This is a genomic window from Janthinobacterium sp. BJB301 (assembly GCF_002735685.1).
Taxonomy (GTDB): domain Bacteria; phylum Pseudomonadota; class Gammaproteobacteria; order Burkholderiales; family Burkholderiaceae_D; genus Janthinobacterium; species Janthinobacterium lividum.
This window is the reverse complement of the sequence record NZ_PDZJ01000001.1, coordinates 2,060,223-2,117,893: the sequence shown is the minus strand read 5'-3', so window position 1 is coordinate 2,117,893 and position 57,671 is coordinate 2,060,223. Positions and strand designations below refer to the sequence as shown.

Genomic DNA, 57,671 nt, shown 5'->3' with positions numbered 1-57,671 from the left:
CAGGCTGGCGCTAAAATCGAGTTCGCCGCGCATGGCCGCTTCCGTGATGGCCGCCACTTGCGGTTTCAATCCCTGCATGTCGGCGATTTCATCGATGCACTCGATGGTGATCAGGGTCGAATCCATGTCCATCGCCACCAGCTTGAATTCACTCAGTTCGCGCTGGCCCATCATGTAGGTGGCGTCCAGCTGCGCCGCCTGGGCCGCCACTTCGATGGTGGGGCGCAGCGCCGGCGAATAGGCGATCTGCTCGCAGCGCACGGCGTTCGGTCCCAGGCGCGTGATGGACGTGGGCGCGGCCAGCGCGGCGATGCGCTCGAGGCGGGCGCTATCGCCGTCCAGGCCCTGCAGGATCAGATTCATGGTGATGGTCTTGGTATTGGTCATGGGGCAGTCCTGCATAGATTGTCGAAATGGTCTACACCGTCAATTGCTTGATGGTGGTCTTGATCTGCGTCACGCGCGCAGCCAGGTCCGGCATGGCGGCCGTGATTTTCAGCTTGTCCTGGCCATGCAGCTTGATATGGCGGTTCTTCTGGATCAAGTCGATGATGCGCATCGGGTCGATGGGCGGCTTGGCCATGAATTGCAGGGTGGCCGCCTCGCCATGCACGTCGATCTTGACGATGCCCACGGTTTTCGCCGCGATGCGCAAGCGGTGCGTCTCCACCAGGGCCTTGACGGCGTCGGGCAGCTTGCCGAAGCGGTCGATCAGCTCTTCCTGGATATCGTCGATCTTGTCCTGCGTGGCGCAGTTGGCCAGGCGCTTGTAGATCGACAGGCGCTCGTGCACGTCGCCGCAGAAGTCGGCCGGCAGCAGGGCCGGCACGTGCAGGTTGATCTCGGTGGTGGACGCCAGCGGCGCCGCCAGGTCCGGCTCCTTGCCCGCTTTCAGCGAGCGCACGGCTTCGTTGAGCATGTCCGAATACAGCTGGAAGCCGATTTCCGTCATCTCGCCCGACTGGCTCTCGCCCAGCACCTCGCCGGCGCCGCGGATTTCCAGGTCGTGCATGGCCAGGTAAAAGCCGCTGCCCAGTTCTTCCATCTGCTGGATGGCGTCCAGGCGGCGCTGCGCCAGTTTGGTCAGGCCTTGCACGTCGTGCACCAGCAGGTAGGCGTAGGCCTGGTGATGCGAGCGTCCCACCCGGCCGCGCAGCTGGTGCAGCTGCGCCAGGCCGAACTTGTCGGCGCGGTGCATGATGATGGTGTTCGCCGTCGGCACGTCGATGCCGGTTTCAATGATCGTCGTGCACAGCAGGATGTTGAAACGCTGGGCGACGAAGTCGCGCATGACCTTTTCCAGGTCGCGTTCATGCATCTGGCCATGCGCCACGGCGATGCGCGCCTCGGGCAGCAGTTCCGTCAGCATGGCCAGGCGGTTCTGGATGGTTTCCACCTCGTTGTGCAGGAAGTAGATCTGGCCGCCCCGTTTGAGCTCGCGCAAGCATGCTTCGCGGATGATGGCTTCGCCCTCGCTGCGGACAAAAGTCTTGATGGCCAGGCGCTTTTGCGGCGCCGTGGCAATGATGGAAAAGTCGCGCAAGCCTTCCAGCGCCATGCCCAGGGTGCGGGGGATCGGCGTGGCCGTCAGGGTCAGCACGTCCACTTCCGCGCGCAGCGCCTTCAAGGCTTCCTTCTGGCGCACGCCGAACCGGTGTTCCTCGTCGATGATGACCAGGCCCAGACGCGTAAACTTGACGTCGTCGGACAGCAGTTTATGCGTGCCGATGACGATGTCGATGGTGCCGTCGGCCATGCCCTTGAACGCCTGCGTGATCTCCTTGCCGCTGCGGAAGCGCGACAATTCCGCGATGCGCACGGGCCAGTCGGCAAAGCGGTCGGCGAAGGTTTGCGCATGCTGTTCCGCCAGCAGGGTGGTGGGCGCCAGGATGGCCACCTGCTTGCCGCCCATGACGGCGATGAAGGCGGCGCGCAGCGCCACTTCCGTCTTGCCGAAGCCGACGTCGCCACACACGAGGCGGTCCATCGGTTTGCCGGAAGTCATGTCCTTGATGACGTTGTGGATGGCCTCGGCCTGGTCCGGCGTTTCGTCGAAGCCGAAGCTGTCGGCGAAGCGCTGGTAGTCGTGCGACGAGAATTCGAACGAGTGGCCCTGGCGCAGCGCGCGGCGGGCATACAGGTTGAGCAGCTCGGCGGCCGTGTCGCGCACCTGTTCGGCGGCGCGCTTTTTCGCCTTTTCCCACTGTCCCGAGCCGAGCGAATGCAGCGGCGCATCTTCCGGCGAAGCGCCCGAATAGCGAGAGATGACGTGCAGCTGCGACACGGGCACGTACAGCTTGGTGTCCTTGGCGTACTCCAGATGCAAAAATTCCGTCTCGCCTTCGCCCAGGTCCATGCTGGTCAGGCCCATGTAGCGCCCGATGCCGTGGTTGATGTGCACGACGGGGTCGCCGATCTTCAGCTCCGACAGGTCGCGCACCATCGATTCGACCTGCGTCACGCCTTCCTGCTTCTTGGTGCCGACCCGGCGGCCGGAACCGGCGTACAGCTCCGTCTCGGTGATGAAGGATAAATTTCCTTCCGGCGTAAACAGCTCGAAGCCCGCGTGCAGCGGCGCCACGCCCAGCATCAGCTTGGCGTCGGACTGCAAAAAACCATCGCTGCCTTCCACCGGCGTCAGGTGCAGATCGTATTCGGTGAAGTACTGCTGCAAGGTTTCGCGGCGGCCGTTCGATTCGGCGCAGATCATCACGCGGCGGCCCGCTTGCAGCAAATAGCTGCGCAGGTTGGCCAGCGGATCGTCGGCGCGGCGGTTGACGGCGATGTTCGGCACGGGGGCCGACAGTTCGGAGGCCAGCGCATCGTTCGATTTGGCGATCGCCAGGCGCGGATACGGCTTGGCCAGGCCGAAGAACTGCTCATCGGACAGGAACAGCGATTCGGGCGGCAGGATCGGGCGTTCGCGGTCCGCCTTCAAAAAGCGGTAGCGCGACTGGGTATCGGTCCAGAAGCGGCCGATGGCCGCGTCGATCTCGCCTACCAGGGCCAGCGAGGCGTCTTGTGGCAGGTAGTCGAACAGGGTGGCCGTTTGTTCAAAAAACAGGGGCAGATAGTATTCGATGCCGGCCGAGGCGATGCCGCTGCTGATGTCCTTGTAGACGACCGAGCGCGATGGATCGCCTTCGAACTGTTCGCGCCAGCGGTTGCGGAAGGTGGTGCGCGCCGCTTCATCCATGGGGAATTCGCGCCCCGGCAGCAGCCGCACTTCGTGCACGGGATACAGCGAGCGCTGGGTGTCGGCGTCAAACGTGCGGATGGTCTCGATGGTGTCGCCGAACAGGTCGAGCCGGTAGGGCAAGGCCGAACCCATGGGGAACAGGTCGAGCAGGCCGCCGCGCACCGAGTATTCGCCGGGCGACATCACTTGCGACACATGGCTGTAGCCGGCCAGGGTCAGCTGCGACTTCAGGCGCGCTTCGTCGAGCTTTTCGTCCTTCTTGAAGAAGAAGGTGTAGGCGGCCAAAAAGGACGGCGGCGCCAGGCGCACGAGGGCCGTGGTGGCCGGCACGATCAGCACGTCGCACTGGCGCGTCTGGATTTCATGCAGGGTGGCCAGGCGCTCGGAGACCAGGTCCTGGTGCGGCGAAAACGCGTCGTAGGGCAGGGTTTCCCAATCCGGCAGCAAATGGCAGCGCAGGTCCTTGCCGCCAAACCACGGGATTTCATCGAGCAGGCGCTGGCCATCGCTGGCCTGCGCCACCACCACGGCCAGCATCTGGCCCCGCGCTTTCAATTCCAGCGCGGCCAGCGCCAGGGCATAGGCGTCGGATGAACCATACAGGGCGGGCAGCGCATAGCGGTTGCCGGGCTTGGGGAGGGCTTTTGTTAAGTCTAAGGACATGCAGGCGATGACACTAGTGGCAGAGGCAGTTGAATGGGACAGCTATGGTGCGCGCAGCGCCGCCAGTGACGGCGCCGACAGGCGAGATTATAGACCATCACTTATATCTCCGCGCTTGAGAAAACCGTCGTGAGCGGCAGTGATTTGTGGCTAAGAAGCGCAACCGTACTTTAGTACGGTGAGCATCGCAGGCCACAAAGCACGACGCGCAGCAGGTTTTATCCTGCGCGGACATTCGCAATGCCGAACGGGACATGCACCATCGGGATGGTGCCGCCCGCCGATTTGAGGTGGCTCAACTGGTCATCGAAGAAGATATGCGGCTTGAACACGGCCAGCACGCGGGACTTGTCCATGCCGCCGAGGAAAAACGTTTCGTCTGCCGCCACGCCCCAGCTTTTCAGGGTCGTCACGACCCGCTCGTGCGAGGGGGCGTTGCGCGCCGTGATGATGGCGATACGCAGGATCTTTTTATAGCCGGGGTCGCGCCGCTGGGCCCTTTCTTCCAGGCGCTGCATGGTGGCCAGCTTCTGGAACAGGCCGGCCAGCGGGCCGGGGCGGTGCGGTGTGCCCACGTTCAGGGTTTCATGGGCGTGGAATTCATCGACGTCGTTATTGCGCTTGAATACGGTTTCCGCTTCGTCGTCAGCGATCACGCCGTCGAAATCGAAGGCCACGCGCAGTTCCTCGTCGTTTTCGTCGTCTTCCGTGCGCGACGGCAGCACCAGGCCGGCCGGATAGTCGCAGGCCAGGGCGCTGCGCACGTCGTCTTCATTCGCGCTGAGGAACAGCGACGCATTGAAGGCGGGCAGGTAGGGATACGGCGACTTGCCCGTCATGAAGGCGGCGCGCGAAATGTCCAGGCCGTAGTGAGCGATGCTGTGCATGACGCGCAAGCCCGTTTCCGGCGAATTGCGCGAAAACAGCACCACTTCCACGGGCGACTGGCGCGGATAGTGCTTGTTGATGTTCAGGAAGCGGCGGATGAAGGGAAAGGCCACGCCGCGCGGCAAGACCGTGTCGATATGCGTTTCCTGGTATTTGCGGTACTCCTCCGGGCCGTTGTCGAGGTAGACCTGGTGCGATTCGGCCAGGTCGAATAGGGCGCTGGAAGCGACCCCGATCACCAGTTTGTGTTCGATAGGATAAGCCATGGTCTGCCTGTTGTTTGCTTGTTGCTCATCTTATACGACTATCAACTGCGTAGCCAATAGCGACGCGCGGGGATTTTTTGCACCAAAGCAGGGCATTGGACGGCTTTTCGATGCCACTGTGCAAGGCGCACCACAGTAAGGAAAGAAATATTGATTTGTATCAAGTATGTAGCTGTCAGCGCGTCCGTTTTCCACTATGCTTCCACTTATAAAATCTCGCCAATTGTAACGAAGCGTACGCCCCATCCCCGCCGCCTTTATACAAGTGTCAGCTGTTTTACTCGAACATGCCAGCCCCGACTTCGCCAGCAGTCTTCGTGACTTTATAAAGGACCTCGCCATGTTTAAGAATTTACTGATCAAATGGAAGTTGGCGACGCTTGTCGCCGTGATGATGGTGGCCTTGCTGGTGGTGGGCATCAGCGGCTACACGGGCATCGCCACCGTGGGCCGCGCCGTCAATGAAATCGGCGTGGTGCGCCTGCCGTCGATCCAGGGCTTGATGATGATCAGCGAAGGCCAGACGGCCGTTGCCGCCGCCACCCTGACGGCCGCCATCTATGAAAACAATTACCAGGCACAGGACAAGTTCGCGGAAGCGCTGCAGCTGCGCACCAAGGCCTGGAACAATATCGAGGCGGGCCGCAAGCTGTACGAACCGCTGCCGCAGACCACCGAGGAAGCCGCGCTGTGGCAGCGCTTCCAGGGCGAGTGGACGGCCTGGAAGGCGGACGACGACAAGGTGCGCGCCATCCTGCGCCAACTGGCCGACAACCGCGACGAGCCGCGGCAGAAAGAGTTGTTCGTGGCGTTCTACAAGCAGTACCAGGATTCGCGTGCGCTGTTCGGCAAGGCCGAAGGTACGCTCAACGACATCATCAAGCTCAATAACGGCGTGGCCGATGCCAGCGTCAAGGACGGCAGCGCGGCCGTCATCCGCTCGGAAAGCCTGATGGTCATCCTCGGCTTGCTGGCCTCCGCCCTGGGCATCGGTTGCGCCGCCTACATCACGCGCGCCATCACGCAGCCGATCAACTCGGCCGTGAAAGTGGCGCAGACGGTGGCCTCGGGCGACCTGACCAGCCACATCGAGGTACACACGACGGAAGAAACGGGCCAGCTGCTGCAGGCGCTCAAGGACATGAATTCCAGCCTGGTCAGCATTGTCGGCCAGGTGCGCAGCGGCACGGAGACCATCGCCACGGCCTCGTCGGAAATTGCCAGCGGCAACCTGGACCTGTCCTCGCGCACGGAAGAGCAAGCCAGTTCGCTGGAAGAGACGGCGTCGTCGATGGAAGAGCTGACGTCCACCGTGCGGCAGAACGCCGACAATGCCCAGCAGGCCAACCAGCTGGCGCTGAGCGCCTCGGGCGTGGCCGTGAAAGGCGGTGAAGTGGTAGGCAAGGTGGTGCAGACCATGGACGCCATCAACGACTCGTCGCGCAAGATCGTCGACATCATTTCCGTCATCGACGGCATCGCCTTCCAGACGAATATCCTGGCCTTGAATGCGGCCGTGGAAGCGGCGCGCGCGGGCGAGCAGGGACGCGGTTTCGCCGTCGTGGCGACGGAAGTGCGTAATCTTGCCCAAAGATCCGCTGGCGCAGCGAAAGAGATCAAGACCCTGATCGGCGACTCCGTGGTGGCGGTCGACGCGGGCAGCAAGCTGGTGGCCGAGGCGGGCAGCACGATGGCCGAAATCGTCTCCAGCGTGCAGCGCGTGACGGACATCATGGCGGAAATCAGCCTGGCCACGCAGGAGCAAAGCTCGGGCATCGACCAGATCAACCAGGCCATCGGCCAGATGGACCAGGTGACGCAGCAGAACGCGGCCCTGGTGGAAGAGGCGGCCGCCGCGGCCGAATCCCTGCAGGAGCAATCGGGCCAGCTGGCCGACGTGGTCAGCGTCTTCAAGCTCGATGGCGCCCAGGCGCCTGCCGCGCGCGCAAACGCGAACGCAAAGCCGGCCGCGCCGCGCGCCGCGCTGGCCAGCGCCGCGCCGAAGCGTCCGGCAGCGGGTCCTGCATCGCGTCCCGCATCACGCCCCACCGCAGGCCGCCCGGCCTTGCACGCCGTGCCATCCCAGCGCCAGAGCGCGCCGCGCGACGACGAGTGGGAAGTGTTCTGACGGATTGACGGCGCCAGCATGCGCTTCCGGACGGCCGCCTTGCGCGGCCGTTTCCACATGCGCGCACAGGTTTGCACTGCGGTTACTACTTACTAAAAAAACAGCGTTATAAGAATAGCTGTTTTGCCATCTAAGCAAATCTTTTCAAAACTTAACGCGACATTGCTTGTGAGATAACTCACACTGCCTGCCGTACCACCCTTGTTCCCGCCTCGGCCACATCCCGGCTGACCCCTCCGCCTGCTGCGTCCAGCCATTCGTGGCAGGCGGCAGCCATTGCCGTCAGCCTTGCATGCGAGCCCGGCGCGATGACCGATGCACCACACTGAAGGATGCGAATAAAGATGGCAAATATGAAAATCGGCACGCGCCTGCGCTGCTCCTTTGCGTTGTTGACCTTGCTGCTGCTGGCGACCGCCGTGCTGGGCATGCTGCGCCTGTCCAGCCTGGAACTGCGCATGCGCGACGTGATCGATGACAAATATCCGAAAACCGTGCTGGCCAACGACATCATCAAGAATGTCAACATCATCGCGCGCTCCTCGCGCAACCTGCTGCTGATGACGGAGCCGCAGCAGCTGGCGCAGGAACGCGCCACCATCGCCAGGGCGGGCGGCGAAACGGAAAAGGGCCTGGCGCAGCTGGACAAGGTGGTGCTGTCGCCGCAGGGCCGCCAGCAGATGGCGGCCGTGGCGCAGGCACGGGCCACGTTCAACGGCGGGCGCGACAAGGTACTGGCCCTGCTGGAAGAAGGGGCGCGCGACGAAGCGACCAGTTTGCTGCTCGGCACCGTGCGAGGCGACCAGCTGCGCTACATGGCGGCGCTGGAAAGCCTCATCGCGCACCAGCATGACCTGATGGAGGAGGCGGGCGCCCAGGTGCGCCACGAATACGCCACGGCGCGCAACATGATGCTGGCACTGAGCGCGCTGGCCGTGCTCTTTTCGCTCGTCACGGCCTGGCTGGTCACGCGCAGCATCGTCAATCCGCTGCGCCATGCCCTGACCGTGGCGCAGACCGTGGCCGCCGGCGACCTGACATCGGCCTTCGGCCGCCACGGCGGCGATGAAACGGGCAAGCTGCTCGACGCGCTGTGCATCATGAACGGCAACCTGCTCGACATCGTGCAGCAGGTGCGCAGCGGCACCGACACCATCGCCACGGCGTCGTCGCAGATCGCGGCCGGCAATATCGACCTGTCGTCGCGCACCGAGGAGCAGGCCAGCTCGCTCGAACAGACGGCGTCGGCCATGGAGGAACTCAGCTCCACCGTGCAGCAGAACGCGGACAATGCCCGCCACGCCAGCATGCTGGCCGTCGAGGCGGCGAATATCGCCGGCGCTGGCGGGCAAGCCGTCGGGCAGGTGATCCATACCATGGACGCCATCAGCGCTTCCTCGGCGCAGATCGCCGACATCATCGGCGTGATCGACATGCTGGCCTTCCAGACGAATATCTTGGCCCTGAACGCGGCCGTGGAAGCGGCGCGCGCGGGCGAGCAGGGGCGCGGCTTTGCCGTCGTGGCGACGGAAGTGCGCAACCTGGCGCAGCGCAGCGCGGCGGCGGCGCGCGATATCCGCGCCCTGATCGCCAATTCCACGCAGCAGGTGGACGCGGGCGCGGCCCTCGTGGCGCAGGCTGGCGCCACGATGCAGGAAGTGGTGGAGGCCGTGGGCCGCGTCAGCCAGATGGTGGCCGACATCACGGCTGCCAGCGCGGAGCAAAGCACGGGCATCGGCCAGGTCAGCCAGGCGGTGCTGCAGATGGATGAAGTGACGCAGCAGAATGCGGCCCTGGTGGAAGAGGCGGCGGCCGCGTCGCAATCGCTGGAAGGCGAGGCGGCGAAGCTGCTGCAGGTGGTCAGCGTGTTTCGCCTGCAGCAGGGGCCGGCGCACACCTTGCCGCGCCGCAGTGTGCCGGCCGCGCCGCGCCTGCTGGCCTAGTGGCGCGCCTGGCAAGGTTCTGGCTCGGCTGCGTCATGCTGTGGCGGGCGCGGCGCCAGACGCGGGTTGGGCCGGCAGGCAAACCGGTGGCGTCGGCGCGCAGCCGGGAGCTGCAGGCGCGCCTGGACAGCGCCATCGTCGATGGCGAGTTCCGCTTTCACTACCAGGGCAAGTTCGATACGGCGCAACTGCGCCTGGTCGGCCTGGAAGCACTGCTGCGCTGGGAGCATCCGCGCCATGGCCTGATCTACCCGAACGAATTCATCGGCCTGGCCGAGCAGACGCAGGCCATCGCGGCGCTGGGCAACTGGGGCATCGATGCGGCTTGCCGCCAGCTGGCGCAGTGGCGCGCGGCTGGCCTGCCTTTGGTGCCGGTCGCGGTGAATGTCTCGGCGCGCCAGCTGTGCCAGCCGCACTTGCCTGACTTCGTGCTGGGCTGCCTGCGGCGCCACGCCATTCCTCCCGGCCTGCTGGAGCTGGAAGTGACGGAAAGCTGCTGCATCGACGACATGACGCAGGCGGCGCAGGGATTGCGCCAGCTGCGCGCGCTGGGCCTGAGCATTTCGCTTGACGATTACGGCACCGGCCATTCGGGCTTGAGCCATGTCAGGATGCTGCCGATTCACACCATCAAGATCGACCGCTCCTTCATTCGCGACCTGGATGGCAGCGCAGGCAGTGATGCCGTGATCGTCGCCTCGACCATTGCGCTGGCGCATGGCCTGGGCTTGCAGGCGCTGGCCGAGGGCGTGGAAAACGGGGAACAGCTGGCGCAGCTGCGGCGGCTGGGCTGCCCGCAGGTGCAGGGCTTTTACCTGCACCGCCCGGCGCCCGCGTCCGAGGTGGCCGCGCTGCTGTCCGCCGGCGCGCCGGCCGGCCTTGTAACAGTGCCGAAACACGGCGCCATGCGGCATGGCGCGGATGCTCAGTAGAATATGGCCACTGCAAGCCGCGTGCTTTAACACCTTCTCCTCCACGCAAGAATGATAAACAGTCCTGTCCCGGCCTATGTCTTTGGCCCGTTTCGCCTTTTGCCGCTAGAACGCCTGCTGTTCGAGGGCGATCGCGCGCTGCGCCTGGGCAGCAGGGCCATGGACTTGCTGCTGGCCCTGCTGGAGCGCGCCGGCGACATCGTCGACAAGCATGAACTGGTGGCCATCGTCTGGCCCAATGCCGTGGTCGACGACGCGACCTTGCGCGTGCACCTGGCGGCGCTGCGCAAGGCGCTTGGCGATGGCCGCGATGGCCAGCGCTACATCACTACCATCCCCGGGCGCGGCTACGGCTTCCTGGCGCCGCTGGCGCACACGGGCGGGCCGGCGTCCGGTGCGGCGGGCGCCGAACCGCGGCATAACCTGCCCGTCATGCTGACGCGCATGCTGGGCCGCGCCGAGGTGCTGCAAACGATGGCCAACCAGCTGCTGCAATTGCGCCTGCTGTGCATTGCCGGTCCGGGCGGCATCGGCAAGACCACCCTGGCAGTCGTCCTGGCCACGCGCGTGCTGCGCCGCTATGCCGACGGCGTATGTTTCGTCGACCTGTCGCCGCTGGACGAGGGCCGCCTGGTGCCGCTGGCGCTGGCCACGGCGCTGGGGGTGGCGGTGCCGGCCGGCGACGCCATGCCGGTCCTGCTGGCCTACCTGCGCCCGCGCCACATGCTGCTCGTGCTCGATAACTGCGAACACGTGATCGGCGCGGCCGCCACCCTGGCCGACGCCTTGCTCAAGGGCGCGCCGCTGCTGCACATACTGGCCACCAGTCGCGAGCCGCTGCGCCTCACCAGCGAACAGCTGCAGCGCCTGCCCGCGCTGGAATTGCCGCCGGCCGATGCCGTGCCCGATGCGGCGGCGGTCCGGCACTTCGCCGCGGTGCAGCTGTTTTGCGAACGCTGCGCGGCCGTCGACGATGCCTTCGTGCTGGCCGACGCCGACGTGCCCGTGGTGGTGGATATCTGCCGGCGCCTCGATGGCATTCCGCTGGCGCTGGAGCTGGCGGCCGGGCGCATCGGCCATTTCGGCTTGCACGAATTGCGCCGCCAGCTCGACGACCGCTTTCGCCTGCTCACGCGCGGCGCGCGCAACATGCCCTTGCGCCACCAGACCTTGCGCGCCACCCTGGACTGGAGCTACGGCCTGCTCGACGCGCAAGAGCGCCAGGTGCTGCAGGCGCTGAGCGTGTTCAGGAGCCGCTTCCGGCTGGAGTCGGCCAGCGCCGTGGCGGGATGCGACGTGTTCGACACGCTGGCCGACCTGGTCGCCAAGTCCCTCGTCAGCATCGAATTTTGCTGCCAGCATGTGTATTACCGGCTGCTCGACACCACGCGCGCCTATGCTGGCGCGCAGCTGTCGGCGGGCGGGGGCGAGGGCGCCGTGCTGCTGCGCCATGCGCGCCATTGCCTGGGACTGGCCGGGCGCATCGCCGCCGACTGGGCAAGCATGCCGCCGGCCCGCTGGAGCGCGTGCTATGGCCGCCATGTCGATGACCTGCGCGCCGCCATCGACTGGGCTTTCGGCGAGGAGGGCGACGTGGCGCTGGGCGTGGCGCTGACCTTGGCCGCGCAAACCCTGTTCTATCAGCTGTCGCTGATGGATGAATACCGCGTACGCGTCGAGCGGGCGCTCGAGCGCATGGCCGCGCATGCGGTGGACGATCCCGACAGCGAGATGCAGCTGCATGCCTCGCAGGCGCACCTGCTGCTGCATACGCAGGGCATCACCGGCACCATGCTGCGTTCGTTCCAGCGCGGCTATGCGCTGGCCATGCGCACGGACGATGGCAGCCGCCGCGCCGAAGCCATTTGCGGCATGTGGATATGCAGCCTGAAGCTGGCCGATTTCCAGCGCGCCGACAACTACGTCACCGAACTGGCCGTCCTGTGCGCAACGCGCGACGACATGGCGATGCGCCTGGTGCTGGCGCGCATGCGCTCCGTGGGCGAATATGTGCAGGGACGCTACGCGCAGTCGGCGGCGCTGGCGCGCATGGTGCTGGCGCATCCCGAGGGCGCGGCGCAGCTCGGTTTCAACAATGCCTTGCTGGCCGATCACCAGGTTTGCCTGCGCGGCACGCTGGCGCGCTGCCTGTGGATGCAGGGCCGCCCCGACGATGCCCTGGTCCTGGCGCGCGAGGCGGTGGCGGTGGGCTTCGAGCACAATGGCGTCACGCTGTGCGTGGCGCTGGCCATCAATGCCATTCCCGTCGCCCTGTGGTGCGGGCAGCGGGAACTGGCGCATGCGTGGATTTGCCTGCTGTGCGAACACGCGGCCCGCTATGGCTTGCTGTACTGGAGCGCCTGGGGCGCCGCCTACCAGCGCCTGCTCGACGGGGGCGAGGCGATGTCGCCATTCCCCTGGCCGTCGGTGCGCAGCTGGCCGATACAGGTCGATTTGATGGCCACCCTGCACGACGCGGCCGCCGATAGCCAGGCGCTGCGGCGCGCGCGCATGGGCCTGGCGCCGTGGAGCGCACCCGAAGTGCTGCGCCGCGACGCGCATCACCGCTGGCGCGCGCTGGCGCACGGCGATGCGGCCGGCCTGGAAGCGGTGCGGGCGCAGCTGGAAGAAGCGCTGCTGCTGGCCAGGGGCCAGCAGGCGCCGGGCTGGGAACTGCGCTGCGCCACCAGCCTGGCGACCGTGCTGCAGGCGCAAGGCCGCGGTGCCGCCGCGCATGCCGTGCTGGCTCCTGTCCATGCGGGCTACCGGCAGGGGCGCGAGAGCACGGACGTGATGGCGGCAGCAGCCTTGCTGGCGCAGCTGGCCTGATGGCTATTCGTAGGCACCCAGTCTGCGCTGTTCCTCCGGCGAGAAACTGGCGTCGCGCAGCCGCTGCAGGGCTGCCGCATCCTGCGCGCCGCCGGGCAGGCTGTTTTTTTGCGCCTGGTAGGCGATGATGCGCTGCTGCCACTGCGATTCCTCGCGGTCCAGTTCCGCCAGGCGCGCCGCCGCTGCCGGCGTGAACGTGCTGGCGCGCAGGCGGTAGACTTCATTGTCGCCGCCGCCCTGTGCCCGCAAGGTCTTGACGGAGGCGTCCAGCTGCGCCACCTGCAGCGGCGCGTCGCGCGCGGCGCGCTGGGCCGGCGACATTTTCTGGTCCAGCGCGGCCAGTTGCGCCTGGCGCTGTGCTTCGTCGAGCGAGGCATCGCCGAGTATGGCCATGCGCGCCACGGCGTCGTCGTCATACGCGTCGCTGGCACCGAACAGGCCGGCGCTTTCCTCGGCTGTAAAGTAGTTGCCGCGCAAGGCGCGCATGGCTTGCAGGCGCGCGCGCGCCGCCAGGGCCGCATCGGCTTGCGCCGGCAAGGCCTGTTCCGCGCCGGCCAGCGCCTGCTTGTAGGCCAGGTACGCGCCCAGCAGGCGCTTGGCTTCGCGGGCGGGGACGGGCGCCAGGCGCCGGTCCAGTTCCGCCTCGATCTGGCTGCGGATGGCGGCCAGCGGCTTTTCGCCGAGGCCCGCCAGGTAGTAGTCGAACAGGTGGCCCAGTTCCGCATCGACCACCAGCTTGTCGCCGGCGGCCACCGTCACGTTGCCGTCGGGCCGCGTGCCTTCCATCGAGCGCACGAACGCGAACAGGTCCGGTTCCGTCTTTTCCGGCGGCGGGGCGGGCGGTTCCCCGGGGCGCAGCACCAGGTACAGGGCCAGGGCCGCCAGGCTGCCGCCGATGATCCATTTCGCGTTCGTGCGCATCGTAGGCTCCTTACAGTCCCAAGCCTTGCAGGCGGTTGGCTTGCTGGCGGAAGACCGTAACGGGGTTCGTCTCGAACAGGTTGACGATGCCGACGAACTGGTTGACTTCATCGAGATGGTTCATGGCGTAGTCGTCGCGGATCACCTTGCCCAGGTGGCTGGAGCAGCTGCTGACCAGGCCATCGTTCTTGACGCCGCCGAAGGCCAGGCTGATGGCGGCCAGCAGCGGGTCGCCCACGTCGAGCACATTCGTGTACGGTTGCGCGCCGCTCCATGAAAAGTAGTGCACGCCTTGTACCTGGTAGGCGCCTTCGCCGCAGGCGGAGGTGGGCACGCCTTGCGGGTGGCGGCTGTTGAAGGCCAGCGAACCGGCCGTCGACAGCGAGGCCAGCGAGGCGCCCGCGTTTTGCGGCAAACCCTTGTTGCCCGACAAAATGCCGATCAGGGAGGCGAGCGCGTTGCCCAGCGCGCCGCTGGTGTTGGGTATGGCGCCGCTGAGGATATCTGCCACCTTGGAGCCCTTGTTGACGCCGGCCACGCTGGTGACGGACGCCACCAGGTCGGGGCGCACGGAGGCGACATAGCGGGCCGTGGGGCCGCCGTGGCTATGGCCGATCAAATTGACCTTGGCCGCGCCGGTGGCGGCGAGGATTTGCCGCACCTGCGACAGCAGCTGCTCGCCGCGCACTTCCGTGCTGTTGGCGGCCGACACGGTGGTCACATACACTTGCGCACCGCCGCTGCGCAGGGCGGTGGGGACGCCGTAAAAATATTCGACGGGACCGAGCTTGTCGAAGCCGAACAGGCCGTGCACCAGCACGATCGGGTACTTCGTCTGCGTGTAGCCGGCGGCGCTGGCGCTGCCGGGCAGGATGGCGAGGGAAAGCAGAAGGGTGGATAGCAGTTGCCAAAAGCGAGTCTTCATTTTGTCTCCGTTATGTATTATTAATAGTGGAAATGAGTGGAAATGTCGATGCTGTAGCGATGAACCGTGCGCTCCTGTACATTCTCGATGCATTAAAAATAGCGAGCGCTCGGTTTTTTGAATGTAGCACTGCTGGATTTAAATTGCATTTGAATTGCATGATGCAGCGCAATAACTGTGGGAATTTGACGTTGCTTATATGCCCATTGCATAGTTGAAAAGTCAAATAGTTGTTTTCCTGAGCTATAATCGGCCCGGCATCAGCCGTCCCGCCGTCTTGCCATGCCGCGTCCAGGCATGGCATGGATATCGCTCCTACACCGTTACTTGGGAATGCACTTGTCGACCCATTTTAATTTTGAACAGTTTCAGCAGATGACGCCTTTGAATGGCGAAAACATCTGGGAATATATTCTTGACCGCCACGCGGAACGTATCGGCGTCAAGCGCCGCAAGCCGGCGCTGGAAAATCTTGAACGCATCTTCGTCGCCACCTTCCGCCTGGCCAATGACGTGGGTTTCCGCGCCATGAGCTTGCGTGACCTGTGCCGCGAGACGGGGCTGTCGATGGGCGGCCTGTATGGCTACATCACCAGCAAGGACCAACTGGCTGAAATGATCGAGGACGTGGTGCGCCACGCCACGCAAGCCTTGCCCTTGCTGTTCGCCGACGTGAAGTCGCCGCTGGACCGACTGGAGGCGATGATACGCTCGTCGATCTACCTGTCCGAAGTGCTGCAGCCGTGGTTTTATTTTGTCTTCATGGATTCGCGCGTGCTGCAGGTGGAGCAGCGCAGCATGGCGAAGAATTCGGAACTGTATGTGCAGACCCTGATCGCCGCCACCATCGGGGAAATCGAACCGAAGCCGCAGGGCGATCCCACCTTGCTGGCCGCGCACTGCCTGGCACTGTTCCAGGACTGGTACGTGAAACGCTGGAAATACCGCGCGGCGAAGGTCAATGTCGACGATTTCGCCGATAGCGTCGTCAGTACGGTGCGCGGGTATTTGAACATGACCGGTAGGTCGGATTAGCGGGGCCGCCGAGGCGTAGCGTAATCCGACACGCGCGGACGGCGGCTCATGTCGGGTTACGCCGTTCCGGCTAACCCGACCTACGCGAACTGCCCTTTACCATCAGTTCGTGGTTTCTGGCGGCACCGTCTCCGGCACTGCCGCCGGGTCGGTCGGCGTCTCCATATCCATATCCAGCGTTTTCACGCCGTTCATGTCGATGAATTCATCGTACTGCCATTCGCCATCGACCTGGCTCAGGCCCGCCGGCACGGCGCGCGTGATTTGCGGGCGCGTCGACAGGGCCGTGCGCATGTAGTCGATCCAGATCGGCATGGCCAGGGTCGAGCCGAATTCGCGTCCGCCCAGGGACTTGGGCTCGTCATAGCCCATCCACGCCACGGCCACGATGCCGCCGCCATAGCCGGCGAACCAGCCGTCGACGGCGTCGCTGGTGGTACCCGTCTTGCCGGCGATGTCGCTGCGTCCCAGTTTTTTCGTCGCCGCGGCGCCCGTGCCGGTGCGCGCCACTTCGCGCAGCATGCTGTCCATCACGAAGGCGTTGCGCGGGTCCAGCGCCAGGGTCTTGTCGTCGTTCGGCGCGGGCGGCTTGGTCTGCATCAGCACCGCGCCCTTGGCGTCGACGATGCGGTCGATCAGGTAGGGTTCCACCTGGTGGCCGCCATTGGCGAACAGGGCGTAGGCGCCCGCCATCTGCACGGGCGTGACGGAACCCGTGCCCAGCGCCATGGTCAGATTGCTTGGCTGGCGGGCCGGGTCGAAGCCGAATTTTTCCATGAAGTCGTGCGTGTACGACACGCCCAGCGCACGCAGGATGCGTACCGAGGCCACGTTCTTCGACTGCGCCAGCGCGTAGCGCATGGTGATGGGACCATCGAACTTGAAGTCGTCATTCTGCGGCGCCCAGACCTTGCCGCCCGCCTGCATTTCCAGCGGCGCGTCGTTGATCAGGGTGGCCGGCGAAAAGCCTTTTTCCAGCGCCGCCGAATACACGAACGGTTTCATGGCCGAACCGGGCTGGCGCCACGCCTGCGTCACGTGGTTGAACTTTTGCAGGTTGTAGTCGAATCCGCCCACCATGGCGTGGTAGGCGCCCGTCTCAGCATCGAGAGAGACGAAAGCGGCGGCCACCAGCGGCACTTGCGTGATGGCCCAGTTGCCCTTGGCGTCCTGGGTGATGCGGATCACGGCGCCCGGGCGCAGCTTGATGCCGGCGCTCGCCTTGGCGGACAGCGCCGGGGCGGCAAAGCGCAAGCCGTCGCCCGTGATGGCCTTGGCGTCGCCATCGCCCGTGTCGGCGATCACTTTGCCGTTCACCACTTCCGTGACGACGGCGGCGATCAGGCCATCGCTGTCCGGGCGTTTTTGCAGCGCCGCGTCGATGGCGTCGTCGCGCTGCTCGGCCTCAAGCGGCATGTCGATGAAGGTCTCCGGGCCGCGGTAGCCGTGGCGCTGGTCGTAGGCGATGACGTTGCGGCGCGTCGAGGCGTAGGCCGCGTCCTGGTCCGCCTTCAAAATCGTCGTGTAGACGCTGATGCCCTTGGTGTAGCTGTCTTCCTTGAACTGCGCAAACACGGCCTGGCGCGCCAGTTCGGCCACGTATTCGGCGTGCGTATCGAATCCCTGCTTGCCGCGGGTATTGATATGCAGCGGCTGGGCCAGCGCCTGCCGGTACTGGCCTTCGCTGATGTAATCGAGTTCGCGCATGCGTTTCAATACCAGTTGCTGGCGCGCGTGCGCCTTTTTCGGATTGCTGATCGGGTTGTGGCGCGAGGGGTTTTGCGGCAAGCCGGCCAGCATGGCCATTTCCGCGATCGACAGTTCGGACAGGGGCTTGCCGAAATACGTCTGCGCCGCGCTGCCGAAGCCGAACGAGCGCTGGCCCAGGTACATCTGGTTCATGTACAGCTCGAGAATCTGGTCTTTCGACAGGGCAGCCTCGATTTTCAGGGCCAGCATGATTTCATTGAGCTTGCGCGAGGCGACTTTTTCACGTGTCAGGAAGAAGTTGCGCGCCACCTGCATGGTGATGGTGGAGCCGCCGCCGTGGCCGAAGCCGTGGCGCAGGTTCGACAGCACGGCGCCGCCGGCGCGCACGAAGTCGATGCCGTGGTGTTCGTAGAAGCGGCCATCTTCGATGGCCAGCAAGGCTTTCTTCATCATTTCCGGCACTTGCGCGATCGGCACGAAGTCGCGGTGTTCCTCGCCGAATTCGCCGATCAGCACATTGTCGGCCGTGTACACGCGCAGCGGTATCTTCGGCTGGTAGTCCGTGATGACGTCCAGTTCGGGCAGGCGGGGGCGCACGTACAGGAACAGCCAGGCGGCCAGCAGCACGGCTGCGGCCAGCGCGGCGCAGCCGGCGATGATGAAGCCGCGCACGGCGGCGCGGCGGGAAGGCCAGGGGAATCCGGTTCGTTTGGCAGTCAAGGCAGTCTCACGTGAGCGTGCAAGGCACGGTGGCAGCGATTATAGACCAATGCGCCAGCGCTTCCTGTGTGGGCATGGCGGCGGGGCCGGCCGCAAAAAACCTTTTCATCGAAACGCGGCTGTGCGATAGTCTCGGCTTCAAGAAAATAGCCCGGACGTCGATCCGGGCTGTTTATTTTTAAAAATTAAGGAAATATCCATGGCAAAAGATGCAACACCGAGCGTCGTGAAGCCCTACATCCCGGCCGATGCGAAGCTGCCCGAGATGACCTTCCGAGCGCTGTTCATGGGCGTCATCCTGGGGATGGTCTTTGGCGCCTCCTCGCTGTACCTGGTGCTGAAAGTGGGCCTGACCGTCAGCGCCTCGATTCCCGTCGCCGTGATCGCCATCACCCTGTTCGGCCTGGCCAAGAAGGTGGGCGGCAAGGATTCGTCGATCCTGGAAAACAGCATCACGCAAACGGCCGGTTCGGCCGGCGAATCGCTGGCCTTCGGCCTGGGCGTGACCATGCCCGCCATCCTGATCCTCGGCTTCGACCTGGAAATCTCGCGCGTCATGCTGGTCGGTATCCTCGGCGGCCTGCTGGGCATCCTGATGATGATCCCCATGCGCCGCACCATGATCGTCGACCAGCACAAGGAACTCAAATTCCCCGAAGGCACGGCGTGCGCCGAGGTGCTGAAGGCGGCCGCCACGGAAGAATCGCGCATCGCCGCCGGCGAAAGCATCGAGAAGGATTCGGCTGCCGCGCTGGACGCCAAGCGCCGCGCCAAGATCATCTTCGGCGGTTTTGCCGTCGGCTTGCTGTATAAAGTCTTCAATATCTCGTTCAAGGGCTGGAAGGATACGCCGGGCGTGGAATTTGCCGCGCCGCTGAAGGGTGGCTCGATCGGCGCCGAGATCTCGCCCGAGCTCCTGGGCGTGGGCTACATCATCGGCCCGCGCATCGCCGCCACCATGGCGGCCGGCGGCGTGCTGTCGTACCTGCTCCTGATCCCGATGATCAAGTTCTTCGGCGACAGCCTGACCACCGTGCTCTCGCCGGGCACCAAGTTGATCAGCGAAATGGGCGCCGACGACGTGCGCAGCGCCTATGTGCTGTACATCGGCGCGGGCGCCGTGGCCGCCGGCGGCCTGATTTCGCTGGTGCGCGCCATGCCCATGATCTGGCGCAGCCTGTCGGCCGGCCTGAAGGGCATCGGCAAGGGCGTCAAGATCAATTCCACCTTGCGCACGGACCAGGATATCCCCCTGAAATGGGTCATCATCGGCTGCCTGTCCATCATCGCCGTGATCACTTTCGCCACGCCGCTGCACATGAATTTCCTCGGCGCGCTGCTGATCCTCGTCTTCGGCTTCCTGTTCGCCACCGTGTCGTCGCGCCTGACGGGCGAAATCGGTTCGTCGTCGAACCCGATCTCCGGCATGGCCGTGGCCACCTTGCTGTTCACCTGCCTGATCTTCCTGATCATGGGCTGGACGGGCGGGCGTTACTATGTGACGGCCCTGTCGGTGGGCGCCATCGTCTGCATCGCCGCCAGCAATGCGGGCACCACGTCGCAAGACTTGAAAACGGGCTACCTGGTGGGCGCCACGCCGCGCCTGCAGCAGTACGCGATTCTGGCGGGCGCGCTGTCGTCGGCCCTGATCCTGGGACCGATTTTGCTGAAACTGAACGAAGCGAGCACCGTCTACGTGCCGGCCGCGCAAGTGGCGCCGGGCCTGACGGTCGATGCGTCGAAGCTGACGGTGACGGGCGAACTGCATGGCCCGCAAGCCGAGACGGACCACAACACGTATAAAGTCTGGCAAAAGACGGATACCGTGGGCGGCCCGGCCGGCAAGTATTTCGTCAAGGAAGACGGCCAGCTGGCTTACCTGGTCGATCCGGGCATCAATGGCCATTACAGCAAGCGTCCGGACGGTTCGGAAGTGAAGAAATACGATGCGCCTAAGGCCGTGCTGATGTCCTACATCATCAAGGGCATCCTCGACCAGCAGCTGCCGTGGACCCTGGTGCTGTTCGGCGTGATGATCGCCGTGGTGCTGGAAATGGCCGGCATCCCGTCGCTGGCGTTTTCCGTGGGCGTGTACCTGCCGCTGTCGTCCACCTTGCCGATCTTCGTCGGCGGCCTGGTGCGCTGGCTGGCGGACCGCCGCAACAATAAGCTGGAACACAACGCGAAACTGAACGAGGAAGAGCGCCAGCTGGCGGGCGACCGCAGTTCGGGCGTGCTGCTCGCATCCGGCTACATCGCCGGCGGCGCGCTGGCTGGCATCATCATCGCGATCACGGCCGGCGTGCTGACGCACTTCGACCAGATGATGGCCGACTGGGCCGAGCACGGCAACCCGTTCTACGCGGGCCTGCACTCGGACGCGCTGTCCCTGCTGCCATATGCGGCCATCATCGTGCTGCTGTATGTCGTGGCGCGCGAGAAGAAAGCGGGCAGTTCGCAGGCTTGATGTTGTAGCCAACCCAAGGAAAACCGCCCGGCGTCATGACGATCCGGGCGGTTTTTTTATGCGCGCCCGATGGGCCGCGCCGCCAGTTGCGCCGCGCTCGCGTAGATCGTCACGTGTTCAATGGCCAGCCGGTGCAGGTGCGCATAGAACGCCTGCGCCGGAATGCACCACGCCGCCGCATCGCCCACCTGGCCGTTGACGCGCAGCCCGGCGGCATCGAATTCCCGATGAAAGTAATCGCGCAGGTCGCCGCGGCCGGGCTGGTCGATGCGGCGCTGCGCGACTGCCGGCTCGAAAGGGCGCACGGGCACTTCCCAGCGACGGCCCGCGTGGTCCAGGCAAGCCAGCAGCTTTGTATCGTCTTCCCATACGGGCACGGGAAAGGCGTCGCCCATGGCGTCTTCCAGCGCGTGATAGAACGTCACCGGTCCCATGGAAATGCCGAGGCCCAGGACTTTTGCGTGGTCGCAGCCGATGAAGCGCTGCCAGGGCGAGTCGATGCCGAAGACCGACAGTGCGCGGTGGTGCGCTTCGGTGAGCTCGGCGGCATGGCGGCCCCACGCGGACACGGAGTGGGTCGGGTGGATGCTGCGATGGATCGCATCGCTGGCCAGGAAGGCTTCCGGCAGGCGCCCCATGTGCGTGCCATGGCGGCGCGGGTCGAACACATAACCTGGCATGGCGCAGGTGGCGCGCAGCGTGCCGCCCGGCAGATAGTAGGTGGGCAGCAGCAGGGTGCCTCGCGGGCCGACGGCGTCCTGCAGGGCGCCTATCACGGCCAGCGCGCCGCCTTCCACGTAGCCGAGGCTTTTCAGCGATGAATGCACGAACAGCGTATCGCCTGGCGCCACGCCGAGCCGCGCCAGGCCGGCGGCCAACCCGGCGCGCGTCACGTGGGGCGCGCTGTGGCGCATGTGCCGGGCGCTGGCGGCGCGGCGCCATGCGTCCAGTGTGGCGTGGATGGCGTTTCTTGCATGTTCAAGCATCGCCGATGTCCATTTCCAGCAGGTTGGCATCGATGCAGAATTTGGCGGCCCAGTTCAGGTAAGCCCAGGTGCCGTAATCGCCATCGACGGGAAACGAGCCCTTGACGCCGCCGCGCGCGTGCGCGGGACCGTCGATGCTGACCGAGCGCCGCACGAAACTATTCAGGCGGTGCGCCGCATCGAGGTAGCGCCGTTCGCCAGTGATCTGGTACAGCAGGAACAGACAATGCGCGTTTTGCGCGGAACCCGTGAGGCAGGCGTAGCTAGCCCCTGGCTGGAAGTCGGGACCGAGGCGGCCTGCCAGGTAGCCGTCGGCCGCCACGGCCCTGGCGATGCCCGTTCCGGTGCGCGCGGCGGCGTCCAGCAGGTCGGCGCGCGCCGAAAAGCGGTGCGCTTCGAGCAGGCCGCGCAAGGCGTAGCCTATGGTATGGGTCAGGGGCTGCAGCGGGTTGTCCAGGCAATTCGAGGCGAACCAGCCGTTGGGACGCTGTTTGGTCAGCGCCCAGTCGACCTGGCGCAGGCCGGCCACGCCATAGCCGTGGCCCGGCGCGACGCGGTCCGCTTCGAACAGTCCCCACGCCACGTGCGTTTCATAGGCCTTGTCGCCGGCGCTGGCGAACGGGGTCGGATGCTTGCGCCAGCAGCCATCGGCATCCTGGCTGTCGCGCAGCCACCTTGCCGCGCGGTGCATGGCGTCCTGGTATGCCGCGCCGTACGCCTGCACGCCGGCGGCCAGGCCAAGCAGGATCTGGCCCGTGTTGAAGGTGACGGGCACGCGCGGCGTGGAATCGATCTTCCCGCCCTGGTAACCGCCTTCCGGGAACTGGATAGCCACGCACCAGTCGAGCATGCGCCGCGCGCGTCCGTGCAGCGCATCATCCCCACCCTCGTCGCCCGTGCGCTGCGCCAGGGCGATGAGGGTGGGGATGATGTAGCCGGTGGTCTCCGGGTAGGAGCTCGACCAGCCTGTCAGCAGGCTGTAGTCGCGCGCGACGCCGCCGTCGTTTGATCTGGAATTGTCCTGCGCCGCGCATAGCCAGGCCGTGCAGGCCTTGACGACGGCTTGCGGGCCGGGGTCAAAGGCAGGCAAGCCGCGACGGTCCGACAGGCGCTCCATGCGCGCCGCTGCCGGCAGGCTCGCCTGCGGCGCCAATGTATTCCGGATCTTCGTGAGCAAGGTGCGCATGGCAGCGATGGCGTGGTGGTTGGCTCCGGCTACTGTAGCGCTGGCAGCTGCTATGCCGATTGACTTGCCGCAAGGTTTTGTCGTCGCATCGCTGCGGCCGGAATTGACGCATAATGGATGCCTCACCACCGTTGACGAGGCCCGCCATGAACAATGTCACGCTTGAGTACTCGGTCGTCACCAATCCCGACTCCTTTGTCGGCTTCAAGTACTACGTCAAGGCGGGACAGGCATTCGATGCCGACGATTTCGCCTATTCCTACAAGCTGAAACGCTCCGACCTGGACCCGGACAGCGTGCTGGCCACGCGCGAGGCGGCGGCGAATCTGCAGCCGGGCGAGTGGCTGACGGTGTCGCATTCGATTGCGGCGTAGCCGTCAGCCCTACGCTGGCGCAAACCAGGCGCGCAATTCATCCTCGGCGCGCTGCGCCGTTTCCCGCGTCAAGGTCAGCACGATGATCTTTTCCTGCGCCGGGCGGTGTCCATCGCTGCCGGCCAGCTCGATGGCTTGCTCGAAGCTCGTGTAGCCGTGGCCGCATTCATGCGGGCATTGCTGCACGATGCGCGCCGCCTTGCCGGCGTTTCTGTCCGCCAGGTTGACGATGGGATTGCCGTCATGGAACGGCTGGCCATTGGCAAACGCGGTGCGCAGATACGCCGTGCACTGCCCATCGAGGAAGGCCAGGCGCGCCTGCCACCAGGCCTCTGCCGCCGCATACGTGGCCTGGTCTTCGAGAAAATCGGCAAACAGGAAATCGTCCATCGTATTTTCGCGGCTAGATGCCGAACACTTTCAATATGGCGTCCGTGAAACCCTCGAACCAGCTGCCCACCTTGCCCGGCTGTTTGCCGTGGCGCGGGGTTTCTTCGTACAGGTAGACGCCGTTGTCGCCGTCGAAGCGGTCGTTGAGCAGCGCCTGCTGGCCGCGCAGGTAGGGGATGAAGGTTTCGCTGCGCAGGGTCGAATACAGCACGTCGGTGGTAAAGCCCAGGGTGGCGGACTGGCTGATGGAGCGGCCCTGGCCGGCCCGTTCCAGGCGCACGCCGCGGCATCCGCGCACGATCAGGGTGACGGGGCCGCGAAAGACGATGAAGCGCAGCTGCAGGGTGAGCCAGGCGTGCAGGCTGCCCAGGCGCCAATGGCTGCTGATCGCCAAAGGCTGGCCCGCATCGGTGATCAAGCCGACCAGTCCCCGTGGCTGGAACACGAGGGCGCTGCCGGCCGGCAGGTGGACGACGGCCACTTCCAGCAGCGGGTCGTCGCTGGCGGAAATCGTCACGGATGCCGTCGTTTCGCTTTCCAGCCGCGTCAGCGCCACCATGCCGGCGGCCAGGCTGGTGAACGGGAAGCGCCAGTCCAGCAGCCACTGCGTGCGCTTGGTGCTGCTGACGGGCGACGATTGCAGGTATTCGGGATGGATCAGCATCTGCTGCCCAGGTTTTAGCTGCAATGCCTGCGACACGGCGGAGATGCGCGATTCGCCATGCGGCGGCAGGGGCAGGGAGCTGCCATTCAGCTGCAGTTCGCGCGCGATCGACAGCGGCGGCAAACGGGAAGCGACAGGCGCCAGCACGAAGTAAAAGAAAGCCTTGATGGCGACGGGCAGCAGGATGGCCGACAGCACCAGCAGGGCGGCCGTGGGCGCCACGTCCAAGACGGGGGCGCGCCAGCGGGCGATCCAGTTGCGCGCCAGTTGTCCTTCGCCCGCCGCGATGGCCTTTTGCACGGGCGCCAGCGCGCCGGCCAGCGCTGGCTCGTCGATGGCAAATGGGGCGGGGCGGGCGGCGGTCGTGGCGTTGCCGGTGCGCGCGCGCTGCGCTGCCCAGGCCTGGTAGGCTTGCAGGTTGATCTCGCGCAGGCGCTGGCCTTGCGCTTCAAGCAGCGACAGCTGCGCGTAAGCGTCGCTGCCGGGCAGGCGGGCCGCCACGGGGTGCCGCGCTTCCAATTCCCGGCGCTGGCGCAGGTTGTGCTGCAGCGCCGCATACGCGCTCACGTGTTCCGCGTGCAGGCGCGCCAGCGTCTGCCGCGCATCTTCGCCGCTCACCGCCGCTTGCAGGGCGGTCAGATAACGGGCTTCCTGCACCAGCACTTCGATCTCCACGCGGCGCGTGGCTTCCTCCTGCGCGTGCAGGGCCAGGGTGTCCGTATCGGGCAGGGGAAGGGTAAACAGCGATGGCTGCTGCCGCGCGCGCAAGGCCGCCAATTGCGCCTGGACTTGCGCCAGGCGGGCCGTGATGGCCGTTTGCGAGGTCTTTTGCAGGGCGTTGACGCGGGCCGTGGCCGCAGCGGCCAGGCCAGCGCCATGCTTGTCGGCGCCGTCGGCGGCCAGCCTGAGCGCGGCGATGGTCTCGCTGCTGGCGCTGTAGGCGCGCCATTCGGCCAGCAGCAGGCGTCCGGCCAGCAGGATGACGATGAACAGGGCGAACTGCAGCGCGTGGCGCAGCAGGAAGCGCAGGATGGCCGTCAGCAGCTGGCGCAAGCTGGCGTCGCCTTAGCCTTGGCTGGCCGCGCTATCGGCGTCGGCGCAGCATTTCTTGTACTTTTTGCCGCTGCCGCAGTGGCACGGGTCGTTGCGGCCCGTCTTCGGCACTTCGCGCAGGACGGTGGCGCCGGGCTGGCTGTGTGCCTGGCTTTTCAGGTGGCGCTGGCGCGCCCAGGCCGCGTTGATGGCGATCACGGAAGGAATCACGCCATCCATGGCCGTTTCGGCCGCATCGTCATCGAGTTCGCCGGCCGTGGCCAGGTGCTGGAACGGCGCCAGGTATTGCGGGTGGCTGACGGCCAGGGCCGCCCACTGCGGTTTGTCCAGGCTGGTGCCAAGGACAAAACCGGCGCACCAGGCGGGCACGCTCCATTCGGGGCCGCATACGTAGATGGGCTCGAAACTGTCCGGGTCTTTCGCCAGCCATTCGACCATGTAGGCATGGTGGCGCTGTGCCAGGCTGGCCGCCCGTTCGCTGGCTTCGTCCTGTGCCGGCAAGGCGCTGCCGGCAGCCTTGTCCCAGACCCAGGGCAGCCATTGTTCCGGCGTGATCTGTTTCGGGCTCAGGGCGACGGCCGTGAGAAAACCTTCCAGCATCGACACGTCCATGGCACGGCTGGCCAGCGCAGGCGCGGCCAGCAGGGTGTCGAGTTCGGCGTATTCGTCGTCGGAGAGGGGCGAGGTGGTGGAGATGCTGGACATGGGATTTTTCAGTAATGTGGGTGGATGGCCGCTGGCCCTGGCGGTATTGTACCGCCCGGCAATGGGAAAAACGGCGCCGGAATGAAAAACGGCGGCCCGCAGGCCGCCGTTGTCAGCTATGGCAGAAAACTTACTTCACGCCGTGCATCAGTTTGTTGATCAACGGTGCGATCAGGAACAGCACGACGCCGGCGCCCAGCAGGGACCAGAAGCCGAAGGTGTAGCCGGACAGTGCCGATTGCACCGACATGCCGCTTTCGCCGCTGACGTGGCTGGCGAAGATGCCCGACAGGTTGTTGCCGATACCGGTCGACAGGAACCAGCCGCCCATGCCCAGGCCGACCAGGCGCACTGGCGCCAGCTTGGTGACCATCGACAGGCCGATAGGCGACAGGCACAGCTCGCCGATCGATTGCAGCACGTACACGGTGGCCAGGGTCCAGAACGGGATCTTGTTATCGGCGCCAACCAGGCTCGACAGAGCGAAGATCAGCAAACCGAAGGCCAGGGCATTGCCCAGCAAGCCCAGGCCGAATTTGCGCGGGATCGAAGGATTGACGTTGTGGCGCGCCAGGAAGACCCAGACGGCGGCGATGATCGGCGCGAAGACGATGATGGCGACCGAGTTGACGGTCTGGAAGTAGGCGGTCGGGAAGATCCAGAAGCCCAGGTCACGGTTGACGATCTTGTCAGCCAGGAAGGTAAACGAGCTGCCTGCCTGTTCGAAGAACATCCAGAACAGGATGTTGAAGACAAAGATCAGCAGCATGGCGATGACGCGGTCACGCGCAACTTTACCGTTGCGTATGCCTTCGATCATCAGCATCACGGCCAGGCCGACGAACAGCGCGGTCAGGACGATTTGCAGCTTTTCAGCGCCGACGGTCAGCAGGAAGTACACGAGCGGGATCACGCACAGGGAGCCGACGGCCACCCAGATGACGCGCATCGGGTTGCCTGCGCCGGCTTCCGGAGCGCCGATGCCCTTCAGGGCGCGGCGGCCGATGGCGAACCATACCAGGCTGATCAGCATGCCGAAACCGGACGCCATGAAGACCATCTTGTACGAAGGCATGGCGCTGGTGCCGAAGATCGACTCGGCCAGCCACTGGGTGAAGACAGGGGCAACCATGGCGCCCATGTTGATACCCATGTAGAAGATTGTGAAGCCACTGTCGCGGCGCGGATCGGCTGTCGTGTACAGCTTGCCGACCATGGTCGAGATGTTCGGCTTGAACATGCCGTTACCGACGATCATGGTGGCCAGGCCCAGGTTGAAGATGTCCTGGTTCGGTACCGAGATGCAGAACAGGCCGGCAGCCATGAAGACGGCGCCCAGCAGGATCGAGCGCTGGTAACCGATGACCCGGTCGGCGATGTAGCCGCCGAACAGGGCGCCGGCGTACACCAGCGCGAGGAAGGAACCATAGGTAAGGTTGGCCGCAGCCTGTCCCGAACCGTCGCCGCCGTGGAACTGGGCAACGATGTACAGTACCAGCGCCCAGCGAACTCCGTAGAACGCGAAGCGTTCCCAGAATTCAGTCATGAACAACATCCACAATGGGCTTGGATGGCCCATAATCTGCTTGAACTCGGGAATAACGGCTTCCTTGTTGGGCGTAGTCGCACCGCTCATGCGGTTCCTCCTGAAAAATTATTATAGTCAATCGATACAACGAACTTATGGAAGCCTGCGGGCGGCGGGGACTCTCATGAAGAACCTCACGCACGGGAATTCCAATAGGCTGGCATTCTAATCTACAAATTGCGCTGAGCGAAGATTTCGATTCGCATTAGCAAGAATGACTGTTTCATATTGGTCAAACCGGTTTGCAGGCAAGGGCGGCCCGGGCGATTTTGCGGCGGCACAGCACAACTAGCCTGACTTGTCGTATATTAAGGCTGCAAGACCTTCGAGCATCGATTTTTAAAGGGATTTTTCGCATTATGGAACACGACGTTATCGATACTCTGGTTTCACCGGAAGGCCGCCTGGACGTGCTCTCCAAGACTGAAGTCAATAAACTGCTCGACACCAGCCAGGGCGGCCTGTACAACACTTTCCGCCGCTGCGCGCTGGCAGTGCTCAATTGCGGCAGCACCATCGACGATGGCCGCGCCCTGCTGGAGCGCTACCAATCGTTTGAAATCTCCATCATCCAGCGCGAGCGCGGCATCAAGCTCGACATCAAGGGCGCGCCGGCCATCGCCTTTGTCGACGGCAAGATGATCAAGGGCATCCACGAGCACCTGTTTGCCGTGCTGCGCGACATCATCTTCGTCAGCGATGAAGTGACGGGCAACCCGAAATTCGACTTGCAGAGTACGGAAGGCGTGACGGACGCCGTCTTCCACATCCTGCGCAATGCCAACGTGCTGCAAACCCAGCTCAATCCGAACCTGGTCGTGTGCTGGGGCGGCCACTCGATCAACCGCGCCGAATACAATTATTCGAAGGAAGTGGGCTACCAGCTGGGCTTGCGCGGCCTCGATATCTGCACCGGTTGCGGTCCCGGCGCCATGAAGGGCCCCATGAAGGGCGCCACCATCGGCCACGCCAAGCAGCGCCTGCACAATGGCCGTTACCTTGGCATCACCGAACCGGGCATCATCGCGGCCGAATCGCCGAACCCCATCGTCAACGACCTCGTCATCATGCCGGACATCGAGAAGCGCCTGGAAGCGTTCGTGCGCGCGGGCCACGGCATCGTCGTCTTCCCCGGCGGCGCCGGCACGGCCGAAGAAATTTTGTATATCCTCGGCATCTTGCTGCACCCGGACAATGCGGAAATTCCTTTCCCGCTGATCTTCACGGGCCCGGAAACGTCGCGCGAGTACTTCGTGCAGATCAACCAGTTCATCAGCGACACCCTGGGCCCGGAAGCGCAGCAGCGCTACAAGATCATCATCGACGACCCGGAACTGGTGGCGCGCGAAATGCTCGAAGGCATACGCCAGGTGCGCGAATTCCGCAAGGCGCACAGCGACGCGTATTACTTCAATTGGCTGCTGAAGATCGACCACGAATTCCAGAAGCCGTTCCAGCCCACGCATGAAAACATGCGCAACCTGAGCCTGCACAAGAACCAGCCCACGCACTTGCTGGCGGCCCAGCTGCGCCGCGCGTTTTCCGGCGTGGTGGCGGGCAACGTCAAGGATGACGGCATCCGCTCGATCGAAGAGCACGGCAACTTCGAGATCCACGGCGACAAATCCATCGCCGGCCCGATGGATGCGCTGCTCGCTTCCTTCGTGGCGCAGCACCGCATGAAGTTGGCGGGCACGGCATACGTGCCTTGCTATACCGTGGTCCAGTAAGTCGTTTTTCAAGCAGCGCCGCCCGCCCCCTGCGTGTGCAAGGGGAGGGCGGCGCCTTTCATCCGTGTTCCCGGCCATGCCCCCATCGTGTTCCTTCGTCGCCACAGGCAATCAAATCGCTTGCGTCATCGATTCGTGGGTGCTATCTTTGGAACCGGTTCCAAAATAAAAATATGCATATCAACAGGTAGTGGAGAGCAACCTTGGATTCAGTACGCGGCAGCAAAAAAACAGTCTCCGGCGAGCCGGCCCGGCCCGTGACCATCGCCCAGGTGGCGCGCGAGGCGGGCGTGTCGAAGACGAGCGTGTCGCGCTTTCTCGGCGGCGAACTCGATGCCCTGTCCGAGAACATCCGCCAGCAGATCACCAGCACCATCGCGCGCCTCGGCTACCAGCCGAACCAGATGGCGCGCGGCCTCAAGCGCGGACGCACGCGCCTGATCGGCATGGTCGTGGCGGACATGCTCAATCCCTACACGGTGGCCGTGCTGCAAGGCGTGGAGGCGGCTTGCCAGCAGCATGGCTATACCTTGATTCTGTGTAATACCGGCAATGACGAACTGCGCGAGCGTCAGTCGCTTGCCGCGCTGCGCTCGTACAGCGTGGAAGGGCTGATCGTCAACACGCAGGGGCGCAATATCGAGTCGTCCGACTTGCAGCAGGCGGGCATGCCCATCGTGCTGGTCGATCGCCGCATCGAAGGCGTCGATTTCGACCTGGTGGGCCTGGACAATGTGCAGGCTGGCCGGCTGGCCACGGCGCATCTGATCGGGCAGGGTTACGACGCCATCGCCTTTGTCGCGCCGCCCTTGACGGGTGTCAGTTCGCGCCTCATGCGCGCCGACGGTTTCCAGTCCGTGATGGCCGAGCATCCGGGCTGCGTGGGCGAAGTGCTGGCGGTGGACCTGGACGACCGGCCTTCCATCGACGCGCAGGTGCGGCAATGCCTGGCGCGGTGGCGCGGCCGCCGCGTGGCGCTGCTGGCCTCGAACGGCATGGTGGCGCTGGAACTGGCGCTGATGCTGCAACGCCTTGCATTGCGCATGCCGCAAGACGTGGGCTTGCTGGGCTTTGACGAATTGCCATGGTCGCCGCTGGCTGGCCTGAGCACGATCGAGCAGCAGACCTATGAAATCGGCTTTTCGGCGATGACGTGCATGTTGTCGCGCCTGCAGGGCGATCAGTGCCCGCCGCGCGAGGTGCTGTTGCCAGGCAAGCTGATTGTGCGCAATTCTACCCAGGGTAGCGAAGTGCGCAAGGACGGCGATTGACGGGAAGAGGGCGCTTGCCCTTTTTTTTGGGTAAGTAATGGAACCGGTTTCATAAAAAGTGTTTTCACCGGAAAGGGGCATGAATCGGCAAGGCAGGGCAATGGCAGGAGGTTGGTACAACACGGCAAGAGACGATCTGAATCGTCCATTTGACAATATTTCCGGAAATGCCTCGACGAGGCCGGTACCGGGATCACAGGAGACGGAAACATGAAGATGACCACACTGTTCTATTCGAAAATACTGGCTTGCGCACTGGCAGCCACGTGCGCCCTGGGCGCAGCCGCCGACGCCGGCGCCCAGACGCTTGGCGACCTGATCAAGAAAGGCAAGCTGACCATCGGCGTGGTCAGCGGCACGCCGCCGTTTGGCAGCATCGACGCCAAGGGCGTGCCCGTCGGCTATGACGTCGACGTCGCCAACCTGATCGGCAAATACCTGAACCTGCCCGTGGAAGTGGTGCCCCTGACGGCGCCGTCGCGCGTGCCGTCGCTGGAATCGGGCAAGGTCGATTTTCTCGTGGCGACCCTGGCGCCCACGCCGGAGCGGGCCAAGACACTGATGTTTACCATGCCCTACAGCGCGTTTGAGTTGGCGATCGTCGCGCCGGTCGGCGGCAAACTCAAGGCCCTGGCCGACCTGAAAGGCAAGAAGGTGGGCGTGACGCGCGGCACCACGAATGACACGGCGCTGAGCCGCATGGCGCCGGCCGGCACCAGCATCGTGCGTTTCGAGGATGATGCCACCGTTACCCAGGCCTTGCTCAGCAAGCAGGTCGATGCCGTTTCGATCCCCAGCACGATGGCGCTCGACATCATCAAGACGCGCGGCGCGGGCAAGATCGAGGTCCGCTTCGCCTACTCGCTGCAGCCGAACTCGATGGCGGTGCGCCGCGGCGACTTCGAGCTGCACCAGTGGCTCAACAACTTCATCTACTACGTCAAGCTGAACGGCGAACTCGACGCCATCGCGCGCAAGTGGAGCGGCGCGCCGCTGCCAGCGCTGCCGACCTTCTGATACCGCCACCCGCACAGGGAGAGTGTTTGTCCGCACGGCGCGCCGCCATGGTGGCGTCGCCGGGGATGCGCACGTAGACAAGGAGTTGAGTATGCCGTATGAATTTCATTTCGAACTCGTCATGCAATCGCTGGACCGCCTGTTGTGGGGTGCGGCGCTGACGATACGCCTGAGCGCCTTGGCTATGGTGCTGGGGCTGGCGGTGGGCGTCTGCGCCGCCGTCATCCTGAAGAATGGTCCCGCCTATGCCCGCGCGGCCGTACGCGCCTATGTCGAGATCATCCGCAGCACGCCGTTCCTGGTGCAGCTGTTCATCATTTACTTCGGCTTGCCGTCGCTGGGCCTGCAGCTCGATGCGAACGGCGCCGCGCTGGTCGCCATGACGGTCAACCTGGGCGCCTACGCGGCGGAAATCGTGCGCGCCGGTATTGGCGCCGTGCATCCGTCGCAGCTGGAAGCGGCGCAGGCGCTGGGCATGACGCGCTGGCAGGTGATGCGCCACGTGGTGCTGCTGCCGGCGCTGGAAAAAGTGTATCCGGCGCTGGCCAGCCAGTTCACGCTGATGATGCTTGCCTCGAGCGTCGTGTCGGCCATTTCCGCCGAAGAACTGACCGCCGCGGCCCACCTGCTCGACGCGGAAACCTTCCGCAGCTTCGAGATCTACATCGTCGTGATGGTGCTGTACATCCTGCTGGCCCTGCTGTTCCGCTTCGGTTTCTGGGTGCTGGGCCAGATCGTCTTCAAACGCCGCCGCCGTCTGGGCGCGGTGCGCATGGGAGCATGACATGATCAGTGACTTTTCCTGGGATAACCTGCAATTCCTGCTCGAGGCCACGCGCTGGACCATCGGCCTGTCGCTGATCGTCTTCATCACGGGCGGCATCGCCGGCTTCGCCGTGGCGCTGCTGCGCACGGCGCGCAGTCCCGTCCTGCGTTGCATCAGCGCCCTGTACATCCAGCTGATCCAGGGCACGCCCGTACTGATCGTGCTGTTTCTCACCTATTACGGCCTGGCCCTGTTCGGCTACAAGCTGTCGCCGATCATCGCGGCGGGGGCGGCGATGACGATCTTTGCCAGCGCCTACCTGGGCGAGATATGGCGCGGCTGCATCGAAGGCGTGCAGCGGCAGCAGTGGGAAGCATCGGCCGCGCTGGCGCTGAACCGCTACCAGCAGCTGCGCTACGTCATCCTGCCGCAGGCGCTGCGCCATTCGCTGCCGCCGACGGTGGGCTTCATGGTGCAGATCATCAAGAACACTTCGATCACCTCGATCATCGGCGTGGTGGAACTGACGCGGGCAGGGCAACTGGTCAGCAACGCGACCTTCCTGCCTTTCATCGTCTTCCCCGTCGTCGCCCTGATCTACTTCGCGCTGTGCTATCCGCTGTCGCGCTACAGCCATTCATTGGAAAGGAAATTCCATGCCCATCGTTGAAATTGACCATATCAGCAAGAGCTTCGGCGCCAACCATGTGCTCAAGGGCGTGTCGTTCGCCGTCGAGCGTGGCCAGGTGATCGCCGTGATCGGCCGCAGCGGCTCCGGCAAGAGCACCATGCTGCGCTGTATCAACGGCCTGGAAACCATCGACAGCGGCAGCATCGTCGTGGCCGGTCATACGCTGACGGCGCGCCAGGAGCATCTGCTCGACTTGCGCAAGGATGTCGGCATGGTCTTCCAGAGCTACAACCTGTTCCCCCACCTGACCGTGGAAGAAAACGTCATGCTGGCGCCGCGCATCGTCAAGAAAGTGCCCGACGCGCAGGGCCGCGCCACGGCGCTGCGCGTGCTCAAGCAGGTGGGCCTGGACCACAAGCGCGAAGCCTATCCCGAGCAGCTGTCGGGCGGCCAGCAGCAGCGCGTGGCGATCGCCCGTTCGCTGGCGATGGAGCCGCAAGTGATGCTGTTCGACGAAGTGACGTCGGCGCTGGACCCCGAGCTGACGCAGGAAGTGCTGAAGGTGATGGAAGAGCTGGCGCAGGCCGGCATGACGATGCTGCTGGTGACGCACGAGATGGAGTTCGCGCGGCGCATGGCCGATGTCACCGTCTTCATGCACCAGGGAACGGTGTGGGAGAGCGGGCCTTCGGAGGCCTTCTTCAGCAACCCGCAAACGCCCGAAGCGCGCCAGTTCGTCGGCGCGGGAGCGATCAAGTGAGCCCCGTCCTGGTGGCGGCGTCGGCCTATGGCGCAAGCAGGGTACGGCAATTGGGGCAAAGCCATTTCATCGACGTGGTGGCCGATGCGGGCGGCGCCGGCATCGAGATCCGCCGCGAACTGTTTACTTCCGACTTGCCGGACCTGGCGCGCATGGGCGCGGCGGTGGCCGCGCGCGGCCTGTACTGCGTGTATTCCACGCCCATCGAATTGTGGGGCGCGGACGGATTGCTGCAGCACGAACTGCTGCAGCAGATGCTGGACGAGGCGGCGCGCCTGGGCGCGCGCTACCTGAAGGTGTCGCTCGGTCATTACCCGGCCGCGCCCGAGCTGCAGGCCTTGAACGCTTTGTTGGCGGCCGCGCCCGTGGCGCTGCTGGTGGAAAACGACCAGACGGCCCATGGCGGCAGGCTGGCGACGATGGCGCGCTTCCTGGCGGCGGCGCGCGAAGGCGGGCTGCCGGTGGGGCTGACCTTCGACATCGGCAACTGGCGCTGGGTGGGCGAGGATGCGCAGCAGGCGGCGCGCCTGCTGGCGCCGTACGTGCGCTATGTGCACTGCAAGGCTGTCATCGATGACGGGGGGCGGTTGTCCGCCTGCGCCGTTTCCGAGGCCGATCCGGCCTGGCGCGCCGTCTTCGCGCACTTTGCGCCGGGCGTGCAACGGGCCATCGAATTCCCGCTCGAGGGCGCCGACCTGGTGGCCGAAACGGGCCGCTACATTCAAATCCTGGAGGCCGCATGATCAAACACGAAATGCTGCAAGGGGAGCACGCGCTCGATGTCGTCACCTACGGCGAGGCGATGGCGATGTTCGTTGCCGAGGAAACGGGCGACCTGGCGGCCGTGGCGCATTTCACGCGCCGCCTGGCCGGCGCCGAGACGAATGTCGCCATCGGCCTGGCGCGCCTGGGCTTGCGCGTCGGCTGGCTGAGCCGGGTGGGCGACGACTCGTTCGGCCGCTTCATCCGCGCCAGCGTGCAGGCCGAGGGCGTCGATTGCAGCCGGGTCGTCACCGTCGCCGGCCAGTCCAGCGCCTTCCTGCTCAAGGAGAAGGCCGAGAATGGCGCCGATCCGCTGGTCGAATACTTCCGCAAGGGTTCCGCCGCCAGCCGGCTGGCGCCCGAGCACTTCGACCCCGCCTATTTCCTGTCCGCGCGCCACCTGCACGCCACGGGCGTGGCCGCCGCGCTGTCCGAGACCAGCCTGGCGTTCGCCGGCCAGGCCCTCGACTTCATGCGCGCCAACGGCCGGAGCGTATCGTTCGATCCGAACCTGCGGCCCTCGCTGTGGCCATCGCAAGCCGTGATGGTCGAACAGATCAATCGCCTCGCCGCCAAGGCGGACTGGGTGCTGCCCGGCCTGGGGGAGGGGAAAATCCTCACCGGCCACGACCTGCCGCACGACGTCGCCGGCTTTTACCTGCAGCAGGGCGCGCGGCTGGTGGTCATCAAGCTGGGCGCCGAGGGTGCCTATTACCGCACGGCCGATGGCGACAGCGGCATGGTGCCGGGCGAGCGCGTGGCCAACGTGGTCGACACGGTGGGCGCCGGCGACGGCTTCGCGGCCGGCCTGGTCAGCGCCTTGCTGGAAGGCTTGCCGCTGGCGCAGGCGGTAGGGCGCGGCAACCGGGTCGGCGCCTTCGCCATCCAGGTGGCCGGCGACATGGAAGGCTTGCCGACCCGCGCCCAGCTCGACGCGCTGGTCCCATCTTGAACCGTACAGGGGAAATAATCGTGAAAAAACATGTGGTTGTGTATAAAAAGCTGGCCGAGCCGCTGCTGGCGCGCCTGCGTGCCGAATGCGAGGTGACGTATTTTGAGGCGATCGATGCGGGCAACCGCGCCGCCTTCGCGGCCGCCATCCGCGGCGCGCACGGCTTGCTGGGCGCCAGCGTGCGCCTGGACCGCGAACTGCTGGACCCGGCGGAAGAGCTGCGCATCATTTCCACCATTTCCGTGGGCGTCGACCAGTTCGACGTGGATTACTTGCGCAAACGGGGCATTTTGCTGGCCAATACGCCCGACGTGCTGACGGAAACGACGGCGGACACGATCTTCGCGCTGATCCTCGCCAGCGCGCGGCGTGTCGTCGAACTGGCCGAATTCGTCAAGGCCGGACGCTGGACGCACAGCGTGGGCGAAAGCCAGTACGGCGTCAATGTGCATGGCAAGACCATCGGCATGCTGGGCATGGGCCGCATCGGCCGCGCCGTCGCCCGCCGCGCCGCGCTGGGCTTCGGTATGCAGGTGCTGTACGTGAACGGCGAAGCCGTGCCCGAGGTGGAGGCAGCGCTGGGCGCGCGCCAGGTGGCGCTCGACGACTTGCTGGCCGGGTCGGACTTCGTCTGCGTGGTGCTGCCGCTGACGGCGCAGACGGAACGCATGATGGGCCGGCGCGAGTTCGCGCTGATGCGCCCCGGCGCCATCTTCATCAACGGTTCGCGCGGGCGCATCGTCGACGAGGCGGCGCTGATCGAGGCGCTGCAGCAGGGCACCATCCACGGCGCCGGTCTCGACGTGTTTGAACGTGAACCGCTGGCGCCGGACAATCCGCTGCCGGGCATGGCCAATGTGGTGGCGCTGCCGCACATCGGCTCGGCCACGCACGAAACGCGCTACGCCATGGCGCAGCAGGCCGTGGACAACCTGCTGGCAGGCTTGCGCGGCGAGCGTCCGCGCCATCTGGTGGACTAGGCGCAGTTTCTAAAAAAAGATAGACAGGGAAAGAGATGAAGAAGAAGGTAGTAGGGGCAATGATCATCGGCGCCGGCAGCGGCCTGTGTTGCGCGCAGTCGAACGTGGCCGTGTACGGCATCATGGACATGGGCGTGGTGTCCGAGAGCGGCGGCCCCGGCGGCAGGGTGCTCAAGCTGACCAGCGGCATCGCCAATGGCTCGCGGCTCGGTTTCAAGGGCAGCGAAGACCTGGGTGGTGGCATGACGGCGCTGTTTACGATGGATGCGGGCATCCTGGCCGACACGGGCGCTTCGGCCCAGGGCGGCCTGCTGTTCGGGCGCCAGGCCTTCGTCGGCCTGGGCGGCGCGGCGGGTACGCTGCGGCTGGGCCGCCAGTACACCTTCATCGACAGCAGCCTGGGGGCGCTGGACCCGTTTTACCTGGGTTTTGCGGGCAGGATGAGCAATGTCTTCACGGCCGGCTATATCAGCCGGGTCGACAACAGCATCACCTACAGCTCGCCCGTGCGCGGCGGCTTTTCCGGCGAACTGGCGTACGGCTTCGGCGAAGTGCCCGGCGACGCTTCGGCTAAGCGCTACACGGGCGCGGCGGCCACCTATGCCAGCGGGCCGCTGTACGTGCGCATGGCGCACCAGGATGCCAACACCGTATCCAGCGCGCAGGTGGCGGGCAGGGCGCGCAACACGGTGCTGGGCGCTACCTGGGACTTTGGCGTGCTCAAGGCGCATGGCGCCGTCGCCTTCAGCAAGAGCATGGCGGGCGCGGCCACCACGGTCGACAGCGCGGACCTGATGCTGGGCGCCACCGTGCCTTTTGGCCCGCACCGCGTCCTGTTCTCGTACGTGCGCCGCGACGACCGGCGCGCCGCCAACGGCGACGCTTCCCAGGTCGGCATCGGCTATACCTATGCGCTGTCGAAGCGCAGCACCTTGTATGTCGCTTACGCGCATATCGACAACCGCAACGGCGCCGCCTATGTGGTGGGCAACGCCACCGACAACGGCACCGGCAACCAGGCCTGGAACCTCGGCCTGCGCCACACTTTTTAACGGGAGAATCGAATGAAGAAGATCGGATGGATTTTGGTGGGAGCCAGCACCGTGGCGCGCGAATGGATGGTCGACGCGATCCGCCAGCAGGACGATGCCGAAGTGCTGGCCGTGGTCAGCCGGGACGCCGCGCGCGGCGCCGCCTTTGCCGCGCAGTTCGGCATCGGCGCCAGCTACACGGACCTGGATGCGGCGCTGGCCCATCCGGGCGCGGACGCCGTCTACATCAGCACCACCAACGAGTTGCACATGGCGCAAACCTTGCAAGCGGCGCGCGCCGGCAAGCACGTGCTGTGCGAGAAGCCGCTGGCGCTGAACCTGGACGACGCCCGCCGCATGGTGGACGGCTGCGTTGAAGCGGGCGTGGTGCTGGGGATTAACCACCACCTGCGCAACGCCGCCAGCCACGGCAAGGTGCGCGAGCTGATACGCGCGGGCGAGATCGGTCAGCCCTTGTATTGCCGCGTGCTGCACGCGAACAACCTGCCGCAGCACCTGCGCGGCTGGCGCCTGGACGCGCCGGAGTCGGGCGGCGTCACGCTCGACATGTTCGTGCACGACGTCGACACCCTGCGCTTCCTGCTGGACTCGGAGCCGCGCCACGTGACGGCCTGCGCCACCAGCGGCGGCATGACGGTGGCCGGGCTGGAAGAGGGCCTGATGGCTGTCATCGAGTTCGACAACGGCACCCTGGTGCAGGTGCACGACGCGTTCAACGCGCCGCATTCGCTGTCCGGCGTGGAAATCATCGGCAGCAAGGGCACCATCTTCGCCACAGGCGTGATGACGCAGCGCCCCGTCGGCAGCATTACCCTGACGCGCGACGGCGGCAGCGTCGACATCCCCGTCGAGCATGAAAACCTGTACGTGCGCTCGGTGCGCGCCTTCCAGCGCGCCATGCGCGGCGAAGGGCAGCCTGCCGCCACCGGCGACGACGGCATGCGCGCGCTGGCCACGGCATTGGCGGCGCAGCAGGCCAGCCGCAGCCACCAGCGCGTGACCCTGGCCGGCTGACGGCCGGCGGCAGACGTAAAAAAAGCCGCCTGATCGTAAAAATCAGGCGGCTTTTTATCGGCTTGCGTCCGTGATTATTCTTCGCGGCGTAAATGCGGGAACAGCAAGACGTCGCGGATGTTCGGCGAATCCGTGATGATCATCATCAGGCGGTCGATGCCGATGCCGCAGCCGCCGGCTGGCGGCATGCCGTATTCCAGCGCGCGGATGTAGTCGGCGTCGTAGAACATCGCCTCTTCATCGCCGGCGTCCTTGGCGGCCACTTGCGCCAGGAAGCGGGCCGACTGGTCTTCCGCGTCGTTCAACTCGGAGAAGCCGTTGGCGATTTCGCGGCCCACCATGAACAGCTCGAAGCGCTCGGTGATGCCGGCCACCGTGTCGGAAGCGCGCGCCAGTGGCGACACTTCGACCGGGTAGTCGATGATGTAGGTTGGTTCCCACAGCTGCGCTTCAGCCGTTTCTTCGAACAGCGCCAGTTGCAGCGCGCCCAGGCCGGCCGTGGCGAACGGCTTGACGCCGAATTTCTTCAGTTCTTCCTTGATGAATTCCGCATCGTTCAACTGCTCGGCGGTGTAGCCTGGAGCATACTTGTTGATCGCTTCGACGATGGTCAGACGGTGGAACGGCTTGGCCAGGTCCAGCTCGCGGCCGCCGTAGGTCAGGGTGGCGGTGCCGTGCGCGTCGATGGCTGCCTGGCGGATGACGGCTTCCGTGAAGTCCATCAGCCATTTGTAGTCGGTGTAGGCCGCGTAGAATTCCATCATCGTGAATTCAGGGTTGTGACGGATCGACACGCCTTCGTTGCGGAAGTTGCGGTTGATCTCGAACACGCGGTCGAAGCCGCCCACGACCAGGCGCTTCAGGTACAGCTCGGGCGCGATGCGCAGGAACATTTGCATGTCCAGCGCATTGTGGTGCGTGATGAACGGCTTTGCCGCCGCGCCGCCCGGGATCGTGTGCAGCATCGGCGTTTCCACTTCCATGAACTCGTTCTTTTCCATGAAGCGGCGGATCGACGAGATGGCGGCGGTACGCGCCTTGAAGGTGCGGCGCGTCTCTTCGTTCATGATCAGGTCGACGTAGCGCTGGCGGTACTTCGTTTCCTGGTCGGCCAGGCCGTGGAATTTGTCCGGCAGCGGGCGCAGCGACTTGGTGATCAAACGCAGTTCCGTGACCTTGATGGTCAGTTCGTCCGTCTTGGTCTTGAACAGCGTGCCCGTCACGCCCAGGATATCGCCCAGGTCATAGTGGTGCAGGGCGGCCATGGCAGCTTCGCCGGTGAGATCCAAGGTAGCGTAGATCTGGATGCGGCCGTCGGCTTTCGGGCCGGAAGCGTCCTGCAGGGTGGCGAAAGCGGCTTTCTTGCCCGCTTCGCGCTTGAGCATCATGCGGCCGGCCAGCACCACGGTGACGGGTTCTGCTTCCAGCTCTTCGCGCGTCTTGCTGCCGTATTGCGCGTGCAGATCGGCCGCCTTGTGCTCGGGGCGGAAATCGTTCGGGAAGGCGACGCCTTGTTCGCGCAGTGCTGCCAGCTTGACGCGGCGCTCGGCGATGATCTTGTTTTCATCGGGGGCGGCGGCTTGTTCTTGGATATCCGTAGTCATGGTGTTCTTCGTTGGTGATTATTGATGATGTGGTGCCAGCGCTGGCGCCACGCTGGCAAACAGTGCGTCGACGTCGAGCGAGGAGAAATCCGGCACGATGGCAATGACGTTGTCGAAGGCGGCAAACGCTTCGGCTGGCAGGGTGGTGGTGAGTACCACGACCCGCATGCCGGCACGGCGCGCCGCTTCCACGCCCAGGAGCGCGTCCTCGAAGACGATGCAGTTCTCAGGCAGCGCGCCGGCCAGCAGCGCGCCTTTCAGGAAAACGTCCGGGTGCGGCTTGCCCCGTTCCACGTCGGCGGCGCCGACGATGGCGTCGAAGCGGTGGCGCAGGTCCAGGCCGTCGAGCGTGAACGCGATATTCTCGTCCGGCGCGGCCGTGCCCACCACCAGTCCCACGCCAGCCTGGCGCGCGCTGGCGATCAGCCGGTCGAAGCCAAGCACCGTGGCCAGGTGCGGGCCATACAGTTCGCGGTAGACGACTTCCTTTTCAGCCAGCAGGGTAACGTGGTCGGCTTCCTCGCCCAGGTACTTGGCGATGATTTCGTGTCCCTGCCGTCCTGCCGTGTCGCGGAAAAAGGCGTCCGCGTCCAGCGCATGGCCGTGGCGTTCAAAGAACGCCAGCCACGATGTCGTGTGGAAGGCCATGTTGTCGACAATCGTGCCATCCATGTCGAACAGGAAGGCGCGCTGCGCCGGAGCGGATGCGTTCATCCTTATACGCCTTGCTTGAGCGAGGCGGAAATGAAGTCGTCGATGTCGCCATCGAGCACGCCCTTGGTATTGCCCGTCTCGAAACCGGTGCGCAAGTCCTTGATGCGGGACTGGTCCAGCACGTAGGAGCGGATCTGGTGACCCCAGCCCACGTCCGTTTTCGAATCTTCCAGCTTTTGCTGTTCGCTCATGCGCTTGCGCAGTTCATGCTCGTACAGTTTCGCTTTCAGCATTTCCATCGCTTCGGCGCGGTTGCGGTGCTGCGAACGGTCGTTCTGGCACTGCACCACGATGCCGGTCGGCGCATGGGTCATGCGGACGGCGGAGTCGGTTTTATTGATGTGCTGACCGCCGGCGCCCGACGCGCGGTAGGTATCGACGCGGATATCGGCCGGGTTGACGTCGATCTCGATCGAATCGTCGACTTCCGGATACACGAACAGCGACGTAAACGAGGTGTGGCGTCCGTTGGCCGAGTCGAATGGCGACTTGCGCACCAGGCGGTGCACGCCCGTTTCCGTGCGCAGGAAACCATAGGCGTGATCGCCCTCGACCTTCAGGGTGGCCGTCTTGATGCCTGCGACCTCGCCGTCGGACTGCTCCAGGATTTCGACCTTGAAGCCCTTGCGTTCGCAATAGCGCAGGTACTGGCGCAGCAGCATCGAAGCCCAGTCCTGGGCTTCCGTACCGCCGGCACCAGCCTGGATGTCGATGAAGCAGTTGTTCGGGTCCATCGGATTGTTGAACATCCGGCGGAATTCCATGCTTTCGATGACCTTGCGGATTTCCTGCACGTCCTGCTCGATCGCTTCGAGCGTGTCGTCGTCGCCTTCTTCGCGGGCCATGTCGAACAGGTCGCGGGTGTCGCGCAGGTCGGCATCGGCCTTGGCCAGGGTGAAGACGATGGCTTCCAGCGCCTTCTTCTCTTTACCGAGGTCCTGGGCGCGCTTGGGATCGTTCCAGACCGTGGGGTCTTCCAGTTCTTCGTTGACTTGCTCTAGTTTCTCCGACTTGACAGTGAAGTCAAAGATACCTCCGAAGTTCGGCTTCGCGGACCGTCAGGTCGTTGAGCAGGGCGGAGATGATATTGATGCGTTCGGCTTCCATAATGTTCTGGTCTTCTATGGTGAAATCAAACCTTGAATTATACGCGAGCGCGGCCGGTTTCTGATGCCGGCGGCGCCGAATCGATGCCGCACGGGGCAATAAAATGACGATTTTGCTGTATTTGCGACAATATTTTTGCCTTGATGATGGCTACCGTGCTGCGTATGATGCTGGCGATATTGTCTTTCCACAGGAATACATCATGCTTCAATCTCCCCGTCTCGCCCTGTTACCGCTGCTGCTGGCCGGCTGTGGCGCCTTGCCGCCCGCCGCCCACGGACCCGTCCAGCCGCTGGCCGCCGCGCCCGCGGGTAGCAGCGCCACCCTGGCCCTGCTGGAGACGACGGACTTGCACGCGAATGTGCTCAGTTATGACTATTACAAGCTGCAGGCGGAACCGTCGATCGGCCTGGAACGCACGGCGGCCCTGATCGCCCAGGCGCGCGCGCAGTATCCGAACAACCTTTTGCTCGACAACGGCGACACCATCCAGGGCACGGCTCTGGCCGACTACCAGGCATTGGTCAAACCGCTGGCCTGCGACCAGACCCTGGCCATCTACAAGGCCATGAATCTGCTGAAGGTCGATGGCGGCGGCATTGGCAACCACGAATTCAACTACGGCCTGGCCTTCCTGAGCCAGGTAACGGGCAATCAATTCGACGTCGACAGCGTCGACGCCAGCAAGCCGCGCTGTGCCGGTCCCGCGTTCCCGCAAGTGCTGGCCAACGTCTACAGCGTCAAGACGGGCAAGCCCCTGTTTGCGCCGTACCACATCATCGTCAAGCAGATCACGGCGACCGGCCCCGATGGCAAGGCCGTGACGAGCAGCGTGAAGGTCGGCATCATCAGTTTTGCGCCGCCCACCATCATGGCCTGGGACAAGCGCTGGCTCGAAGGCCGCGTCTATACGCAGGGCGTGCGCGAGACGGCGGAAAAATTCATTCCCGAGATGCGCGCCAAGGGCGCCGAGCTGGTAGTGGCCATTTCGCACGGCGGCTTGGATAGCAGCCCGTATTCGCCGACCATGGAAAACGGCAATTACTACCTGTCGCAAGTGCCGGGCGTGGACGCCATGCTGATCGGCCACTCGCACCAGCTGTTCCCGAACGCGGCCAGCACGGTGCCGCAGTTCAATCTGCCCGGCGTCGACAAGGTCAAGGGCCTGGTCAATGGCGTGCCCACCGTGATGGCCAATTTGTGGGGCAAGCACCTGGGCGTGATCGGTTTACGTCTGCGCCACGACGGCAAGCAGTGGGTCGTCGACAAGAGCGCCACCACGGTGGAAGCGCGCGGCATCCAGAACGCGGACAAGAGCTACGTCCAGCCTGACCCGGCCATCGCCAGGCTGGTGGCGGAAGAACACGCAGCGACGATTGCCTACGTGCAGACGCCCGTCGGAGCCACGGACTTCCGCATGTCGACGTATTTTGCCGACGTGGGCGACGTCAGCGCCATCGAAGTGGTGAACCAGGCGCAGGCGGGTTATCTGGCCGCCTACGTCAAGGCGAACTTGCCGCAGTATGCCAACCTGCCGGTGCTGTCGATGTCGTCCCCGTTCAAGAGCGGCTCGGCCGGCGTGTCCGACTACACGGACGTCAAGGCGGGCAATGTGGCGCTGAACAACGCGGCCGACCTGTATTTGTATCCGAACGCGCTGTACGGCGTGAAGATGAATGGCGCGGAGCTGAAAGCCTGGCTGGAACAGTCGGCGCAGCGCTTCAATACCATCGATCCGAACAAGCTGGAAGCGCAGGAACTGGTCAACACGGCCCATCCGAGCTACAACTTCGACGCCATCACCAGCGCTGACGTACGCTACCAGATCGACGTCACGCAGCCGCCGGGCCGTCGCATCCAGGGCCTGACGTACCAGGGCAAGCCGGTGGAAGCCAGCCAGGAATTTTTGATTGCGACGAATAACTACCGCGCCAGCGGCGGCGGCAATTTCCCTGGCCTCGACGGCAGCAAGACGGTGGTGGCCTCGCCCGACAACAACCGCGAACTGCTGATCGCCTACGTCACGCAGCAGAAAAACCTGACGCGCGCGAAAAACGGCTCGGCGCGCAGCTGGCGTTTTGCCAAGGTTGCCACGCAAGGCCCGGTGGTCTTCCATTCGGCGCCGAACGTGATCGAGCTGGCGAAAGCGGCGGGCATCGATAACGTCACGCAGCTGAAGCTTGATGATGGTGCGGGCAAGGGCTTTGCGCTGTACCAGCTCAATTTGTCGAAATGATGCTGGCAAATTTGCTGCTGGCCGCCGCGCTGGCGTCCCCCGTGGCAGCCGCGGTGCCCGATGCCACGGCCCAGGCCAAGGTCTTGATGCGCGCGGGCGAGGCGACCCAGCCGCAGGCGCGCGCCCTGTTCGAACAAGCGGCGGTGCAGGGCAGCGGGCCTGCCGCATACTACCTGGGCTTGATGCACAAGAACGGTATGGGCGGCCCGCAGGACAGTGCCGCCGCGCTGCGCTGGCTGGAACTGGCCGCGCAACGCGGCGTGGCGCCGGCCATGTTCATCGTGGCGAACCTGCTGCAGGACAGCGACGAAGCCAGGGCGCGCTACTGGCTCGACGCTGCCTGCGACCTCGAATACCCGGAAGCGCTGCAGCAGAAGTCCGTCGCCCTGGCGGAGGGCCGCATGGGTTATGCGCACAACGAGGAGCAGTCCTTCCTGTACCTGAAGTTGGCGACGCACGCGATGGGACACAGGACCGCTGAGCCGTAATGATGCGGCTGGAGAATTGCTTATTTTTCTCAAGAAATATTAATTTTCTTAAATAGCGTCCTTCCTTATATTTTCTTTCTCTGCATTGTATATTTATTATTATTTCAGGAATATTCGTGGCAATATGCTGTTAATATTTTTTTGATAATTTCACATGTGGAATAGAGGTAATGCATGGCATTTCAGGCAAAGGCAAGGCAATCTTTCCCCCTCGTGAGCCGGGGGGCGTTGGCAAAGAAATGGCGGCATGTTGGGCTGGCTCTGCTGCTGGCGGCGATGGCGTCGTCGGTCGTGGCGCAGCTGCCGGCGCCACTCAAATCCGGGCATCCCAGGCTGTTTCTGGCGCAGGAGAGCATCGACGGACTGAAACGGCAATTACCGTACTATCCATCCGCTAAATTTCCCGCAGTCAAAGGCAGCATACAATTCAGTTTGCTGGCAAAGCACAAGGATAGTCAGGATGGCGAGAACCAAGCCATTTTTGGACAGTACAGCGGCACGAATAACACTATCCTCATCCGTCATGCGGACACCTTGGATACGCCTGGGACGATCGGCCTGCAAATTGTCTTTATCGGCAAGCTGACACCTGCGGCGACCACCGCGGCAATGATGTCGTTGACCATCGTTCATCTGAAGGCGGACGCATTGGCCGAGATCAAGGTGGCGTGGGACGCCCAGCAGCATACGATCGATATCAGAGTCAATGGTGTCCCTGTACGCGCATTCTGGGGGGCGGCTACGGCGCCGTTCACCGACTGGACCGCAAATGAACAGATATTCGATGTCGGTGCGCGGCGCAATGAGGTCATGAGTAATTTCATCTTGCGCGACGGGCAGGGACAGGAATTAATGCAGTATGCGTCGCTCGATACCGGTCTGAAAAAGGTCTGGACAGATTATCGTTCCACAGCCGACATGCGCCTGGCGGAAATCCGCAGCTGTGCCACGATCGCGCCCACGTCGTCCGACTTCCCGAAAGCGTGCAAGGTCGCTACCGGGCATCGCGGAACGATTTATGAAAGCGCGCAATTGCTGTCCATGGCATGGTTGCTGACGGAGCAGGATAAATACAAGCAAGGCCTGCTGACGTATGTCGACATGTTGCTGGCGAGCCCGCTTCCCGCCGGTAACGAATGGTCGATGGGGGGGCGGGTGGCCGCCATGGGCCTCGTGTATGACTGGCTGTTTGACCTGATGGGCAGCGAGAATGTGCCTGCCGCACTGGGGGGCGGGTCTTACCGGTCCGCCCTGGCGCAGAGGATCAAGGACACGATTGCCGCCGAAAATACGCCAATCGCGGGTGACCATCTGGTGGCGTCCATGTGCGGCAAGCAGCACTTGCGCGATACGAGTACGGTTTTCGATTGCGAGCAGAAACCCGTGTACGAACATTGGAACCGCCCTGCTGCATCTCCCTCGATTGCCACTTACTACGTCAGCGGCCACGCCTTCAGCGCCGTGACGAACATGGCACTGGGCTTGCTGGCGATCGCGGAAGAGCATCCCGAAGTCGTGCCGATGATCGAAACGGCGTATGCGCATTTCGACAAGGGCTTCATGGCAGCGCGCGCCGCCATTTCGGCCGATGGCGGCCATCAGATGGGCTTCGCCTATGGCGTGTCGAGCATCCCGGAGCGCTTGCTGCTGTGGCGCACGGCGCTCGACAACAGGGATGGCACGCCGCTGCTGCAGGCCGATTGGCAGGATCAACTGTTGTATCCCTATATCTATGGCTTGCGCAGCGATGGCCTGTTCCCTGCCAGCGGCGACAATTATGATTTGCTTGTAAGTAATCCACTGCTCGGACAATTGTCGCGCGGCGTGGCCAGTGTGGGCGACGACGGCGTGGCCTGGTCTTTTTACCGCGAGCAGGTAAATAGGCGTGCTTACAAGAAAGACGAGATCATGGAGCGTTTGTTCTGGCCGAAGGAAGTGGCGGCCGTGCCGATATCAAGCCTGCCCCTGGCGCGTCATTTCCGCGTGTCGGGTCAGGTCGTGATGCGCGACACATGGGATTATGCGAATGCCACGTTACTGGACTTCAAGTCCTCCTCGTTCGCGGCACAGAATCACCAGCACGCCGATCAGAATAGTTTTGCGCTGTATTACAAGGCGCCATTGCTGCTTGATACTGGCTTGTACGATAGCTATGAAAGCGTGCACTGGTGGAATTACTACACGCGCAGTGTGGCGCATAACACGATCACGGTCTACGATACGGTGGACGATCAGACGGAACGTCTCATGAATGGGGTGAGCGGCTTGAGCCGCGATGGCGGACAGTGGATGCAAGCGCTGCAACAGAACTATCCGACGATAGACGAAATTCAGCCCGGTGGCGTGAATGCGCTCGATGGCATCGTGCGCTATGAAAATACGCCTGAATATACCTATGCCAGCGGCAATGCCAGCAAGGCCTATTCAGCAACGCGGCTAGACCGGAATAACGGTTTCGTGCGCCAAATACTGTTCCTGCGCCAGCCGGCATTCTGGCCCAAGCCGGTGACGGTGATCTTTGATAGCGTGCGAAGCAAACGTGGCTTGCCGGCTACATTCTTGTTACATACGGCGCACGATCCTGCTGCCAATACTACCAATACCAGTAATTTTGGAGATGGCCGCTACAAACTGGGCTACAGCGCAGGGCAGCGGCGCATCGCCACCGTGCGCAACGGCGGGGGTATGCTGATCGTGCAAACCGTGTTGCCGGAAAATGCTGTCGTGCATAAAGTTGGCGGCCTTGATCATGACGGCACCGTGTGCAGGCAGATGAGTGCGGTCACTGCGAATGAGCAGGTGGCCAGCAGCGGCGACTGCCGCTTTATGGTGCGCCGCCGCCAGGCCGACGGCAGTGATCTGTGGTTCAATCATCCGCCGCAAAAGAGCGAACAAAAAACCACCAATGAGGATGTGGGCACCTGGCGTCTGGAAGTCACATCGGCTAGCGCCCCCGCCGTGAATGCTCCCGAATATTTCCTGCACACGCTGTTTGTCGCCAATAACGACGGCGCCACGGGCACGGCCCAGCCACCCGATACGCGCCGCCTGGCGGCCGCGGGCAATACCGAGGCGCTGTTGATGGGCAGTCAGCTGCATGTGCTGTTCAACCGCGACGTGGCACCGGCCGCCCGCATGGAATGGACCTCGCCGCTGGCCGCCGGCGCCATCCTGGCCACGGGCCTGAAACCGGGCGTCCATTATGCGCTGACGTCGGCGCTGGCGGGCGACGCTTACGCCCGCAGTCTGGTCGAGGTGGTGCCAGGGCCGGGCACGCACCTGAGTTCCGACCAGGGCATGCTCAGCATCGAGTAAGCCGCTTGCCAGCCGGCCGGGTCAAGCCTGACTGTCTTTTTTAGGCTTGGCCCGCAGACTGGCCGCTGCCTCGCCGATGGCGAACGGGTCGCGCGACAGGATGGCTGCGCCCAGGTCGACCAGCCTGGCCGCGGCGACTATGGCGGCCTTTACGTCGGCGATGCGCTTGAGCTGTGACTTGCCCTTGGCGATGGCGCCCTCGATATCGCCGCGCGCCTGCTCCGCGCCTTCGGCCGTCAGATAAATGCCATACGCGCGAAACAAGGCCACCATCTGGTCCAGGTGGTTTTCATATTGTTCCAGCAGCGCCCGCTCGTCCGGCGCCAGTGCCTCGCGTTCGCGGATGCGCAATTCCAGTACCAGGCTTGACGCTTGCGCCAGGCTGTCGGCGATGGCGTAGCTTTGGTCTTTCGTCAGTTCGGTCAGTTGGGCCATGGGATACTCCTGTGTGCGCGCCGCTTACCAGCGGGCGGGGGCATAGAACGCCGCTTGCCGCTGCAGCGCTTCGACGTCGCGTGAAAACTGCGCCAGCTGCCGTTCCAGTTCGGGCGCCTGCAGGCGGTCGAGATTGGCCCGCAGCGCGGCCACGCTGGCTTGCAGCGCGTCGACGGCGGCGACATACGCGGCGACGATCTTTTCCCTTTCCTGCAATTGCCGGCCTTCCAGATGCAAGCGCGTGCGGATGTAGTTGGCGGCCAGCGGTTCGCGCGGCGCGGCGTTATCGACGGCGCCGCGCAGCAGGGCCAGGTCGCGCAATTCATCCTGCAAGCTTGCGCGGTAGCTGCGCTGGGCATATTCCTTGAGCGCATTGCTGACGATATCGACGGCCTCCTGCTCGTCGAGCAATTCGCGCAAGGCCGATTTCTGCAGGCGCTGCGTGGCCAGGCGGCTCAGGTGCTGGCTCAATTTGACGACTTTCGACAGCTTTTCCGCATCGAGCAGGGGTGCACCGCCGCCCGGCTGCTCTAGGCCGCTCAGCGCATCGCCGAGTCCGCCAAGCTCTTCCTGGTAGATGTGCAGCTTGTCATCGGCCAGCGCCGCCAGGGTGTGGGCATAGCGCAGCAGGAGGTCGTTCAGGCTGGCGACCGACGCTGTGGCTTGTGCGATGGCGGCGCAATCGGCGCGCGCCGCCTGTTCGCTGGCTTGCGCATCGAAACGTTCTGCCAGGATCAGGCGCTTGCGCATGCCCTTGTCCATGCAGCTGTGGACGCCGCCCGCCAGCATGGGTTCGAAGTGCAGCGACATCTTTTGCGTCTGTTCGGCGAAGGTGCGCACGGGCGCCAGGTCGGTGGCGCAGCCGCCCAGCAGCAGGCTGGCGATGATGCCAAGTAGCGGGGGGGAAATGGACGAGTTCGACGGGCGCGGCATATGGCCTCCATGCGGTAGCAGTGGCTGGTTGGACCGGCGCGCACGCGCTGGCATGGCCGACGTTAGCATTCTGAGGCGTAGCAGTATTGCGCCAGATCAGCGGCCAGAGGAATCGCCGGGCTCGTCTGCTTGCCTGTCGCGTTTTGCCACAGGACTGTTGCCCGATGGCGCAAGGTGCGCCAATTTGCGTCATATTTTCCTTACAAAAGACTGACAACAGGCCTGCAATTGCGGCTTTTCCGCATGTTGCGACGCGTCATATGTAGTTGTTGCTGGTGCATGTTTACTCACCTACAATGATTTATCGATGGGGCGGTTATCCAGCGTACGACTATAAAAATAAGTGGCATTAAAAACGTTGTATCAGAGGAGATGACAATGAATTTGAAACAGAAATTGCTCGTGGCAAGTTTGGTTTTGGGTTTCTCGCAGGCGGCAGTCGCAGCCGACCCCATCAAGATCGGCGTGTCCGGTCCGTTTACGGGCGGTTCCGCGCCGATGGGCGTGTCGATGCGCGACGGCGTCAAGCTGGCTGTTGCTGAAATCAATGCCAAGGGCGGTGTACTGGGCCGTTCCCTGCTGCTGATCGAGCGCGATGACGAAGCGAAGAATGAACGCGGCGTGCAGATCGCGCAAGAGCTCATCAACAAGGAAAAGGTCGCCGCCACCGTCGGCTACATCAACACGGGCGTGGCCCTGGCTTCGCAGCGCTTCTATCAGGAAGCGAAAATTCCCGTCATGAACAATGTGGCGACGGGCTCCATCGTCACCAAACAGTTCGCCGACCAGCCGGAAAACTACATTTTCCGCAATGCGGCCAATGACACCATCCAGTCCGGCATGATCGTGCATGAGGCGGTCGAGAACCGCAAGTTCAAGAAAGTGGCGATCCTGGCCGACTCCACCAATTATGGCCAGCTGGGCCGCGAAGACCTGGAAAAGGCACTCGACAAGAAGGGTATCAAGCCCGTCGTTGTGGAAAAATACAACATCAAGGACGTCGACATGACGGCCCAGCTGCTGAAAGCCAAGCAGGCGGGCGCGGAAGTCGTGCTGACCTACGGCATCGGTCCGGAACTGGCGCAGATCGCCAACGGCATGGAAAAACTGGGCTGGAAAGTGCCGCTGATCGGCAGCTGGACCCTGGCCATGGGCAACTTCATCGACAACGCGGGCAAGAACGGCAATGGCACGCGCATGCCGCAAACCTTCATCCAGGATGCCAGCACGCCGAAGCGCAAGGCCTTCATCGACGCTTACGTGGCCGCCTACAAGCCATCGGGCGGACGCATGCCGTCGGCTGTCTCGGCCGCGCAAGGCTACGATTCCATCTACCTGCTGGCCGCGGCCTTCAAGCAGGCAGGCGGCACGGATGGTCCGAAAGTACGCGCCGCGCTGGAAAACCTGAATGAAAAAGTGGAAGGCGCCGTCACCACCTACAACAAGCCGTTCAGCAAAACCAACCATGAGGCGATCACGGCCGACCTGACAGTCTTCGGTGAAGTCAAGGACGGCAAAGTCGTCCTCGCGAAATAAGCCTGGCAGACATTCGCCGCGCAGTGGCCAGCCTTGAGGAATCAGGACTGGCCATTTTTTCATCTTTCGTCTTCCGGGGAATACCATGGAAATCTTCCTACAGCTCGTCTTCAGCGGCATCGCGCTGGGCATGATCTATGCCGTCATCGCCTTCGGCTACCAGCTGACTTTTGCCACTTCCGGCACCCTCAATTTCGGCCAGGGCGAATCCCTGATGCTGGGCGCGCTCGTGGGCCTCTCCCTGGTGGGCACCATCCACGGCGGCCCTTACATGAGCTATCTGTTGATGATCCCCATCGTCATCGTCTTCGGCGCCTTGCAGGGCGTGTTTGTCGAATGGATAGGTGTGCGGCCCGCCATCAAGATCAAGTCCGAATTCGGCTGGATCATGTCGACCATCGCGCTGGCCATCATCTTCAAGAACGTGGCGGAAAATATCTGGGGCAAGGATGACCTGATGTTCCCGTCGCCGCTGTCGGCCGCGCCGTTCCAGGTGTTTGGCGCCAACGTGCAGCAGATGCAGGTGGCCGTCATCGTCGGCGCGCTGGCGATCATGCTGGCCGTCGAAGTGTTCAACCGTAAATCGATCTACGGCAAGGCCGTCGTGGCGACGGCCAACGACCGCGACGCGGCCGGCCTGATGGGCATCAACACGGGCATGGTCATCACGTTTTCCTACGCGCTGTCGTCGGCCACGGCCGCCTTTGCCGGCGTGCTGGTGGCGCCGCTGACACTGACGGGGGCCACCATGGGCGCGTCGCTGGGCTTGAAAGCCTTTGCCGTGGCCATCATCGGCGGCTTGACGTCGGGCGTGGGCGCCATCGTCGGCGGGCTGATACTGGGCATTGCCGAGACCACCACCGGCTATTACATCTCCACCGGCTACAAGGAAGTGCCCGGCCTGCTGCTCCTGCTGCTGGTACTGGCCATCAAGCCGTCCGGCCTGTTCGGCAAAGCCGCGATCAAGAAAGTCTGAGGACGACATGAACAAGAAAATCACCATGCTGGCATTGAGCGCGGCGGGCCTGGCCGTGCTCGCGCTATTCCCCATCGTCATCCCGAATCCCTACTATATCCACCTGGCCGAGACCATTCTGATCTACGCCATCCTGCTGTTCGGCCTCGATATCGTCGTCGGCTACACGGGGCAGGTGTCGCTGGGCCATGCGGGCCTGTTCGGCATCGGTTCGTACGTCACGGGCGTGCTGGTGTTCAAGCTGGGCGTGTCGTTCTGGCTGGCCATCCCCGCCAGCATCCTTGGCGCGGCCGTGTTTGGCGCCATCCTGGCCTTGCCGGCCCTGCGCGTGACGGGGCCCTACCTGGCGATGGTGACTCTGGCCTTCGGCACCATCGTGCAAATCCTGATCAATGAAATGAGCTTCCTGACGGAAGGGCCGATGGGCATCAAGATCCACAAGCCCATCCTGTTCGGCCACAAACTGACGGAAGTGGAGTACTACTACATGGTCGCCGCGCTGCTGGTGATCTCGCTGGTGGTGGTGCACCGCATCCTGAAATCGAACCTGGGCCGCGCGTTCGAAGCCTTGCGCGACAGCCCCATCGCCTCGGACTGCATGGGCGTCTCCGTGTACCGCTACAAGGTGTATGCCTTCGTCATCAGCGCCGGTTTCGCTGGCCTGGCCGGCAGCCTGTACGCGTATTCGGAAGAATACATCTCGCCCAATACCTACAACTTCGAGCTGACGATTTTGTTCCTGCTGGCCGTCATCATGGGCGGGCGCAAGACGCGCTCGGGCGCGCTGATCGGTGCGCTGATCGTCGTCATGCTGCCCAGCCTGCTGTCGGACATCGAACTGTTCCGCAAGATCGCCGTGGCCGCCGCCGTGCTGGGCGTGATCGGTTCCGCCTTCATGCTGGCGAAGAAGCGTTCCACCGTGCGCGGCGTGCTCGTGCCCCTGGTGGCCACCATCGGCCTGGCCGCGTATTCGTACAAGCTGGAAAACATGGTCGACTGGCGTTTGACCATCTTCGGCCTGATGACCTTATTTGTCGTGTACTACCTGCAGGACGGCATCGTCGGCTTCCTGATGAGCTTTATCGGCAAGGGCCGGCGCCATGTGCAAGCCGTCGCTTCGCACGGCGTGGCGCCGTTTGACCACGCCCAGGGCGGCCAACAGGGCGCGACCCTGCTGCGCGTGGACCAGGCCCTGATGCAGTTCGGCGGCCTGAAAGCGCTGAACCAGGTGGACTTGAACGTCACGCAGGGTTCCGTGCACGGCTTGATCGGGCCGAACGGCTCGGGCAAGAGCACGATGATGAACGTGCTGACGGGGATCTACAAGCCGACGGCGGGCAGGGTGGAATTTGCCGGCGCCGTGATCTCCGGCCGCACGCCGTCCGAGATCGCGCTGGGCGGCGTGGCGCGCACCTTCCAGAACGTGCAGCTGTTCGGCGAGATGACGGCCACCGAGAACGTGCTGGTGGGCTTGCACAATACGTTCAAATCGAACGTGCTGGACGTGATGCTGCATACGCCCCGCTACAAGCGCGAAGAGACAGCCGCGCGCGAGCGGGCCGCCAGCATCCTCGAGTTCGTGGGCCTGGCGGACCTGGCCAACGAGGAGGCGCGCAATCTGCCGTATGGCAAGCAGCGGCTGCTGGAAATCGGCCGCGCGCTGGGCCTGAACCCGCGTCTGCTGCTGCTCGACGAGCCGGCGGCGGGCCTGACGGCGCCCGACATCAAGGAGCTGATGGCCATCATCCGCAAGATCCGCGAGCACGGCATCACCATCATCCTGATCGAGCACCACATGGACGTGGTGATGGCCCTGTCGGACGTGGTGACGGTGCTGGACTTCGGCCAGAAGATCGCCGAAGGCGCGCCCGCGCTTGTCCAGAGCGATCCGAAAGTGATCGAAGCCTATTTGGGCGGCAGCGCCGAAACCCTGGCGCCAGCGGCGCACTGAGAGGAAGACCATGCTGACCATTAACAATCTGCACGCCGCCTACGGCAAAGTCGAAGTCCTGCACGGCATTTCGCTCGACGTCCCGAAGGGCAAGCTGGTGACCCTGATCGGCTCGAACGGGGCCGGCAAGACCACCACCATGCGCGCCATTTCCGGCATGCTGAAACCGAAATCCGGCACCGTCACCCTGGGCGGCAAGGATGTCACGGGCCTCGATTCTCACCGCATCGCCCGTGCCGGACTGGCCCATTCGCCGGAAGGCCGGCGCGTGTTCGCTTCCATGTCGGTGACGGACAACCTGCTGCTGGGCGCTTTCCCCCGCTTTACGCGCTCGCGCCCGAAAGGCGACATCAAGGGCGACCTGGACAAGGCGCTGGAACTGTTCCCCCGCCTGAAGGAGCGGCGCGACCAGCTGGCTGGCACCTTGTCTGGCGGCGAACAGCAGATGCTGGCCATGGCCCGCGCCGTGATGCTGAACCCGGAAGTGATCCTGCTGGACGAGCCATCGATGGGCCTGGCGCCGATTTTGGTGGAAGAAGTCTTTCGCATCATCACGCGCTTGAAGGCGGAAGGCGTGACCATGCTGCTGGTCGAGCAATTCGCCGCCGCCGCCCTGAACGTGGCCGATTACGGCTACGTGCTGGAAAACGGCAGCATTTCCGTGCATGGGCCGGCCGAGAGTCTCAAAACCGATCCGAAGGTGATCGCGGCGTATCTGGGGGGAGGGCACTGAGGCAAGTTGAGAGTGCGCTGACAATGCGCTTGCTGCGCATTGTCACATCCTCCGCATTACGCAGTGAGCAGGCGACGGCGTATCAATGCTTCCAGGTCACGGCTGGTATGGGCAATCATATGAATATAAACGATATCGTTATGTCCATACTCGATGATGATGCGATTCTGGCCGGCCAACAGTTGGCGGTGAGTCGTCAAATGAAGGTCGTCAAGCTCAGGAACAAAGGTACCTTTCATGTTCCAGTCTTTGAGAGAATTGACTTCAGCCAGAATCTCCTGCGTCACCTTCCTGGTAAAAGCAAGGGATTCGTTCTGCTTCAGATAGGAGCGAATGTCTTGCAAATCGTTCAAGGCGTACTGTGTCCAAATGATTTTCATTTGTGTAATCAATTGTCGCCGTCTTCAGCTTCCAGAAGGGCCGCAACGTCATCATGAGCAATGATTTTACCTTCCTCAATCTGCTTACGGCCGAGAGCAAGGATGCGGAGCATGGCAAGCTGATCTTGAGTCTTTTGATAGCTGACAGGGTCTTGAACAATGGCCTGAACTCTGCCGTTCACCGTGATGGCTACCGGGTCATGCGTCTCAAGCACCTGTTTGACCACGTCGCTGGTGTTCGTCTTCAAGTAGCTAATTGGTTGAATATTGATAAAGTTCATGCCGCCCTCCATAAGTAGGCAGACCGATGATAGCATCGGATGACTAAATTAAGTGCCAAATTTAGTTGACTGCGCATTTTCCCTACGTCGAGCGCAGCGTGCAAGCATCAATGTCTGGTCGGCTTTTCCTGCTGCACCAGAATGAAGGGGCTGACGACAACGGCCCACAGCGCGGCGTCGGCGGCCTGCCAGTCCAGCGCCTGCTGGTCCGACACCTTGGCGACCTTGCCATCGGCCATCCATTGCGTGATGGTGGCCTTGTCGTCGTGCGAGATGCGCACGGCCACTTCGACCAGATCCAGCTCATTGGCGACCCAGACGACGTTGCCCTGGGCGAAATGCTTTTCCAGCTCGCTCCAGGCCAGGCGGGCCGTTTCGCTGTTCACTTTGAGGCGCAGTTCGGTGTCTTTTTCAGGATTGGTTTGCATGCGAAATATCAGGTTGCGGTGAGTCGGGTGCCGTTGCGCGCTTGCGTTGCCTTACAAGGCTTCCACCTGCGGCGTCGGCGTACCCCGCCATGTTAAACGATAGGCGGCGCCTTTGCGAACATTGCCCACGAGGGCAGGGCGGAAGCAGGCCAGGTTGGTGCCGCCCGCCAGCCGGGTGCTGGGGAAGATGACGCCCATGGAGCCGGCTTCGAGCAGGATGGCGGCCAGGTCTTGCGAAGCGATGTAGCTGGCCGGATCGAGGCAGGCCGCATAGCGCTCCTGGCCGCGCAAGTCGTGGAAGCTGGCGGAAAAATCGGCCAGCAGCGACTGGTAATTGACGCTGTCGTCGAAATAGTCGATTTCCTGGTATTCCACGGTCTTGTGGAAAATAATCTCGGCCAGCGCCGTTTTCATGTCGAAGGCACAATACCAGGCGCCCCGTTCGCCATCGTTGAAACGCGCCCCTTCCGGCCGGGCATAGGTGTAGGCGGCGTTGATGATGCGAAAGTGCGGCACGCCAAAAACCAGCTCGTCCACGCCAATTCCTGGCGCGCCGCCGTACTCGGCCACCAGGCGCGCATTCGTCGCGTTATCGAGTTCGAACAGCTCGCGCAGGTGCTCGTCGTCCTCGGCCAGGGGCGCCAGCACGGAGTCTTCCATGTCGGCGAAGCGCGAGGGAATCAGGCGGCAAGTGTCGATCTGGCGCAAGGGGGCCAGCGGCGGCAGCTGTGTATGCGGGACTGTCGCCACCATTACAACCCTCCGCGGCGCGCATCGAGCAGCTTGCGCACCGTCTGCATGGCCAGCAAGCCGCCGGCCAGCATCTGCGACAGGGGCGTGCGGCCGCCAAACACGGGATTCTTGTTGGGCAAACTCACCCATTCGTCGGCCAGCTTGTCGCCATACAGGATGTGCAAGGCCTTGTAGATGCCCAACAAGTAGGAAATGCGCGTGATGCGGTCCACTTCCAGCACGCGGTCCGGGTGCTTCTTCCACTCGTAATAGGCGCTGCTGGACAGGCCGCCCAGCAATTCGCGCGCATCGTCGTCGCGCAGTTTCCAGGCGGCGGCCAGCTTGAAAAAACCCTTCAATGCCGCCTGCGACAAGCGCTCGCGCTCGGCTTTGGCATTCAGGTCGACGAGCACGGCCGGTTCGAAGCGGCTCTTGGGGTAGGCGTAGGCGAGATTCATGGCATGTCCTTCGTTAAAACTCTGTATGTGGACTATTTATACTCCTTTTCCGGATTTTCTGCAACGGCCGCGCGTATGCAGAACGGGGCGCGCCAGGACAGGTGTCCCGGTGCGCCCCGTTGGCGGGCCGCGTTCGCTTATCTTGCCGTGACGGTGATGGGTACGTTGAGCTGCGCCGTCAAGCCGTTACTGTCCACTGCCACGACTTTCAGCGTATAGCTGCCCGTCACCGGCAGGGGCCAGCGGGCCGTGATGGTCATGCCGCTCATGGAAAACTGCATGCCCAGCGGTGCACCGAGGATGGAGATCCACAGGGCGTTCGCGCCGGGCGCCGTCAGCACGATGCTGCCGCTCATGGCCTTGCCGGCCACGCCCGCCATGGCGGGGGCGCTGATCGTGGGACCGGCGGCGGCGATTTTCACCGTGGCCACGGCCTGGCCCGTCAAGCCCGTCCTGGTATCTTTGGCGATGATGGTCACGCTGTAGCTGCCCAGCACGGGGCTGGCCCAGCTGACGACGCCGGCGGCGCTGACGGCCATGCCGGATGGCGCGCCCGACAGGCTGTAGGTGACGGGGTTGGGCGCCACCGTCGTGGCGGTGAACGACAGGGCCACGCCCGGCTTGCCGCTCACGCTGGCCACGGTCACGACGGGGGGCAGCGGGGCGGCGATGGCCACCGTATAGATGCCTTTGCCGCTCAGGCCAGTCTTGCTGTCCGTGGCGGTCACGGTGACGGCATAGGTGCCGGCCACGGGCGCGGCCCAGCTCACCAGTCCGGCGCTGCTGATGGTCATGCCGGCCGGCGCGCCGCCCAGCGTGTAGCTGACGGGATTGGGGGCGGAGACGCTGACATTGAA

48 protein-coding genes (2 of these 48 cut by a window edge) are annotated in these 57,671 nt (G+C 64.0%); 25 read left to right on the top strand and 23 right to left on the bottom strand.

The window, feature by feature from the left end; all coding sequences use genetic code 11:
- The 3 genes from serB to CSQ91_RS09255 all read right to left on the bottom strand — a co-directional run.
- Nucleotides 1–363: the 5' end (the start) of a phosphoserine phosphatase SerB gene (gene serB / locus CSQ91_RS09265; RefSeq protein ID WP_070256887.1), read on the bottom strand. Its footprint begins 480 nt before the window's first position; the window shows 363 of its 843 coding nt (coding positions 1–363); the start codon lies at nt 361–363; its stop codon lies off the left edge, out of view.
- Nucleotides 364–418: 55 nt separating this feature from the next.
- Nucleotides 419–3,862: a transcription-repair coupling factor gene (mfd, locus tag CSQ91_RS09260; RefSeq protein ID WP_099388061.1), complete on the bottom strand. Its 3,444-nt coding sequence runs from the start codon at nt 3,860–3,862 to the stop codon at nt 419–421.
- A 218-nt stretch (nt 3,863–4,080) separates the two neighbouring features.
- Nucleotides 4,081–5,016: a 5'-nucleotidase gene (locus CSQ91_RS09255; RefSeq protein WP_034782963.1), complete on the bottom strand. Its 936-nt coding sequence runs from the start codon at nt 5,014–5,016 to the stop codon at nt 4,081–4,083.
- Nucleotides 5,017–5,356: 340 nt separating this feature from the next.
- Between CSQ91_RS09255 and CSQ91_RS09250 the strand changes: the two genes are divergently transcribed.
- The 4 genes from CSQ91_RS09250 to CSQ91_RS09235 all read left to right on the top strand — a co-directional run bounded on the left by CSQ91_RS09250 (nt 5,357) and on the right by CSQ91_RS09235 (nt 12,848).
- On the top strand, nt 5,357–7,144 hold the full coding sequence (locus tag CSQ91_RS09250; protein WP_099388060.1) for a methyl-accepting chemotaxis protein: 1,788 nt from the start codon (nt 5,357–5,359) through the stop codon (nt 7,142–7,144).
- A 344-nt stretch (nt 7,145–7,488) separates the two neighbouring features.
- A complete protein-coding gene (locus tag CSQ91_RS29345; RefSeq protein ID WP_306508604.1) occupies nt 7,489–9,087 on the top strand; it encodes a methyl-accepting chemotaxis protein in 1,599 nt (532 codons plus the stop codon).
- 35 nt (nt 9,088–9,122) lie between these two features.
- Nucleotides 9,123–10,019 carry a putative bifunctional diguanylate cyclase/phosphodiesterase gene (locus CSQ91_RS09240; RefSeq protein WP_099388059.1) on the top strand — a complete coding sequence of 299 codons (897 nt, stop codon included), beginning with the start codon at nt 9,123–9,125 and terminating at the stop codon, nt 10,017–10,019.
- 99 nt (nt 10,020–10,118) lie between these two features.
- Nucleotides 10,119–12,848 carry an ATP-binding protein gene (locus CSQ91_RS09235; protein ID WP_180278382.1) on the top strand — a complete coding sequence of 910 codons (2,730 nt, stop codon included), beginning with the start codon at nt 10,119–10,121 and terminating at the stop codon, nt 12,846–12,848.
- 3 nt (nt 12,849–12,851) lie between these two features.
- Here the strand turns inward: CSQ91_RS09235 and CSQ91_RS09230 are convergent, their stop codons facing one another.
- Together CSQ91_RS09230 and CSQ91_RS09225 are read right to left on the bottom strand one after the other, a co-directional pair.
- A complete protein-coding gene (locus tag CSQ91_RS09230; RefSeq protein ID WP_099388057.1) occupies nt 12,852–13,769 on the bottom strand; it encodes a lipase secretion chaperone in 918 nt (305 codons plus the stop codon).
- A gap of 10 nt (nt 13,770–13,779) precedes the next feature.
- Nucleotides 13,780–14,694, bottom strand: a complete 915-nt coding sequence (locus CSQ91_RS09225) for a lipase family alpha/beta hydrolase (protein WP_099388056.1) — start codon at nt 14,692–14,694, stop codon at nt 13,780–13,782.
- 333 nt (nt 14,695–15,027) lie between these two features.
- On the opposite strand from CSQ91_RS09225, the gene CSQ91_RS09220 reads away from it, so the two are divergent.
- Entirely contained in the window at nt 15,028–15,729 is a 702-nt protein-coding gene (locus CSQ91_RS09220) for a TetR/AcrR family transcriptional regulator (protein WP_081345466.1), read from the top strand.
- Between the two features lie 102 nt (nt 15,730–15,831).
- Here the strand turns inward: CSQ91_RS09220 and CSQ91_RS09215 are convergent, their stop codons facing one another.
- Nucleotides 15,832–18,159, bottom strand: coding sequence for a penicillin-binding protein 1A (locus tag CSQ91_RS09215; RefSeq protein ID WP_257217269.1), 2,328 nt, complete (start codon nt 18,157–18,159; stop codon nt 15,832–15,834).
- Nucleotides 18,160–18,358: 199 nt separating this feature from the next.
- Between CSQ91_RS09215 and CSQ91_RS09210 the strand changes: the two genes are divergently transcribed.
- Nucleotides 18,359–20,626, top strand: a complete 2,268-nt coding sequence (locus tag CSQ91_RS09210; protein WP_099388054.1) for an OPT family oligopeptide transporter — start codon at nt 18,359–18,361, stop codon at nt 20,624–20,626.
- Between the two features lie 56 nt (nt 20,627–20,682).
- Here the strand turns inward: CSQ91_RS09210 and CSQ91_RS09205 are convergent, their stop codons facing one another.
- Nucleotides 20,683–21,612 carry an AAC(3) family N-acetyltransferase gene (locus CSQ91_RS09205; protein WP_180278381.1) on the bottom strand — a complete coding sequence of 310 codons (930 nt, stop codon included), beginning with the start codon at nt 21,610–21,612 and terminating at the stop codon, nt 20,683–20,685.
- Complete coding sequence (locus CSQ91_RS09200; RefSeq protein WP_099388053.1) at nt 21,605–22,798, bottom strand: terpene cyclase/mutase family protein; 1,194 nt, start codon at nt 22,796–22,798, stop codon at nt 21,605–21,607. Before CSQ91_RS09200 ends, CSQ91_RS09205 begins: the two co-directional genes overlap by 8 nt.
- A gap of 146 nt (nt 22,799–22,944) precedes the next feature.
- Between CSQ91_RS09200 and CSQ91_RS09195 the strand changes: the two genes are divergently transcribed.
- Nucleotides 22,945–23,172, top strand: a complete 228-nt coding sequence (locus tag CSQ91_RS09195) for a hypothetical protein (protein ID WP_034755374.1) — start codon at nt 22,945–22,947, stop codon at nt 23,170–23,172.
- Between the two features lie 9 nt (nt 23,173–23,181).
- Here CSQ91_RS09195 and CSQ91_RS09190 read toward each other — a convergent pair whose 3' ends face one another.
- The 4 genes from CSQ91_RS09190 to CSQ91_RS09175 form a co-directional block, all read right to left on the bottom strand.
- Complete coding sequence (locus tag CSQ91_RS09190; RefSeq protein WP_099388052.1) at nt 23,182–23,562, bottom strand: hypothetical protein; 381 nt, start codon at nt 23,560–23,562, stop codon at nt 23,182–23,184.
- A gap of 13 nt (nt 23,563–23,575) precedes the next feature.
- Nucleotides 23,576–25,279 carry a hypothetical protein gene (locus CSQ91_RS09185; protein ID WP_099388051.1) on the bottom strand — a complete coding sequence of 568 codons (1,704 nt, stop codon included), beginning with the start codon at nt 25,277–25,279 and terminating at the stop codon, nt 23,576–23,578.
- A gap of 12 nt (nt 25,280–25,291) precedes the next feature.
- Nucleotides 25,292–25,984, bottom strand: a complete 693-nt coding sequence (locus CSQ91_RS09180; RefSeq protein ID WP_099388050.1) for a UPF0149 family protein — start codon at nt 25,982–25,984, stop codon at nt 25,292–25,294.
- 130 nt (nt 25,985–26,114) lie between these two features.
- Entirely contained in the window at nt 26,115–27,563 is a 1,449-nt protein-coding gene (locus tag CSQ91_RS09175) for a peptide MFS transporter (RefSeq protein WP_441326562.1), read from the bottom strand.
- 368 nt (nt 27,564–27,931) lie between these two features.
- Between CSQ91_RS09175 and ppnN the strand changes: the two genes are divergently transcribed.
- The 11 genes from ppnN (at nt 27,932) to CSQ91_RS09120 (ending at nt 38,507) form a co-directional block, all read left to right on the top strand.
- Nucleotides 27,932–29,302, top strand: coding sequence for a nucleotide 5'-monophosphate nucleosidase PpnN (gene ppnN, locus CSQ91_RS09170; RefSeq protein WP_034782951.1), 1,371 nt, complete (start codon nt 27,932–27,934; stop codon nt 29,300–29,302).
- A gap of 203 nt (nt 29,303–29,505) precedes the next feature.
- Nucleotides 29,506–30,573 carry a LacI family DNA-binding transcriptional regulator gene (locus tag CSQ91_RS09165; protein WP_099388048.1) on the top strand — a complete coding sequence of 356 codons (1,068 nt, stop codon included), beginning with the start codon at nt 29,506–29,508 and terminating at the stop codon, nt 30,571–30,573.
- A 210-nt stretch (nt 30,574–30,783) separates the two neighbouring features.
- Nucleotides 30,784–31,590, top strand: coding sequence for a transporter substrate-binding domain-containing protein (locus CSQ91_RS09160; protein ID WP_092605401.1), 807 nt, complete (start codon nt 30,784–30,786; stop codon nt 31,588–31,590).
- 91 nt (nt 31,591–31,681) lie between these two features.
- Nucleotides 31,682–32,374 (top strand): amino acid ABC transporter permease, encoded by a 693-nt coding sequence (locus CSQ91_RS09155; RefSeq protein ID WP_099388047.1) that lies wholly within the window; start codon nt 31,682–31,684, stop codon nt 32,372–32,374.
- Between the two features lies 1 nt (nt 32,375).
- Entirely contained in the window at nt 32,376–33,026 is a 651-nt protein-coding gene (locus tag CSQ91_RS09150) for an amino acid ABC transporter permease (protein WP_034782946.1), read from the top strand.
- Nucleotides 33,013–33,747 carry an amino acid ABC transporter ATP-binding protein gene (locus CSQ91_RS09145; protein WP_034782945.1) on the top strand — a complete coding sequence of 245 codons (735 nt, stop codon included), beginning with the start codon at nt 33,013–33,015 and terminating at the stop codon, nt 33,745–33,747. Before CSQ91_RS09150 ends, CSQ91_RS09145 begins: the two co-directional genes overlap by 14 nt.
- On the top strand, nt 33,744–34,490 hold the full coding sequence (locus CSQ91_RS09140; RefSeq protein ID WP_099388046.1) for a sugar phosphate isomerase/epimerase family protein: 747 nt from the start codon (nt 33,744–33,746) through the stop codon (nt 34,488–34,490). The genes CSQ91_RS09145 and CSQ91_RS09140 overlap by 4 nt, the downstream gene beginning before the upstream one ends.
- Nucleotides 34,487–35,461 (top strand): sugar kinase, encoded by a 975-nt coding sequence (locus CSQ91_RS09135; RefSeq protein ID WP_225317348.1) that lies wholly within the window; start codon nt 34,487–34,489, stop codon nt 35,459–35,461. Before CSQ91_RS09140 ends, CSQ91_RS09135 begins: the two co-directional genes overlap by 4 nt.
- 20 nt (nt 35,462–35,481) lie before the next feature.
- Complete coding sequence (locus CSQ91_RS09130) at nt 35,482–36,441, top strand: 2-hydroxyacid dehydrogenase (protein ID WP_099388045.1); 960 nt, start codon at nt 35,482–35,484, stop codon at nt 36,439–36,441.
- Nucleotides 36,442–36,476: 35 nt separating this feature from the next.
- The gene (locus CSQ91_RS09125; protein ID WP_099388044.1) at nt 36,477–37,493 is read left to right on the top strand and encodes a porin; all 1,017 of its coding nucleotides are present in this window, start codon (nt 36,477–36,479) and stop codon (nt 37,491–37,493) included.
- 12 nt (nt 37,494–37,505) lie between these two features.
- Nucleotides 37,506–38,507: a Gfo/Idh/MocA family protein gene (locus CSQ91_RS09120; protein ID WP_099388043.1), complete on the top strand. Its 1,002-nt coding sequence runs from the start codon at nt 37,506–37,508 to the stop codon at nt 38,505–38,507.
- A 74-nt stretch (nt 38,508–38,581) separates the two neighbouring features.
- On the opposite strand, the gene lysS is transcribed toward CSQ91_RS09120, so the two are convergent.
- The 3 genes from lysS to prfB form a co-directional block, all read right to left on the bottom strand.
- Nucleotides 38,582–40,111 (bottom strand): lysine--tRNA ligase, encoded by a 1,530-nt coding sequence (gene lysS, locus CSQ91_RS09115; protein WP_034782936.1) that lies wholly within the window; start codon nt 40,109–40,111, stop codon nt 38,582–38,584.
- An 18-nt stretch (nt 40,112–40,129) separates the two neighbouring features.
- Nucleotides 40,130–40,825, bottom strand: a complete 696-nt coding sequence (locus CSQ91_RS09110; RefSeq protein ID WP_099388042.1) for an HAD family hydrolase — start codon at nt 40,823–40,825, stop codon at nt 40,130–40,132.
- 2 nt (nt 40,826–40,827) lie between these two features.
- A protein-coding gene (prfB, locus tag CSQ91_RS09105; protein ID WP_115057524.1) for a peptide chain release factor 2 occupies nt 40,828–41,932 on the bottom strand; the annotation gives its coding sequence in 2 pieces (ribosomal slippage) (nt 40,828–41,850 and nt 41,852–41,932; 1,104 coding nt in all).
- A gap of 202 nt (nt 41,933–42,134) precedes the next feature.
- Here prfB and CSQ91_RS09095 point away from each other — a divergent pair.
- The 3 genes from CSQ91_RS09095 to CSQ91_RS09085 all read left to right on the top strand — a co-directional run bounded on the left by CSQ91_RS09095 (nt 42,135) and on the right by CSQ91_RS09085 (nt 47,971).
- Entirely contained in the window at nt 42,135–44,168 is a 2,034-nt protein-coding gene (locus tag CSQ91_RS09095; RefSeq protein WP_099388630.1) for a bifunctional 2',3'-cyclic-nucleotide 2'-phosphodiesterase/3'-nucleotidase, read from the top strand.
- Nucleotides 44,165–44,656, top strand: a complete 492-nt coding sequence (locus CSQ91_RS09090) for a tetratricopeptide repeat protein (RefSeq protein ID WP_099388041.1) — start codon at nt 44,165–44,167, stop codon at nt 44,654–44,656. Before CSQ91_RS09095 ends, CSQ91_RS09090 begins: the two co-directional genes overlap by 4 nt.
- A 618-nt stretch (nt 44,657–45,274) precedes the next feature.
- Complete coding sequence (locus CSQ91_RS09085) at nt 45,275–47,971, top strand: heparinase II/III domain-containing protein (RefSeq protein WP_180278380.1); 2,697 nt, start codon at nt 45,275–45,277, stop codon at nt 47,969–47,971.
- A 21-nt stretch (nt 47,972–47,992) separates the two neighbouring features.
- Here CSQ91_RS09085 and CSQ91_RS09080 read toward each other — a convergent pair whose 3' ends face one another.
- Together CSQ91_RS09080 and CSQ91_RS09075 are read right to left on the bottom strand one after the other, a co-directional pair.
- Nucleotides 47,993–48,406 carry a hypothetical protein gene (locus CSQ91_RS09080; RefSeq protein WP_099388039.1) on the bottom strand — a complete coding sequence of 138 codons (414 nt, stop codon included), beginning with the start codon at nt 48,404–48,406 and terminating at the stop codon, nt 47,993–47,995.
- 24 nt (nt 48,407–48,430) lie between these two features.
- Entirely contained in the window at nt 48,431–49,339 is a 909-nt protein-coding gene (locus CSQ91_RS09075; protein WP_099388038.1) for a hypothetical protein, read from the bottom strand.
- Nucleotides 49,340–49,717: 378 nt separating this feature from the next.
- Here CSQ91_RS09075 and CSQ91_RS09070 point away from each other — a divergent pair, with 378 nt between their 5' ends.
- The 4 genes from CSQ91_RS09070 to CSQ91_RS09055 all read left to right on the top strand — a co-directional run bounded on the left by CSQ91_RS09070 (nt 49,718) and on the right by CSQ91_RS09055 (nt 54,535).
- A complete protein-coding gene (locus CSQ91_RS09070; protein WP_070254187.1) occupies nt 49,718–50,875 on the top strand; it encodes an ABC transporter substrate-binding protein in 1,158 nt (385 codons plus the stop codon).
- Between the two features lie 85 nt (nt 50,876–50,960).
- Complete coding sequence (locus tag CSQ91_RS09065) at nt 50,961–51,851, top strand: branched-chain amino acid ABC transporter permease (RefSeq protein ID WP_034782923.1); 891 nt, start codon at nt 50,961–50,963, stop codon at nt 51,849–51,851.
- Between the two features lie 7 nt (nt 51,852–51,858).
- Nucleotides 51,859–53,802, top strand: coding sequence for a branched-chain amino acid ABC transporter ATP-binding protein/permease (locus tag CSQ91_RS09060; RefSeq protein ID WP_099388037.1), 1,944 nt, complete (start codon nt 51,859–51,861; stop codon nt 53,800–53,802).
- Between the two features lie 10 nt (nt 53,803–53,812).
- Nucleotides 53,813–54,535 (top strand): ABC transporter ATP-binding protein, encoded by a 723-nt coding sequence (locus CSQ91_RS09055; protein ID WP_070254189.1) that lies wholly within the window; start codon nt 53,813–53,815, stop codon nt 54,533–54,535.
- A 56-nt stretch (nt 54,536–54,591) separates the two neighbouring features.
- On the opposite strand, the gene CSQ91_RS09050 is transcribed toward CSQ91_RS09055, so the two are convergent.
- The 6 genes from CSQ91_RS09050 to CSQ91_RS09025 form a co-directional block, all read right to left on the bottom strand.
- Nucleotides 54,592–54,915 (bottom strand): type II toxin-antitoxin system RelE/ParE family toxin, encoded by a 324-nt coding sequence (locus tag CSQ91_RS09050; protein ID WP_099388036.1) that lies wholly within the window; start codon nt 54,913–54,915, stop codon nt 54,592–54,594.
- Between the two features lie 8 nt (nt 54,916–54,923).
- Entirely contained in the window at nt 54,924–55,196 is a 273-nt protein-coding gene (locus CSQ91_RS09045; RefSeq protein ID WP_099388629.1) for a type II toxin-antitoxin system Phd/YefM family antitoxin, read from the bottom strand.
- Nucleotides 55,197–55,303: 107 nt separating this feature from the next.
- Nucleotides 55,304–55,624 (bottom strand): DUF2288 domain-containing protein, encoded by a 321-nt coding sequence (locus tag CSQ91_RS09040; protein ID WP_070254191.1) that lies wholly within the window; start codon nt 55,622–55,624, stop codon nt 55,304–55,306.
- Nucleotides 55,625–55,675: 51 nt separating this feature from the next.
- The gene (locus tag CSQ91_RS09035; RefSeq protein ID WP_099388035.1) at nt 55,676–56,377 is read right to left on the bottom strand and encodes an RES family NAD+ phosphorylase; all 702 of its coding nucleotides are present in this window, start codon (nt 56,375–56,377) and stop codon (nt 55,676–55,678) included.
- Nucleotides 56,377–56,814 carry an MbcA/ParS/Xre antitoxin family protein gene (locus tag CSQ91_RS09030; RefSeq protein ID WP_034755432.1) on the bottom strand — a complete coding sequence of 146 codons (438 nt, stop codon included), beginning with the start codon at nt 56,812–56,814 and terminating at the stop codon, nt 56,377–56,379. The genes CSQ91_RS09035 and CSQ91_RS09030 overlap by 1 nt, the downstream gene beginning before the upstream one ends.
- Nucleotides 56,815–56,951: 137 nt before the next feature.
- Nucleotides 56,952–57,671, bottom strand: the 3' portion of a protein-coding gene (locus tag CSQ91_RS09025; RefSeq protein WP_099388628.1) for a S53 family peptidase. 1,899 nt of this gene lie beyond the right edge of the window; 720 of the gene's 2,619 nt are visible here — the last part of the coding sequence; its start codon lies off the right edge, out of view; it ends in the stop codon at nt 56,952–56,954.

Bases quoted from the DNA above. Each gene is read 5' to 3' on its own strand.
- mfd (WP_099388061.1), bottom strand. From the start codon at position 3,862: ATGTCCTTAGACTTAACAAAAGCCCTCCCCAAGCCCGGCAACCGCTAT.
- CSQ91_RS09255 (WP_034782963.1), bottom strand. From the start codon at position 5,016: ATGGCTTATCCTATCGAACACAAACTGGTGATCGGGGTCGCTTCCAGC.
- CSQ91_RS09250 (WP_099388060.1), top strand. From the start codon at position 5,357: ATGTTTAAGAATTTACTGATCAAATGGAAGTTGGCGACGCTTGTCGCC.
- CSQ91_RS29345 (WP_306508604.1), top strand. From the start codon at position 7,489: ATGGCAAATATGAAAATCGGCACGCGCCTGCGCTGCTCCTTTGCGTTG.
- CSQ91_RS09240 (WP_099388059.1), top strand. From the start codon at position 9,123: ATGCTGTGGCGGGCGCGGCGCCAGACGCGGGTTGGGCCGGCAGGCAAA.
- CSQ91_RS09230 (WP_099388057.1), bottom strand. From the start codon at position 13,769: ATGCGCACGAACGCGAAATGGATCATCGGCGGCAGCCTGGCGGCCCTG.
- CSQ91_RS09225 (WP_099388056.1), bottom strand. From the start codon at position 14,694: ATGAAGACTCGCTTTTGGCAACTGCTATCCACCCTTCTGCTTTCCCTC.
- CSQ91_RS09220 (WP_081345466.1), top strand. From the start codon at position 15,028: ATGCACTTGTCGACCCATTTTAATTTTGAACAGTTTCAGCAGATGACG.
- CSQ91_RS09210 (WP_099388054.1), top strand. From the start codon at position 18,359: ATGGCAAAAGATGCAACACCGAGCGTCGTGAAGCCCTACATCCCGGCC.
- CSQ91_RS09205 (WP_180278381.1), bottom strand. From the start codon at position 21,612: ATGCTTGAACATGCAAGAAACGCCATCCACGCCACACTGGACGCATGG.
- CSQ91_RS09200 (WP_099388053.1), bottom strand. From the start codon at position 22,798: ATGCGCACCTTGCTCACGAAGATCCGGAATACATTGGCGCCGCAGGCG.
- CSQ91_RS09195 (WP_034755374.1), top strand. From the start codon at position 22,945: ATGAACAATGTCACGCTTGAGTACTCGGTCGTCACCAATCCCGACTCC.
- CSQ91_RS09190 (WP_099388052.1), bottom strand. From the start codon at position 23,562: ATGGACGATTTCCTGTTTGCCGATTTTCTCGAAGACCAGGCCACGTAT.
- CSQ91_RS09180 (WP_099388050.1), bottom strand. From the start codon at position 25,984: ATGTCCAGCATCTCCACCACCTCGCCCCTCTCCGACGACGAATACGCC.
- CSQ91_RS09175 (WP_441326562.1), bottom strand. From the start codon at position 27,563: ATGGGCCATCCAAGCCCATTGTGGATGTTGTTCATGACTGAATTCTGG.
- ppnN (WP_034782951.1), top strand. From the start codon at position 27,932: ATGGAACACGACGTTATCGATACTCTGGTTTCACCGGAAGGCCGCCTG.
- CSQ91_RS09160 (WP_092605401.1), top strand. From the start codon at position 30,784: ATGAAGATGACCACACTGTTCTATTCGAAAATACTGGCTTGCGCACTG.
- CSQ91_RS09155 (WP_099388047.1), top strand. From the start codon at position 31,682: ATGCCGTATGAATTTCATTTCGAACTCGTCATGCAATCGCTGGACCGC.
- CSQ91_RS09150 (WP_034782946.1), top strand. From the start codon at position 32,376: ATGATCAGTGACTTTTCCTGGGATAACCTGCAATTCCTGCTCGAGGCC.
- CSQ91_RS09145 (WP_034782945.1), top strand. From the start codon at position 33,013: ATGCCCATCGTTGAAATTGACCATATCAGCAAGAGCTTCGGCGCCAAC.
- CSQ91_RS09135 (WP_225317348.1), top strand. From the start codon at position 34,487: ATGATCAAACACGAAATGCTGCAAGGGGAGCACGCGCTCGATGTCGTC.
- CSQ91_RS09125 (WP_099388044.1), top strand. From the start codon at position 36,477: ATGAAGAAGAAGGTAGTAGGGGCAATGATCATCGGCGCCGGCAGCGGC.
- CSQ91_RS09120 (WP_099388043.1), top strand. From the start codon at position 37,506: ATGAAGAAGATCGGATGGATTTTGGTGGGAGCCAGCACCGTGGCGCGC.
- lysS (WP_034782936.1), bottom strand. From the start codon at position 40,111: ATGACTACGGATATCCAAGAACAAGCCGCCGCCCCCGATGAAAACAAG.
- CSQ91_RS09110 (WP_099388042.1), bottom strand. From the start codon at position 40,825: ATGAACGCATCCGCTCCGGCGCAGCGCGCCTTCCTGTTCGACATGGAT.
- CSQ91_RS09095 (WP_099388630.1), top strand. From the start codon at position 42,135: ATGCTTCAATCTCCCCGTCTCGCCCTGTTACCGCTGCTGCTGGCCGGC.
- CSQ91_RS09090 (WP_099388041.1), top strand. From the start codon at position 44,165: ATGATGCTGGCAAATTTGCTGCTGGCCGCCGCGCTGGCGTCCCCCGTG.
- CSQ91_RS09080 (WP_099388039.1), bottom strand. From the start codon at position 48,406: ATGGCCCAACTGACCGAACTGACGAAAGACCAAAGCTACGCCATCGCC.
- CSQ91_RS09075 (WP_099388038.1), bottom strand. From the start codon at position 49,339: ATGCCGCGCCCGTCGAACTCGTCCATTTCCCCCCCGCTACTTGGCATC.
- CSQ91_RS09070 (WP_070254187.1), top strand. From the start codon at position 49,718: ATGAATTTGAAACAGAAATTGCTCGTGGCAAGTTTGGTTTTGGGTTTC.
- CSQ91_RS09065 (WP_034782923.1), top strand. From the start codon at position 50,961: ATGGAAATCTTCCTACAGCTCGTCTTCAGCGGCATCGCGCTGGGCATG.
- CSQ91_RS09060 (WP_099388037.1), top strand. From the start codon at position 51,859: ATGAACAAGAAAATCACCATGCTGGCATTGAGCGCGGCGGGCCTGGCC.
- CSQ91_RS09055 (WP_070254189.1), top strand. From the start codon at position 53,813: ATGCTGACCATTAACAATCTGCACGCCGCCTACGGCAAAGTCGAAGTC.
- CSQ91_RS09050 (WP_099388036.1), bottom strand. From the start codon at position 54,915: ATGAAAATCATTTGGACACAGTACGCCTTGAACGATTTGCAAGACATT.
- CSQ91_RS09045 (WP_099388629.1), bottom strand. From the start codon at position 55,196: ATGAACTTTATCAATATTCAACCAATTAGCTACTTGAAGACGAACACC.
- CSQ91_RS09040 (WP_070254191.1), bottom strand. From the start codon at position 55,624: ATGCAAACCAATCCTGAAAAAGACACCGAACTGCGCCTCAAAGTGAAC.
- CSQ91_RS09035 (WP_099388035.1), bottom strand. From the start codon at position 56,377: ATGGTGGCGACAGTCCCGCATACACAGCTGCCGCCGCTGGCCCCCTTG.
- CSQ91_RS09030 (WP_034755432.1), bottom strand. From the start codon at position 56,814: ATGAATCTCGCCTACGCCTACCCCAAGAGCCGCTTCGAACCGGCCGTG.